Source organism: Georgenia satyanarayanai (assembly GCF_900116375.1).
GTDB classification, from domain to species: domain Bacteria; phylum Actinomycetota; class Actinomycetes; order Actinomycetales; family Actinomycetaceae; genus Oceanitalea; species Oceanitalea nanhaiensis.
The window spans coordinates 338,487-396,157 of record NZ_UETB01000001.1; the positions used below are offsets into that span (position 1 = coordinate 338,487).

The following is a 57,671-nucleotide window of genomic DNA, read 5'->3' on the forward strand; positions in this document are numbered from 1 at the left end:
AACGTCGGAGCCGCAATTGCCATCTTTCGACGAGCTCGTGCATGCAGAGATCATCCCAGCGGGTACCTACCTCACACCGGCTGACGGCGAGAAGGACTCCATCGCCGAAGTTACGCAGGACGGCATGATCCTGCTCGACGATGTCGAGTACCGCACACCGGACCTGGCGGCTCACGCCGACGGAGCGGACGACGCAAACGGTTGGGACTACTGGAGCGTGGAGCTCGAGGAACCTATGCTCTTGTCGGAGTTAAGAGCACGCGGAGGCGAGCCGGCCTGACATGTGGCGGGTGGGGCCTCTCAAATGCGGGTCCCACCCTTCGGTCGCAATGCACGCATATGCCTTTTGAGCCATGCAAACCTCGCGTCGCGCCGACCAGCGGCCAGCCGACGATCGCGTGGCGCCAGTTGACTCCCAGGTCCCGCCCGCCTGGTTGGCCGAACAACGCGCCTTCGCCACCTAAGACGACGCCGGCGGCTTTCCCGACCTCGACGGCGGCGAGGACGGCCGGCTCACCCACGCCGTGAGCGACGTGGCCGGCCTGCCGTGGACGAGCACCGACCGCACCTGGGTGCTCACCGCCTCCCGGCGCCAGGGCGCGAGCGCGGCGACGGAGTCACCTACTGTTGCACGGGCGGCAGTGAGCAGGGCGGTGAGGTGGGGGGCCGGTGGTCGCCGGGGGCTGGGGCTGCAGGGGGAGAGTCCGATCACCAGCCCATCCTGCGCTTTGGCTACTCCTCGCGCGCACGTCGCCGATGGCTCACATCGCCGCTCAGTGTGTGCCGGCACTTAGGACCCAGGATCATCAGAGGGGCAGAGGCCTCATACGGGCTCTTCGGACTTCCGGTGGGGATCAGATCTTGAGTCCTCCGGCGACGAGGAGCATGCGGAGTCGGTAGTTGTCGCCGGTTGCGGTAGCCGCGAGCGAGGCGGCGATGGAGCTCGATGATGCCGTTGATCGCCTCAGTGCCGCCGTTGTTGGACCGCTCGGTGGTGAAGTAGGCCAAGAACGCGTCCTTCCAGCGGCGTAGCGTCCGCCCGAGGCGCGCGATCTCGGGGACCGGGCAGGTGTGGAAGATCGCCAGGATGCGCTCGGCCATCGCGCGCCCGGCGCTCAGGTCAGCGCTGTCAACGCCGGGTGAACTCTGACCCCCTGTTGCCGATCGAAAGTTGACCCCCCGGGGTCGTTGTTGATGGTCAGTTGTTGGTGCTCGCTGGCGGCGGCGTGGTGGCTCGGTGCCCGCGGGTGCGGTAGGAGTCCCCGTCCAGGGCGATGACGTGGGCGTGATGGACGAGGCGGTCGATGGTCGCGGCGGCGACGACGTCGTCTCCGAGGGTTTCGCCCCACCGGGAGAAGCTCAGGTTGGAGGTGACGATGACCGAGCCGGTCTCATATCTGGAGGCGATGAGCTGGAAGAACAGCGAGGCCGCGGTGGCGTCGAATGGCAGGTATCCGACCTCGTCGATCACCAGGAGCCGGTAGCGGTTCAGTTTGCGCAGCTCGCGGTCCAGGCGGCCCTCGGCGTGCGCGGTGGCCAGGCGGGTGATCCATCCCGTGGCGGTGTCGAACGCGACGGGGTAGGAGGCCTCGGCGGCCTTGATGCCCAGCGCGATGGCGAGGTGGCTCTTGCCGGTCCCGGGCGGCCCGAGCAGGACGAGGTTCTCGCGTTTGGCGATGAACGTGGTCGTGGCCAGGTGAGCGATGAGGTCACGGGTGGCGGCCGGGACGTGGTCGAAGGTGAAGTCCTCGATCGTCTTGACGGCGGGGAAGTGCGCCGCGGAGATCCGCATCCGGGTCCCGTTGGCGGTCCGGGAGGCGACCTGGCGGCCCAGGACGGCGGCGAGGTACTCCTCGTGGGACCAGCCCTCGGCGCGGGCCTGGTCTCCCAGCGCGGTGAAGGTCTCGGTGATTACCGGGGTCTTGAGCTCACGGGCCAGGAACGCGACCTCGCTGCCGATGTCTCTTCGGGTGGTGGTGCTCATCGCACGATCTCCAGGTGCCGGCCCGTGCCCTCAGCCGCTGCGGTGGGCGGGGTGAGGGAGAAGAGGTCGTCGTAGTCCGACAGGGCCCGGACCCCGACCACCGCCCCGGCCTTGGCCGCCGGCCCGCTCACGGCGGCCGAGCGGCCTCGGTAGGTCTGGCGCAGGACTCCCGCGGCGGTCACGTGGGCCGGATCGGTGATCGTGCGGCGGGTGTCCCAGCAGCGCTCATGGGCGGCTACGACTTGCCCGGCGCAGGTCACTGCCACCTCGGTGAGGCCTGCGGTGACGTCGACGAAGCGGCCGATGACGGTCGGGTCGACGGAGTAGTCGTTGCCCAGCACGCGGACGTAGTAGTCCCGGCCCAGCCGCACCCGGTCCCTCATGCCAACCGAGGGGGCGACCGGGGGCAGGTCCATCATCGCCGCCGCGTCGTTGCCGACCTGCAGTCCGGGCTGGGTCCCGGTGCGCCGCAGCGTCCGCTGGTTCGCCCGCGGGAGCCACTCCTCGAGCTGGGTGTTGAAGTCGGCCGGGGAGGTGAAGGTCCGCCCGGGCAGGAACGAGGTCTGCAGGTAGCCGTTCGCGCGCTCGACCACGCCCTTGGCCTCCGGGTCACGGGGCCGGGTCTGGTAGATCCGGGTCCCCAGCGTCCCAGCGAACGCTCGCGCCCCGACGGTGAGCCGGTGGTGCTGGCCGATGCCGGCCTCGTTGTCCCACACCAGCGTCTTGGGCACCGCGCCCAGCGTCCCGGACAGCAGGTGCCACATCCCCGCGAGCAGGTCCCCGGTGGTCCGCGAGGGCAGCAGCACGGCCATGATGAATCCCGACCACGCCGCGACCATCGTCAGCACCGGCGGAGCGGCCATCACCCCCGGGCTCACGGGCACGATCTTGGCCGGGAACCACAGGTCGCACTGCACGATCTCCCCCGCCCGGTACTCAGTGCGGTCGGCCGGGTCAGCCGGCGCGAACAACGGCCGCAACTGCGCGACCCTCGCGCGCAGCACCGACGCCGAGTGCTCCCACCCGATCCGCTCCGCGATCACCGACGCCGGCATCGTCGGCGTCTGCGCCAGCAACGCCCGGATCTGCCCCTCGAAGGCATCCACGCGCGACCCGGCCGGCTTGCGCTCGTACTTCGGCGGGGTGTCGGCCGCCAGCGCCGCCCGCACGGTGTTCCGCGCGACACCGACCTGCCGGGCGATCGCCTTGATCGCCATGCCCTCCGACCGATGCAGCCGTCGGATCTCAGCCCAATCCTCCACGTTGATCACTCCCTCACTCTGTCCGAGGGGGTCAACATTCACTCGGCACCAGGGGGTCAGTCTTCACGCGGCATCGACAAGCGCTGCGGTAGGCCGCCCGCAGGTCCTGGGCGCAGCGCCAGGCGATGTAGACGGCCTGATGTGCCTCGTCGGCCTCGATCGCTCTTGCCAGCCGGGTGAGTTGCCGGTCGGTGAGGTTCTCCGCGCCGGCACGCAGGATCTTCTGGATGCCATACAGCGGGTCTCCCTTGCGCCCGCGGTGGCCCAGGGTCTCTTGCTGGACACGTCGACGAACCTCATCAACGGCCTGGGTGCCGAGCTTGACCACGTGGAACGCGTCCAGCACCGCGGTGGCATCGGCGAGCTCGTCGGCGATGGCGGTCTTGTAGCCGGCGAAGGGGTCCAGTGCGGCGACCTGGACCCCGGCACGGAAGTCGGTGCTGCGGCCGGTGAGCCAGTCGGCGTAGGCCTTCTTCGACCGGCCGGGCACGAGGTCGAGCAGGCGGGCGCGGACCTTGCCGTCGGTGTCGCGGGTCAGGTCGACCATGCCGGTGAGTTCCTTGGGGCCGCGGCGCCGCTGGTCTACGTGGTGCCAGATGTGCTCATCGACCCCGAGGCTGACCACCCCGTCGAAGCGGGACTCGTCGGCGGCCAGGTCCACCAGGCGGGGCTTGATCGCGCGCCACAGCGTCTTCCAATCCACGCCCAGCTGCCGGGCCAGGCCCTGGACGGTGGCATGCTCGCGGCGCAGCTGCCCGACCGCCCAGTCGACCACCCGCACCGTGAGCGCGCCCCGCGGTGCGACGAGGGCGGGGACCTGCTCGACGAACGTGCCCCTCGTGCAGTCCGGGTCGGGGCAGCGCCAGGTGCGCTGCCGCCAGATCACCCGCACGGGCACGAGGCCCGGCACGTCATGCAGCTCGCGCCGTCGGCGACCGCGGCTGGGCGCCACGACGCCGCAGGTCGGGCATCCCATCAGCTGCCAGGGCGTGGAGACGGTGACCGTCACCGCCGTCTCGGTACGCTCCACGGCCTCCACATGGAGCTCGGGGATGCCCAGGAGTGTGTCGCAGCGGACGCAGGGATTGGTGGTGGGCGCATCGCTGCACCCCGTAGCGTTGGTCAACGTCGAGGTCCTCGGAGTGAACAGTTGCTTGGTCGCTACTGATCATCGGGGACCTCGACCCCTACCCGCCCTCAGCTACCTCCGCGAGTCCCCTCCCCACCGGAAGTCCGAAGAGCCCTCATACGGGATGTGAAGGCGGCCGATCCCTTGACGGCGGTGTGCCAGGTCGCGAAGCTACGCCGCATGGCAGCCAAGACGGATCTCATGGACTGGGTGGTAGAAGCGCTCGAGCAGCTCGGCGGTACCGCAGGCGTGTTGGAGGTGTCCCGACAGGTCTGGCACAACCATGAGGATCAGCTGCGTGAGTCCGGCGACCTCTTCTACACCTGGCAGTACGACCTGCGGTGGGCTGCCACGAATCTGAGGAAAGCGGGGCGGTTGCAGCCGAGCTCTGGTCGCGGGGTTCGCGCGAACTGGACGCTCATCTGAAGCACGCCTAGCGCTGCGCCCCTGTTCTTCAGTCGAGCGTGACGCCCGCGTAGGCGAGGCGGTGCTGAACCGTCGTCAGCCGTGCACGATCTCTCGGTGGTACCGGGGCCGTCCCTGCCTAAGGCCCCGCTGTACCGCTGCAGACTGCGACGGGAACGTCTCAACCGGAGCTCAGCGAGCAGCCCGGCGGCCGCGCGGAGCGGAGCGGGAGTGTCGCCACCGCCCACGGTGACGCCTGGCGGACAGCAGCCACCCCGAAGGTCGTACGGATGAATGGAAGCTGAGAACCGCCACCGACGGTGGCGGTAGCGGGGCGACGACCACGGATGCGGGGCACTGGTACTTGGTTACCGCGTGCACCACTCCTTGCCTGTCTCCCGACAGGGCTCTGTTGAAAGGTAACGTTCGGGCCGTGGGCCGGTGGGAGCGCGGGGTGGTCGTGAGGGCAACACCACCTTGGTCATGATGGACTCAGGATCACGGTGTCTGGAGGATGTAGGCGTGGCGCGTATCAGGGCTTTCTCTCCATCGGAGCAGGACATCCGTCCCCATCCGACTGAGGTCGACTGTGAGTACCGTGTCGTCGAAGGAGATGGGCGTCGCCTCCTACATCTCACGACCTTCGGCTCTGACGAGAGAGCTAGCCGGCCGAAATCCAGCCAGAGTCTTCAACTCGATGTCGAGAGGGCACGCGAACTGCTCGAGATCATCGAGACCGCGTTCCCTGAGCTCCGGCGTCCGTGACTATCTCTCAGGGGACACCGCTCACCACCGCTTCGTTGTTCAGCGGGATCGCGGGTATCGAGTTGGGCCTCACGGCCGCAGGCGTTTCCCATACCACGTGGTTCTGTGAGCGATGGGAACCCGCGCGGGCGGTGCTCCGGGACAGGTTCCCCGAAGTTGAGGTCAAGGACGATGTGACCAGCCTCGATGATTTCGGTGGTGCGTCGCTCGTCACGGCAGGCTTCCCATGCACGGACCTCAGTCAGGCCGGGCGTACCAGCGGACTGGACGGGGTCAATTCGGGCCTCGTCATCGGCGTGCTGGAGAAGGTCGCCGGGCACCGTCCCGACTGGGTGCTCCTGGAGAACGTTCCGAACATGTTGCACCTTGGCCGCGGTGCGGCGATGGGTCGCATCATCGACAACTTCGAAGCCGCGGGATATACGTGGGCGTATAGGGTCGTCGACAGCAGGTTCACGGGGCTCGCCCAGCGTCGGCGTCGAGTGTTTCTGCTCGCCTCACGGGTGCAGGACCCGGCTCGTATACTCCTGGGCGAGGACAGCGGTTCAGCCCCCTCGCCTGACGTCGCCCGTGCATTCGGCTTCTCGTGGACGGAGGGCAACAGGGGCGTCGGTTGGGCGGTTGGGGCGACGCCTACGCTCAAGGGTGGTACGACCGTGAGAGTCGCGAGTCCGCCCGCTGTATGGCTCCCGCAGAAGGAAGTCGGATGGCAGATCGTGCGCCCTTCGATCGAAGCAGCCGAGGTGCTGCAAGGCTTCTCCCCGGGGTGGACAGCTCTGGCTCCCGAGCGCGACCGGTGGAAACTGATGGGAAACGCAGTGAGTGTCCCGGTTGCCCGTTGGCTGGGCGAGCGGCTCGCCCAGCGTGAGGGTCTCACGGAGCCGATGGAGGGTGGCGTCCTCCTGGTCGACGGGGACCGATGGCCCACGGCTGCGTACGGAACCCCTGACGGTAGACGATGGCGCGTCGAAGTTTCGGACTTTCCACGACTACCCCGTACTGAAGACTTGCAGGAGCTCGGCTCTCTCCTGGCCCGCCACGGCTCCGAGCCGCTATCTCTTCGTGCCACCAAGGGCTTTCGTGATCGCCTGCTCAGGAGCAACCTGCGCTACGAGGGGGCTTTCATGGCCGCCTTGGACGCGCACGTTGATCACATGTCTTCCGGTCGCACCACCTCGTAGATGTGCCGTGCGACCGTGTCGGGCGCCTCGTGTTCCCAGAATCGCAGCACCTTCCATCCAAGTTTCTCCAGTTGTGCGTTGGCCGAGGCATCGCGCGCCCGATTTGCCGCCAGTTTGTCCCGCCACCAGTCGGCGTTGGACCGGGGAAGCGTCCCGTGCTGCGGGCAGCCGTGCCAGAAGCACCCGTCGATGTACACGGCCACGCGTTTCCGGGTGAACGCGATGTCGATGGTCCGGCGCCGTTGACCAGGCACCGGCCACGCAACGCGGTACCTGAGACCCATGGCATGGAGACGTTGTCTGATCGCTGTCTCGGGACCGTTGTCGCGGCGCCGCAGTGCAGCCATCCGGCGGGAGACTGCCGGACTCGACGCTCCGGGGTGTGCTCCTGGTCCAGAAGACTGCATGTCCTCAGCATGCCGCGAGCTGTGATCGGTCGCGACGCGCCGATGTGTCGACGTGGATGCCAGTCGGAACCCGGGCGTTATGGTGGCCCAAACGTGAGGAAGGGCATAAGTGCAGACGCAGCTCCCTGAAGCCGGCCAGATGGTGCATGTCCGAGGCGCTCAGTGGGTGGTGACGGACGTTGCCGCGCAGGCCCTTCCGCGTTCGTCCGCGGACGACGACGTCACCGAGATCCAGCATGCCGTCACTCTCCAGGCGATGGGTGAGGACGCCGCGGGGGATGAGTTGCGGGTCGTCTGGGAGATCGAGCCCGGACGCGCAGCCGTCACGGAACGCGGTCTCCCGCGACAGATCGACCCGGACCGCTTCGACCACCCGGGCACGCTCGCGGCGTTCGTCGATGCGCTGCGCTGGGGGGCGGTCACCTCCGCCGACCCGGGGACCTATCAGGCCCCCTTCCGGTCTGGTGCCGCCGTCGAGCCGTACCAGCTGGAGCCGCTCCGGCGGGCGCTCTCGGCCCCGCGGACGAACCTGCTCCTCGCCGACGACGTGGGCCTCGGCAAGACGATCGAGGCCGGCCTCGTGATCCAGGAGCTACTCCTGCGGCACCGGGCTCGCTCTGTTGTCGTCGTGTGCCCAGCGGGCTTGGTGCTGAAGTGGCGCGACGAGATGCTCGAGAAGTTCGGGTTGTCCTTCGAGGTCGTGAGCTCGGAGACAATGAAGGACGTGCGCCGCCGGTACGGGGTGCACGCCAACCCGTTCGTGCTCTTCCCCCGCGTGATCGTATCGATGTCGTGGCTCCCCGGTCCTCGTGCCCAGCGCATGCTGCAGTCGGCGTTCGGCGCCGCCCGGCGGACCGGGCGTGATGGTCGGGTCTTCGACGTGCTCGTGGTGGACGAGGCGCACCACGTGGCCCCTTCGGCGCCGCAGCAGGCGGCCGGCCGTCGCGGTTACGCGGTCGACTCGCAGCGGACGGCCGCCGTGCGCGACCTCGCGCGGCGGTGCGAGCACCGGCTCTTCCTGTCCGCCACCCCGCACAACGGGTACGAGGAGTCGTTCACCGCGCTGCTGGAGATGATCGACGAGCACCGATTCGCCCGTGGTGCCCAGATCGATCGGACGGCGCTCGCCGAGGTTGCGGTACGGCGGTTGAAGTCCGACGTGCCGGGCGATCGTTTCCGGCAGCGGCAGGTGCGGCCGCTGCCCGTCGAGGCCGCGGACGACGAAGCGGAGATGTACGACCGGTTGACCGCGCTGCTCAATAGGCGACGACGCGCGGCTGCGGGCGCACCAGCGCGTGCCGCTGACATCTCGGCGCTGCTGCTCAAGAAGCGGTTCCTGTCATCGCCCTGGGCCTTCGCGCGGACGGCCGCCGCCTACCTCGAAGCGCGTCGTGACGGTCGCGAGCCCGACCTGCCGGAGTTCGACGACCTGTGGGGTGATGCCGCGCCCGACGAGGAGGAGGGCCGTACCGCCCAGCCCGAGCTCGGTGCGCTCACCGACAGTCGCCGCGTGCTCGAGGATCTCCCGCCCCAGGACGTGGCGGACCTCGAAGCCCTCATCGCCTGGGGCCGTAGCTACGAGGCGCGGCCGGACTCCCGACTGACTGAGCTGGTGAGGCTCCTCGAGGGGGAGATCCGCCCGACGGGGACGTGGTCCAACGAGCGTGTCGTCGTATTCACGGAGTACGTGGACACCCTCGAGTGGATCGAGCGCGTCCTGCGCACCGCTGGCTACGACTCCGACCGACTCGCCGTCATCCACGGGCAGACGCCGGCCGACGAGCGCGAGGACATCCGTCTGCGCTTCAATGCCGACCCGTCGGAGCACCCGGTGCGGGTCCTGCTGGCGACCGACGCCGCCGGCGAGGGAATCGATCTGCAGCGCTACTGCCACCGGCTCGTGAACTTCGACGTGCCGTTCAACCCCAATCGGCTCGAGCAGCGCATCGGCCGCATCGACCGTTACGGGCAGACGGAGACGCCCGTGGCGTGGCACTTCGCACCGGTCAGCGGGCGGTCCGCGCTGGACCGTGACGTCGACCTCCTGCGGCGGCTGCTGGACAAGATGCAGCGGGTGCGCACCGACCTCGGCTCGGCGAACGACGTCCTGGCGCCGGACCTCGAGGAGGAGCTCATGGGGCGTCGTCGGCGGGCAGCCCGGCCGGCTCGCGACGAGTCGGCTCGCGCGGTGACCGACATGCTGGCGGGTGATCGCCGGATGTCCGCCGAGCTCACCCGCATCACCGAGGGTCTCGACGACGTCCGCCAGCGGCTGCACCTGCACCCCGCGAACGTCCACCGGGTGGTCGACACGGCTCTGAGCCTCGCAGGGCAGCCGACCCTGGAGCGCGTCGGGGACGTCGACACCGACGCCCCCGTCTTCGCCACGCCGACGGCGATGGCACGTACCTGGGCGCTCGCGGTGCAGGACCTGGACGACCCGCTCACCTCCGAGCGTCGGCACCTGACTTTCGACGAGGAGGCGGGTCGCGGACGCCAGGACCTCGTGCACGCTCACCTCGGCCACCCGCTCGTCCGGTTGGCGACCCGGGCGCTCCGTCAGGAGCTGTGGTCACCGCACCCGTCCGTCCAACGCGTGACCGCGGTCGTCGTACCCGGGCTCCGGGACTCGTTCGCAGCGGCCGTCGCGCGTCTGGTGCTGGTCGGTGGCAGCGGTGTCCGCCTGCACGAGGAGGTCTTCCTCGCAGGGACCCGGCTGCGACGACGCCAGGACCTCGGTGAGGAGCTCTCGGAGGACCTCCTCGCCACGACGCTCGACGGGCACGACCTGCGCTCGCCGCGGCCCGAGGTGTTGCGCGCGCTCGCGGCTCGGTGGAACGAGAGCGCGGAGGACGCGCTCCGTGCACGCGTGGAGCGTGCGGTCGAGGTCCGGGCCGCCCGGCGGCTCGGCGAGCTGGAGGAGGCGCTCCGGGATCGTCGTGAGGCCGACCTCGAACGGGTCGAGGGCACCTTCGCGCGCTTCCGGGAGACACTCCAGAGGTCCGTCGCCGCGATGGAGCGGGCAGCCCGGGAGGTCGAGGAGTCGCTCTTCGAGCTGGAGGGGTCCGCGCGGCAACGGCGTCGCGACATCGAGGAGGTGCGACGCCGGCTGGACGTTCTCGATGACGAGCTGGACCGGGAACGACACGCTGTCGATTCCCGGTACGAGGAGTCGCAGCACCACGCACTGACCGGGGCGCTCGTGTTCGCACTGACGCCCGCCGACGCCGAGGGGAGCTTCGCATGAGCCCGCGACCCGGATACCGGCCGAGGCGGCCGGACGACGTCTTCGCGTGGCTCGACCTCGTCGTCGTCGACGGGCCGTTCCTCGCGCGCCCGGCGGTCAAGGCGCAGTACCGCGACGGTCTGCCCCGCCCAGACGCGACTGTCGACCAGGTGGGTGAGTCGTTCACGGAGGGCTTCCGCCTGTGGGAGCGGGCCTGGACCACGTGGGTGCGGTCGGCACGAGACGACTCCGCGACCGCCGCGTACCTCACCGAGCGTGACGCCTGGGTGACGACGATGACCCGCCAGGTGTTGGAGTGGGACGGGTACATCGTCGAGGCGTCGCCGGACCTGCAGGCAGTGTCGCTGGACGGTGAGCGCTCCGTGCGCCCGACGGCGGTCCTCCGGACCGCTGAGGAGGACGAAGCGCTGCTGCTGGTAGTCGACCCGACCGATGACCTCGCGGCACCGGGGGCTGACGGATGGACGGCCACCGCGATCGACCGAGGCGCCGCGCTCCTCCGTGCGAGCCGGTCCAGCGGTTTGAGCGGCATCCCTGTGGCCCTCGTGACCGACGGCCGTTGGTGGGCCCTCGTGTGGATCAGTGACCAGGGGGCGGTGGGTTCTGGCACATTTGACGGTGCACTCTTCCGGGAGGAGCCCGACCTCAGAGCGGCCTTCTGGGCGCTGGCGCGACTCACCTCCGTGGCGGGCGGGGCACCCGAACGCCGCCTGCCCGCGCTGCTGCGTGACTCGGTCGCCAGCACCGAGGAAATCACCGACCAGCTCGGCCAGCAGGTCCGCGCGGCCGTCGAGCTGTTGGTGCAGTCGTTCTCGGAGTCGCACCTCCACGCGCTCGCAGCAGGGGAGACGTCGCCGCTCCCGGAGGATGGACACGTCGCCTACGACGCGGCCGTGACGGTCATGATGCGCGTCGTCTTCCTGCTGTTCGCGGAGGCGAATGAGCTCCTCCCCGACAGCGTGCTGTATCGCGACGCCTACGCGATCTCGGACGTCGGGGAACGCCTCGACGCCCGCCGACGCGCTGCCGTCGCCGCGGACGGTGAGGAACTGCTTGAGGGGGCGTTCGACACGTGGCACCGCTTGCTCGCGACGAGCAGCGCGCTGTACGAGGGCGCGACGTTCGAGGACCTGCGCATGCCGGCGTACGGCGGATCGCTGTTCGACCCTGAGCGCTTCGCGTGGCTGCTCGCCACCGACCCCACGACCGGGCGTCTCCGGGTGGTGGTCGACGACCGCGTGATGCTGCACGTGCTGCGTGCCGTCCAGCAGGTACGCATCGGGAACGAGGCGCGAGCGGTCTCCTTCCGGGACCTCGACGTCGAGCAGATCGGCTACGTCTACGAGGGTCTGCTCGGGTACTCCGCCCGGTTCACCGAGCCCGACGAGACGATCATCGGATTGTCGGGCCCGCAGGACGGCGCCGAGCCGGAGATCCCGCTCGAGGTGCTGCACCAGCTGTCCGACGACGCGGGCGAGGACCCCGCCGCTTTCGCAGCGGCGCTGGTCGCCTGGCTCAAAGAGGACCAGCCCGGTGCGCGCGCGGGCACGGTCCGTCAGATCGCCAAGGCGTACGAGACCAGCGGCACCGTCGAGGCGCAGGACGAGGGCCGGCGGGTGCTGCGCCCCGTCGTACGGGACACGGGCTTGCTCGACGAGCTCGTCGGGTACATCCACCTGATCCGCCGCGACCTGCGCGGGCTGCCCTACGTCGTGCTCGGTGGTGGGCTCGTTGTCGTCGAGACCCGGTCCCGCGCCAACTCCGGGACGCACTACACGCCGCGGGCGCTCGCGGAGGAGGTCGTCCTCCACGCCCTCGAGCCGCTCGTGTACCAGCCGGGGCCGCTGCAGACGGCGGACACGAGCGAGTGGAAGCTCATCCCGTCATCGCAGATCCTCGACCTCAAGGTCGCGGACATCGCCGTGGGCTCCGGGGCCTTCCTCGTCGCTGCCGCCCGCTACCTCGGCGGGAAGCTGCTCGAAGCGTGGGACGCCGAGGGCATCACCCGCGAGGACGTCAGCGCCGAGCAGCGACGCCGACGGGAGATCGAAGCCCGGCGGGAGATCGTCGCGCACTGCCTCTACGGTGCGGACATCAACCCCATGGCTGTCGAGATGTGCAAGCTCTCCCTGTGGCTGGTGTCGCTCGACCGGGACAAGCCCTTCTCCTTCGTCGACGACAAGATCTTCCGCGGCAACTCACTGCTCGGTCTGACGGAGCTCCGGCAGCTGCGCGGGCTCCACATCGACCCGTCGCCTGCCCGCCTGCGAAACCCGGGCTTCACGGTGGACGTCGACCTCGCCATCCAGCGCGCGACCGAGATCCGCGGGCAGCTCGCCACGGCCGTGTCCGACGGCGACGCGATGCGGACGACGCACGCCAAGCGGCAGCTCATGAGGCAGCTCGACCAGCAGCTGGAGGAGCTCCGGACCGTCGCCGACGGGATCGTGGCCGCGGGGCTGGCGGTCGGCGGCAAGCCTGGGAAGCTAACTGATGCCACTTACGAGAACCTGTCGCTCGCCCTCATGCGGGCCTCGCTCGGTGACGATGCAGCGTTGACGGGAATCATCGAGCGTGGCCTGACTCCGATGGTTCCGACCGACTACAACAAGTGGCGGCCGTTGCACTGGATCCTTGAGGTCCCCGACGTGATGTTCGGGCACGGTGGGTTTGATGCCGTGGTAGGCAACCCGCCGTTCCTCGGAGGCAAGAAGCTCACCGGAGCGATGGGTGACAATGTGCGCGACTGGTTCGTCCATCAGATCGCCGGTGGGACGAGGGGGAGCGCCGACCTCGTCGCCTACTTCTTCCTGCGAGGGTTTGGCCTCCTCCATCCCGAGAGGGGGCAGCTCGGCCTGATCGCGACCAACACCATTGCGCAAGGTGACACCCGTGAGGTCGGCCTGGACCGGCTCGCAGAGGGCGGTCTCACGTTGCGGCGCGCCATCCAGAGTGCGCCGTGGCCGGCGCGCAGCGCCAATCTGGAGTACGCCGGGGTGTGGGGTAGCCGAGCACCCCTCGACGCCGCCGCTGAGCGTGTCTCCGACGGGAATCCGGTCCGCGCGGTGTCGACCCTTCTCGAGCCGCAGGGGCGGGCAGAAGGGGCGCCCGTGCGTTTGGCGGAGAATGCTGGTATCGCGTTCGTTGGGAGTTATGTCCTTGGGAAGGGCTTCGTCCTCACAGGCGAGGAGGCGACCGCCATGTTCGCGGCCGACCCGCGCAACCGTGACGTCGTCTTTCCGTACCTCAACGGGGAAGATCTCAATTCGCGCCCCGATATGGCAGCGTCGCGTTGGGTGATCAACTTCTTCGACTGGTCAGAAGAGCGCGCGGCGACGTATAAGGCTCCGTACGCTTGGATTCGCGATCGGGTGATGCCCGAGCGTACCCGCCGGAATCCCGATGGGTCCTTCGTTCTCCGAAAGCCGTTGCCTGAGCGATGGTGGATATACGCAGATAAGCGGCCCCGCTTGTACCGAGAAATTGCCACACTTTCGGAGATTCTCGTTATTGCGAGGGTCGGTAAGGTCGTTATGCCTGCAAGGGTTCCTACTGGGCAGGTTTGTAGCGACGCGACTGTCGTTTTTGCCACTGACGACTTTGGTATCCAAGCCGTTCTCTCGTCGTCATTCCACCAGATCTGGGCGATCGCCTACGGGTCGACTCTCGGAACTGTCGCGCGTTACACCCCTTCGGACGTCTTTGAGAGCTTTCCGAGGCCCGTTTCCACGTCAGCCCTCGAGGAATCTGGTCGAGTTCTTGATGGTGAGGTTCGAAGCCTAATGAAGAGGAGGGGGCTTGGTTTCACAAAGCTGTACAATCGCGTGAATGATCCGGAAGTCGTTGGTGACCCGGATGTTCGGCATCTTCGAGATATTCATGTGGCGCTCGACGAGGCTGTGCTCGATGCATACGGATGGCATGACGTGCAGCTCCGTCACGGTTTCCATTCGTACCGGCAGGCGCAGAGATTCACAATCGACCCAGCCGCCCGCGTCGAAATACTCGACAGATTGCTCGAGGAGAACCAGCAACGTGCGGGCGGCTCCGGCCAATCTGAGATCGCCGGAGCCTTATCCGGTAGCATGAGAGCGAGGGCGCGCGCGTGACATCGTCGAGACACGTTCGGGACGGAGTGCACCGGCTCCTGGCGGCGGATCTGGTTGGGCCGTGGGGCGGTCCCGCTGAGACGGTCATCGGCAACCCTCGCGGAAGGTACCTCGCGGGTGCCCTGGCGCCTGTGAAGGTCGAGGGGACCGGTCATCCCACAGCACCGGACCAGATCCTGGTGACGGACGAGATCGCTGACCTTCGATCAGGAGACGACGCGATTCCCGTTCCCGACGGACGCGGCACCGACGGCGTCCCCGAGGTCGACGACGGGGAGATCTCCGACAGCGGCACCCCGGAGGAGTCGGAGGACCGAGGGCCCGCGTCCCAGCTCATCGCGCCGTCGTCGATGGGTCTGCGCTTCCGCGTGAGTGCGGGGGAACCGGGTCTCGTGCTCATCGCGCGGTGGGGCACGTACGTACCGCGTCGTGAGGCTGACGACAATGGTCGGGTGCGGACACTGTACGACCGCACGCCGCACGAGCACCGCGTCGTCCTGACCTCGGACCGCATCACCGCCGGTGCGGTGATCGACGAGCCCGTGCTGGTCGAGAACGGCGCGGTACAGGTGTCGGTGAGTGTGGACGTCCTTGCGGGAGACGGGGAGACGCTCGTCGCCGAGGTGGCCCTGCAGAATCGCCGCATCACGGATGGCGCCCTGCCCCCCAAGCTGTGGCTCTTCCAGGCCGAGCTCGAGGTCGTGGCCGCCGACGGGTCGGCAGCGTTCCTGCCCATCCACGATCCGCTAAACGCGCTCGCACCCGGTCTCGACAGCGAGGAGCAGCGCCTTGAGCTGCTCTACCGGGATCGCCTCGAGTTCGCGGTCGGCCGTACGTGCTCGGCCACGTGGACATGCGCTGATCCCGAGACGACGGACGGCGAGTGGGTCCGCGACCTCGTGGAGGGCGCGCGCCGCGCGCACCGGGTCCGCACCACCTGGTTGCCGACCGCCGAGGTGCCGCAGACGGTGGCGCCCGCCGTCCCTGGCGCCGTTGTGTCGATGGATCGCCTCGGCAGCGCCCCGCTCGAGGCCGTCGTTGCCGGCCTCCGTCCGATGGTGGACGGCTACTGCTCATGGCTGGTCAATCGGCGCGACGAGGTCGCCGACCTCCCGGCCCACTTGCAGGAGATCGCGGACGAGGCGGTCGAGGACGCCGAGGGTGTGGCCGACCGCTTGCAGGCCGGTCTCGCACTCTTGGCCGACCCCGACGTGTTCCGCGCCTTCCAGTTCATGAACCGGGTCATGGCGGACCAGCGCGTCCACAGCCAGGTCGCGCAGCTCCGGTCCGAGAGCGCTGACGTGACCATCGCCGAGGCGACGGATCAGGTCATGGCGAAGGACGAGCTTGCGCGAGCATCGTGGCGGCCGTTTCAGCTTGGGTTCATCCTCATGCAGCTCCGCAGCCTCGCCGACCCGGCGTCCCCGCTGCGCAGCGGGGACGCCGCGCAGGCCGAGCTGCTCTTCTTCCCCACTGGTGGCGGTAAGACCGAGGCGTATCTCGGGCTCGCCGCGTTCGCCTTCGCGATGCGGCGACTCCAGGGCGAGGTCCCCTCCCCGGACGGCCCCCTCGACGGTCGTGACGGCGTCGCGGTCCTCATGCGCTACACGTTGCGACTGCTCACGACGCAACAGTTCCAGCGCGCCACGGCGCTCGTCTGCGCGGCGGAGCTCGAGCGGCGCCGCGACCCCGAAACCTGGGGCACCGAGCCCTTCCGCATCGGCCTGTGGGTGGGGACCAGCGTTAGCCCCAAGTCCGTCACCGAGGCGCGTGCGCAGGTGGAGGACGCGCGGGGCGCCGACGGGAAGGCGTACGGCGTCACGGTCTTGCAGCTGCAGCGCTGCCCCTGGTGCGGTTCGCGGATCAGCCCCAAGCAGCACATCCGGTACGACGACGTGCGCCGACGCGTCCTCGTCCACTGCGGGGCCAAGCTCGGCACCGAGTGCCCGTTCGCCGAGGGCGGGCTCGTCGAGGACGGCCTCCCCGTGCTCACCACGGATGAGGAGATCTACCGGCACCCGCCCACGTACCTCCTCGCGACCGTCGACAAGTTCGCGCGGATCGCTCGTGAGGGGCAGACGGCGCACCTCTTCGGCCATGTCGCGCAGCGGTGCCCTCGTCACGGCTACGTCCACCCGGATACCCCGGACGAGGTGTGCAACCGCACGAGCCACAACCGCAAGGGCTCTGCCCCCAAGGTCACCGTCACAGCGGTCGGCCGCCTACGCCCGCCGGACCTCATCATCCAGGACGAGCTGCACCTCATCACGGGCGCGCTCGGCACCGCTGTCGGGCTGTTCGAGGTCGCCGTCGACACGCTCTGCAGCTGGCAGTACGGACCTGACGCCGCGACCGCGGCCGCCATCCGGCCCCTGGTCGTCGCGTCGACGGCGACCAGCCGCAACGCGCTCGGGCAGGTGCGCCGGCTCTACGGGCGTGGCGTCGAGATTTTCCCGCCCCAGGTGCTCGACGTGCGCGACACGTACTTCTCGGCCGAGGTCGCGATCAGCGAGAAGAGTCCCGGCCGGCGCTACGTCGGGGTGTGCGCGCACGGCGCACGCCTGACGCTCGCCGAGATCCGCGTGTCGGAGATCCTCCTCCTCGCGGGCCAGCGTCTCCTCGACGAGCACGGCGAGGCGGCCGACCCGTACATGACCCTCGTCGGCTACTTCTCGGCGACCCGCGAGCTCGCCGGCATGCGGCGGTATCTCGACGACGACGTCACGACACGGATCACCAACCCGGACCGCACGAGCGGCTACGCCCCGCGCGGACGGTTCGGGCTCGAGGTCGGCGAGCTCACGTCCCGCATCTCTTCGACGGAGATCACCGCGACGCTCGACCGGCTCGCCGTGACGTTCGACCCGCACTTCGACAGCACGAGCGCGCACGCGCGCATGGTCCAGGCCGCACGCGACGGGATGAAGGAGCCGGGCCGACCCGGAGACCGCCCGTACGACGTGGTGCTCGCGACGTCGATGCTGCAGGTGGGCGTCGACGTCGGACGCCTCGGGCTCATGCTCATCGTCGGGCAGCCGAAGAACACGGCGGAGTACATCCAGGCGTCGTCACGCGTCGGGCGGGTGGCCTCACGCCCCGGGTTGGTCGTCACGCTCGCGAACCGGGCGCGCCCGCGCGACATGGCGCACTACGAGCAGTTCGAGCACGACCACCGGACGTTCTACGCCCATGTCGAGGCGTTGTCCGTCACGCCGTTCTCGGACTCCTCGCTCGAACGCGGCCTCACCGGCGTCCTCGTCTCCGTCGCGCGGGTGCTTGACGTGACCGCGTCGCCCTCCCTGTCACCGCAGACCGGGGCCAGCGCCGTCGCCTCCCGGTACGCCACGGTGGAGCACCTCATCGACGTCATCGCGCAGCGGGCGGCGGCAGCCGGAGCCGACGAGCTCGTCGACGCGATCCGGGAGAAGCTCCAGCGGCGCCTCGAGATCTGGTACGCGAGAGCCACTGCCAACCCCACCACGGTCTACGACAAGCGAGGTAGTGCACCGGGCCTGCTGAAGAGCCCCGAGGACGAGACGATCCTCGGCGAGGACGCCTACCTCCGCGTCGCCAACTCGATGCGGGAGGTGCAGCCGGAGATCAACCTCGTGGTGCGCTCCGTGCAGGACAAGGTGACCGACGTCGAACCCGTCGACGCGCCAGCCTGGGAGTTCCCCCTGGAGGTGGGACAGTGACAGAGGAGACGCCCGAGACCCCGGCAGAGACTGCCTACGTCGTTGAGAACGCGGTGCTCGACCCGTACGCGCACACCGAGGACGTCGCACCCAAGAACTACGGACGCATCGGCTCCATGCGTCCCACGGCATTGCTGTACACCGGAGGGATCGGCGCGACGGTCGACCTGCCGCACGTCGCCGTCATGCCGCAGGGACTCGACGCGTGGGAGCTCGCCTACCAGCGGCTCGGCAAGGTCTTCCAGGTCTCCGAACCGCGCCTGGTCGAGGCGGTCAAGGCGCAGATCGGACGCCAGGTCACCGAGCTGCGTCGGCCCCCGCGCGAAGAGACCGGGCCGGACGGGTACTCCACCATCGGCGTGCCGGCCGCGGTGTTCCCCCGGTGGTTACGGTGCACCGGCTGTGACATTGTCGCGCCGTTCGACGGACAGGGTGGCACCTTCACCTTCGTCAACACGATCAAGCGCCGGCCGGACAAGGCACGCTTCGAGCACGAGGGCTGCCGCGGACGCAAGGGCACCGCCAAGCCGCGGCGCAGCCCGGCCGTGCCCGCCCGATACCTGGTCGCGTGCCTCGACGGGCACCTCGACGAGTTCCCCTACTGGGCGTACGTGCACCGCGCCCAGGGCGCGGGGTGGACGTGCTCGAAGATGGCGGGCATGCCGAACCCCCGGACACAGCTGCGGATGCTCGAGTGGCGCAGCAACCTCGGCCCCGAGGTCCACATCCACTGCGTCACGTGCGACGAGCGGCGCTCCATGCGCGAGCTCACCGGGACCGCCGGCGCCGACCGTATGCCTCGGTGCCGAGGGCGACACCCCCATCTCGGAACCTTCGAGAAGTGCCAGGCCGAGACGCGGTTCATGCTGCTCGGCGCCGCGAATCAGTGGTTCCCCGCCACCGTGAGCCTCCTCGTGGTGCCGGAGAGCGTCGAGCTCACCGTCACCGACGTCGCCGCACGCCTCCAGGGAGTCCCCGCTGAGCAGCGTGCGATGGTCACCTCGGAGGCCGTGGTCCCGATGTTCAAAGCGTTCGTGCAGCAGAGCGCGGGCCTGGATTTCGCGGACGTGCCGGACGACGTCGTCATGGCGGCGATCACGATGCTCGCGCAGTGGAATCTGCCCGACACGGGGCGGACCACGCCCTACACGGCGGTCGAGCTGAGGCTCCCCGAATGGCGCACGCTCGTCCGGCCCAAGGACTTCGCGAAGCACGCCCGGCAGAGCGACTTCCGCATCCGGGACGTCGCGCCCCCCGCGGCGCTCGATCCGGTGATTGGGACCGTTGCGGCGGTCGACCGGCTGAAGAAGGTGAACGCCTTCGTCGGGTTCACACGTGTCGACTCGTTCGATCGCATCGACGACATTGCTCGGCTCGCCCCAATCTCGCGGCGACGCCCGCGCTGGGTGCCGGCGACCGAGGACCACGGCGAGGGGGTGTTCATCCGGCTCCGCGAGGATGTCGTGGGCCCCTGGGAGCAGCGCGTCATCCCGACGTCGCTCTGGAAGGCGCACGAGCGTGCGCACGAGCTCAACGTCAAGCGTCGCACAAGCGCGTCCGCTCCCGTGAACGCGGCCGAGCGGTTCGAGCCGCCGCGGTTCTGGGCCGTCCATACGCTCGCTCACCTGCTCATTCGCCAGATGGCGATGGACTCCGGGTACGGGTCCGCGTCGCTGACCGAGCGCATCTATGCATGGCGATCGGACGAGGATCGCGAGGCTGCTGCTGGCTTCCTGATCTCCACGACGTCGCCGGACAGCGAGGGCACCCTTGGTGGCCTCGTCGAGCTCTCTGACCCGGAGAGACTGGGAAACCTCGTCATGCGAGCGTTGCACAAGGCGTCCCGCTGCTCGTCCGACCCCGTCTGCTCGCACCGCACACCCGGCCCTGACGAGGACTTCCTCCACGGAGCCGCATGTCACTTCTGCGTCTTCAACTCGGAGACGTCCTGCGAGAACGCTAACCGCTTCCTCGACCGGCGCCTCCTGCGAACGCTGTTTCCTGGCCAGGGGGTCGATGGGTTTCTCGACGTCGTGTCGCTCGGATGACCGACGACCTCGCCGAGCTCGTCGGACTGCTGACACCTACTGAATTGAGACGTGTCGCGGCCAGCCTGGAGGCAACCGGGCGGCCGCGTCGCGCGGCGCGCGAGATAGCACCCGAGCGCGCGGCGTCGGTTGAGCCCGTGCTCGGCGCCGTCGCAGCTTCCTTCGGTAACGCGCGCGCGCTCGCCGCCGCGCTCCGAGCGGTCGCTACGGCGGCAGAAGACCGGCCCGAGCCTCCAGTAGTGGTCTGGAGCGGTCCGCTCCTTGAGGGTGACTCCGTTCGGACGACCGAGGCCATCGTCCGGCTCATAGACGATGCTGAGGAGAGTGTTCTGGCTTCCACCTACTCAGGGTCCCCAGGTGCGCCGTTCGTTCAGGCGCTCCGCCGAGCGGCCCAGCGGAAGGTAGCGATAACGCTTGTGGTGGATGTCGTTATGCAGGGGGCTACAGCGGAGCTGCTGCGCCGGGCGGTGCCGCGGGCCACCGTGTACGGGTACCACCACCATGTTGGGGAGCAGGCAGGCCTGCAGCATTCCAAAGTCTTGGTGATCGATGGGCGATTTACTTTCGTGACCAGTGCAAACTTGTCTATCGCTGCCGTCGAACGGCACCTGGAAGCAGGGGTGCTCCTTACTGACGTCGCGGTTGCAGCCGGTGTCTCGCGTCGTATAGCCGACCTCGCGGCTGCCGGACATCTGAAGGCACTTCACCCCTCCGTCTGATGCTCAGTCCGCGGAGCCCTACGCAACGACGGTTGAGACACCCATGGAGGCGTCGGCGCGCTAGCCAGTAGTGACGCTGCCTGTCGTGACCCAGACGCGCAGCGTTGCTCCGAAGAGGCCACGTCGGCCCTGGCGTGGCCTCGCACCGCGCGACAGTGCGTTGGTTGTTCGTGGACGCATTCGCGATCGACTTTGAGACAATCGGAGCAGACCCCGAGCGCCCGAGGAGTGCACCGCATGTCGAACCCGCTCGACCTTGGCCAGAACCAGACCCCCGCCGTCGAGAACCCGCTGCAGCTTGAGCCGCCTGCGCCGGCGGCTGAGGTGGAGGTGCGCGAGCCGGAGAAGGTCGGCGGCGTCATTCTCGTGGACGCGGAGACGCAGCAGAAGCACGCGGACACCGCCCGCGAGTTCCTCGACGACCTGCTCGCCGCGCCGCTGCACAGCCCTGAGTTCCAGACGAAGGTCGCGCAGCTCACCAAGCTTGGCGAGGACACGATGCGTCAGGCGGGGGACTCGTCCAACCGCATGCTTCAGCGGCCGGCTGCCGCAGCGTCGGCGTCCGGTGCGGATCCGGCGTCGAGAACGGGAGCGAGCCTGGCTGAGCTGCGGCAGATCGTCTCCGACCTCGACCCCAAGCGCCACGACCTCACCGGCGGCAGAAGGCTCCTCAAGTTCCTGCCCAAGGGCAACGCGATCGAGCGGTACTTCCGCAAGTACGAGTCCGCACAGGATCAGCTCGACGCCATCACCAAGGCGCTCAAGGGCGGCCAGGACGAGCTGCGCATGGACAACGCCGCCATCCAGACCGAGCGCGACGCCCTGTGGGCCGCGCTCGGGCAGCTCGCCAACTACGCCGTCCTCGCCCGCCACCTCGGCGACGGGCTCGAGCAGCGCATCGCCTCCCTCCGCACCGAGGGCAAGACGGACGACGCCACCACCCTCGAGACCGACGCGCTCTTCTACGTCCGCCAGCGCCACCAGGACCTCATGACTCAGATGGCGGTCTCCGTCCAGGGCTACCTCGCCCTCGACGTCGTCAAGAAGAACAACACCGAACTCATCAAGGGAGTGGACCGCGCGCTCGACACCACGATCGCCGCGCTGCGGGTGGCCGTGATCGTGTCGCAGGCACTCGCGCAGCAGCAGATCACGCTGGCGCAGATCGAGGCCCTCAACTCGACGACGTCGGAAATGATCCTCTCGACCTCCGAGCTGCTGCGGTCCCAGGGCGCCGCCGTCCACCAGCAGGCAGCGCAGGCCACCGTCGACCCGGCCGAACTCCAGCAGGCCTTCGACAACGTCTTCCAGGCGATGGACGAGATCGACCGGTACAAGGTCGAGGCCACCCGGTCGATCAAGCAGACGGTGGAGGTGCTCGAGGGGCAGGTCGGCCGTGCCCGGCTGCAGCTCGAGCGCAGCCACTCCTCCGACGCCTCGACCACCGACCCGGATGTGAGGAGCTGACCATGTCGCGGTTGACCCTCGGCAACGTCATCAAGGTCGGCGCCGTCGTCGTCTTCTTCCCCCTGCTCGCCTACCTCGTGCTGCTCATCGGCGGCGTGAAGAAGAAGCTGCGCGTGGTGCTCGAGGGCCTGCTCTACGCGGCAGGGTTCACGGCGGGCATCTTCGCGCTCGACGTCATCGGCGTCGGTGGCCTGCTCGCCCTTGCCTCGATGGGTGCCTCGGGCGTCCGTGCGTGGCACTTGCGCGACCTGTGGCTGCCGGCGCGGCGCCGGTGGTGGCACCGGTTCACGGGGGCGGAGTCGCACGAGCTCGTCACGACGTCGCCGCCGCCGGAGGCCGCGCTCGAGGGTACGGATGGCCGTGCTGCTGCGCTGAGCTGGGTCGGCGCCCTCGGTCAGCAGAGCCGGATGCGGCTTCCCTCGAACGCCTACGTCACCTTCCAGCGGACGCTCCGCACGCTGGGCGCCGTCGTCGAGGCGGAGCGCCGTGAGCCGTCCCGAGACGCGCGCTTCGAGTACGAGCTGGACGCCATGGTGCGGGAGTACCTGCCCGGCGTCCTACGCGGCTACCTCGCAATCCCGCCGAACATGGTGGAGACCCGCCAGCCCAACGGCCGCACCCCGAACGAGGAGCTCGCCGAGCAGCTCCAGCTCCTCGCCGGACAGGCGGAGGCCCTGCACGCGAGCCGGCAGAGCCGGGTCCCGGCGCAGTTGACCACCACGGGCAACTTCCTGCGGGAGAAGTACGGGAACCTCCACAAGGAGGCGTTCGACTTCGGGGTCAAGTAGGTCCGGCCAGCATGGCCACCGGAGCGCACGGGACGGTAAGGATTGCCGACGGCGTGGAACTCGAGGTGGTCAGCTACGGCGCGGGGGAGCCTGTGGCCGTCATCCAGACCGCCCTCACCGGCGATGAGCTGCTCCCGTTCACCGAGCTGCTCGCGCAGGGGACTGGTCTTCGAGCAATCCATGTCGCCCGCCGTGGCTACGGAACTGTCAGCGGCCCCGGCAAGCCGACGACGACGATTGCCGACATGGCTGCGGACTGCCGCGACGTCATCGAGGCGCTCGGAGTCGTCCCGTCGCACGTCGTCGGCGCGAGCTTCAGCTGCGCCGTCGCCCTAGCGTCGGCGGTCCTGGCGCCGTCCCACGTGCGGTCCCTGACACTGGTCGAGCCGCCGCCGCTGGACGGCCCCGGGGCCGAGCAGTTCCGCGCGGCCACAGCCGGGCTCATCGCCACGGCCACGGCGCGCGGCACAGCAGCGGCGCTCGACGAGTTCATGCCACAGCTCTACGGGCAGCCGTGGCGCGAGGCGCCGGAGCTCGCGGGATCGGACGTCGCCGCCCTCGAACGGGATGCTGAGACCTTCTTTGCCATCGACCTGCCTGCACTGCTGGCCTGGAGGGCTGACCCAACGGTGCTTGCAGGAGTCCACTGTCCGGTGATGGTCGTCGGCGGTGCTGAGAGCGGTGCGTGGTTCCGTGAGGCACAGGAACTGCTCGTGCAGTGGCTTCCGCGCGCTGAGCAGGTGACCGTCGCCGGTGCCGGCCACCTGTTGGCCGGGACCCACCCGCGCGAACTGGCCGGCCTGACGGCCGAGTTCGTCGGTCGCCACCGGTAGGTGTCGCTCCGGGGCGTCGAGTAGTCCCACCCCCAGACGCCGTCCCCCTCCGGATTTACGACAACGCGCCGCACAGGGCATCGAGGTCTCCAGAGAGGCCGACCTGCGGAGTGGCAGCGAAGTCCTGCCCGGTGACCACGAAGTCGAGTCGGCCGGCTGAAAGGAACGTCGTGCCGTCCGGAAGCGGGACGCGGAGGACGAGCCCGGTGACGACGTTGCTACGTGGCGCGCCGCCTTCGGGCCCAAAGGTGATGTGGATGTTGTACGGGAACGGGTCCGCCTCGAGGGTCTGGCCGTTCGCGCTGTAGGAGAGCTCTTCGGTGCCGTGGAGGTTCACGCGCCTCAGGAGCCCGGTGTCCGGATTGCGGTGGAGCGTCGCTCGATACTCGGCGCGGCCCTCGATGACGACCGGGAAGGGACAGAGCTCGGTATCGACGAACGAGAACTCATCGACGACGGATTCGCGGACCGGTGGAGCGGCCGATGCCGGCGGTGCCGACAGGGCGATTGCCGCCAAGATCGAAACACAGAAAACTACGGCACGTCGCATGACTGTTCCCCCTGAGTTCCCGCTGGCCTACTCATCGAGAGTCGACTGGCCGTTTGCCGGTGGCCAGGTCGCGCACCCACCTTCGGGTGCCGTTGCGTAGAACCGCCTCTGCGCGACGGAGGTGATCTGACTTCATCGTTGCGCTCGGCGACGGAGCCGGTCAATAGGGACTCGATCGCCGACGCCAGTCATCGTCACGGGATCGCGTCGAACCACTTCGGGGCGGAGACACACCGCCCCATGCCTCGCCGGTGCGGTCTGGAGCGGGAACGGGGGTCCCTTCATGCTCCGCGATGGTGATGTCGCGGAGCTGAGTCCCGGTGCCACCGCTGGCACAGTCCCGGTCGGCGTCCTCCGGCAGCCAGAGGGTCTTATGGATGCTGAGACCGTCGTCGATGGCGACGACGGCGCGTGCACCGTGTCCCCGCAGCGGGTGGTGCGGGCGATGGGGTACTCGACCGGCTCACGGGCGACCTACCTGCCGGGCCGCGAGAACCGAGCCACCTGCGACAGTTTCGACACGCCGTCCTGACCGTGCCGCGACGCCCGACGTGGCCGACCCGCCGGGGTGTGGTCTCGCGCGTTCCACCGAACCCGCCACACGTCGGCGACCGCTGTGCCACGCTGCTGGCACGGGAGTGATGTCCAACGAGGGGGATCCGAGATGACTGTCGACGTCCAGCAACCGCGACCGAACGACATCGTCGGCGACGAGGTGCAAATCGCCGGGGTGGCCGGCGGCGCCTTCGAGGCCGGATACGTCTACCGCATCAGCGAGGGACACGACGAGGTCACCGGTCCCTTCATGGCCGGTGACGGCGTCGGTGGGCACGGGCAGTTCCAGGTCAAGGTCGACGTCTCGGGTGCCGCGTTCACCCGGGAGCGGCTGCAGGTCGAGGTCTTCCACGTGTCGCCCAAGGACGGGTCCGAGCAGGACAAGGTGATCGTCCCGGTGATCCTCGGCTCGCAGATCGTGCCCGGCTACACCACCTACCTGGAGTACGAGGTGCAGGCGGGGGACACGCTGTGGGCGATCGCCCAGCAGCACTACGGCGACGGCAGCCTCTACCACCGCCTGGTCGCCGCCAACCCGGACATCACCGACCCTGACGTCATCCACACCGGTGATGTCGTGCGGGTACCGCAGGGCTCTTAAGCACTGCCGTGCGGCATCTGCTGGTGCGGCAGACGGACGGCGCGTGGAGGAAAGGGCAAGCTCATCGGCCGAGCGGGGCGACAAGCGCTTTCGCTCCCGCGGCGAGCCGGCCGCCTACGCGTCCTCCATCACCGAGATGACGTTGCCGGCCGGGTCGGTGAACCACGCGATGAGCGGTCCGCCGCCGCGGAAGATGCCCTGCTCATCGGTCTCCATCTGGGTGCCCGCGTAGCGCTCGAAGGTCACGCCGCGGCGGGCGAGCTCGGTCACGGCGGCCTCGAGGTCGGTGACCGGGAAGTTGAGGATGGTGAAGGTCGCGGGCGTGTGGTTGGGCTTCTCGTAGGCGAGCACGCGCGCGCCTCCGGGAAGGTCGATGAAGACGACGCCGGGCTGGACGGGCTCGCTGACCGTGAGGCCGAGGGTGTCGCGGTAGAAGCGGGTGGCGGCGTCGACGTCGTCGACGGAGAAACCGGCGAAGGCGGTGGAGCTCTCGAACAGTGTGGTGGTCATGTCCGGGTAGACCCGCCGCGTCCGCCGGACTCATCGCGCACGCACCACTGGAGTTGAGCACATAAAGGTCCGAGTGCCTCACGGCCGCCCAGGCGTCCCTGTCGGGACTCGGCCGCCGAAGGGTCAGAGGGGCGTGGAGAAGGTGCCGTCCGTGGCGAGCTCCAGCAGCAGGCGGCGGGCAGAGTCGATACTCGCGGCGTCCTCGTCACCGAGCAGGACGGCGGTGGCGACCCCCTCGGCGGCTCGACGCACGATCTGGATGCGCTCGGCGCTCAGCCCGTCGAGGGCGAACTGCTCGCTCCACCACGCGCTGTGCTCCTGCGCGACCGCGGCCGCCGCAGGAATCGCGTGGAGACCGGTCCAGGTCGCCGCTGACGTGAGGTCGCGCGCCGCGTCAGCATCCGAGCTCCCCGCGCACAGCGCGCGGATGTAGGCACGAAGCATCTTCCCGGGGTAGTTCTCCGACAGGTCGAGGTGACGGAGAACCGCCTCCCGGAAGCGTTCGTGCACGTCCTGCACCACGGCCGTCACCAGCTGGTCCCGGCTGCCGAAGTGATGGATCAGACCGCTCTTCGACACACCGGCGGCCGTGGCGACCTGACCCAGGGTGACGGCGGCGCCCTTTTCCAGGATCACCTGGGTGGCCGCGTCGAGCACTGCGCGCCGGGTGCGCTCGGTGTTGCGCGTCGGGCGCTCCTCGGTCATCGGCCCATCCGTTCTGCTTCGATTCCCATACTGACCAGCCGGTCGATCGTAGGACACAGGCGTGCCGCTGGTACCGCCGCGCACGGCGGTACCAGCGGGACTCAGTGCACGAGCTCGTGCTCGTGCTCCGCAGCGAGATCCGTGTTCGCGGCCGCACCGCGGAGCGTGACCAGGGTCCAGATCGCGGTGAGGACCATGAGCGCCGCACCGGCGATGCCGGTGACGGTGATCGCGTCGGTGAACGCGTTCTCGGCGGTCTCGAGGACGGACGCCCCGGTACTGCCGCCGACCTCGGCCGACACCAGGAGGGCTTCCGCCATCGTCGAGGACGCCCGTTCGGCAAGGTCCGCGGGCAGGTCGAGCGCTGCCGTGCCGGCCGTGACGACCCGGGTGTACCAGGCGACGAGCACCCCGCCCAGGACGGCGGTGCCGAGCGTCGTGCCGAGCTCGTACGCCGTCTCCGAGGTCGCGGCGGCCTGTCCTGCACGGTCGGGCTTGACCGAGCTCATGATGATGTCGTTGCTCAACGCCAGGCCCACGCCCGCGCCCAGGGCGACCAGCGCGAGCGCGGTCGCGATGAGAACGGGGCTCGACGTCGGCGTGAGGAAGATCGTCAGGCTGAACCCGACCGCGGCGATGACGAGGCCGGAGGCCATGACATAGGCGGGCAGGAATCGCTTGACGAGCACGGCCGCGGCGAACGCGGCGGTCGCAGCGAAGACCGCCTGAGGGATCAGCCAGACCGACGCCTCAAGCGGGTTGAGGCCCAGGACGAGCTGAAGGTGCTGGACGAGCGCGACCAGCGCACCGACCATCGCGAAGACCGAGAGCAGGTCCGCGATCACGGCGCCCCGGAAGTAGCGCACCTTGAACAGCCTGACCTCGAGGAGCGGCGTCGGAAGGGTGAGCTGCCGACGGATGAACAGGCCGATGGCGACCAGACCGACGACGAGGGCCGTGATCCCCAGAGCGGTGTCCTTGTCGCCGGTGAGGGTCTTGATGGCGTAGACCGTGCCGATCATGCCGACGAAGGAGAGCGCGACGCTGGCGAGATCGATCCGGTGCAGGTCGGGGTTGCGGCTCTCGGGCAGCAGGATCGGGCCCAGGACGAGCAGGACCAGCATGACGGGGATGTTCATGAGGAACGCGGCCTGCCAGCTGAAGGTCTCGATGACCCAGCCGCCGACGATCGGGCCGACCGCCGCACCGACTGACGCCATCGCCGCCCAGGCGGCCATCGCGTAACGGCGCTGCTGCCGGTCGAGGAACATGTTGCGCACCAGGGACAGCGTCGACGGCATCATGATCGCGCCGCCCACCCCCAGGAGTGCACGAGCGCCGATCAGCATCCACGGTGCTGTCGCCAGCGCTCCGAGCGCCGATGCCATCGCGAAGATGACCGCGCCGATGAGCAGGTTCCGTCGCCGTCCGAAGCGGTCGCCCAGAGTGCTCATCGCGACGAGCAGGCTGGCAAGGACGAGCGAGTAGATGTCGATCATCCACAGCTGCTGAATGCCCGTGGGGCTCAGCTCGGCGGAGATCGCGGGCAGGCCGAGGATCAGCACGGTGCCGTCGATGGTGATGAGAAGAAGGGGTAGGACGAGTACGGCAAGACCCATCCAGGTCTTGGCTGTGGCCTTCGGGGGTGAGTGACTCATGAACGTTCCTCGCCGGGTGGGAGTGGGTGGCTGTGACGACGGTACAGCACGAGCGGTCGGTAAAACATTCCCGACGGTCGGCTGGGCGGTACAAGCGCTAGGTAAGGTGGCAGTGACCGAGGGGCCAGCAGTGACCTGTCCGATGCCCGGGGTGCCCATCCGGGTCAGCGCCGTGCCGCCAGGCTCGCAGTGGTGCCGGCGGCTCCGCGTCCGTGGAAGTCCCTGTGGGTTGGTGCGGTCGCGTCGGTGACGTTGACGTAGGGCGGCACGGGGGGCGGGACCTCCCCGCTGTCACCGAGACGCCCACGACGACGTCGTCGGGGCCGCCCAGGACGTCCGGCTGGCGGCCGGGGAGTGCTTCGTCGCGCGACGAGCGGTGGGTGCACCTGCGCCGCTGCACCGCCTGCGGACACATCGTCGCTGCGACAGCTCCCCGGGCCGGCACGCGACCGGCCCCGACAAGAGCGCGGGGCGCCGGTACATGCGCAGCGTCGAACCGGGGGGAGTGCTGGTGCTGGGACCTTCAGGGCGAGGTCGCGGCGGTGGGGCCCGAGCCGGCTCCGCCTCAGCACCACCCGACGGGCCAGCCCGCGCCAGGCCCTGCCGGTGTGGTGCCGGCCGACTGGCTCGAGCGCATCGACCGCTGAGGGTCCGTCGGGCGGTGGGGGCGGTCCTACGCGGGGAGCAGGGCCCCGTACCGCTCGGCGGGGTCCAGCCCCAGCCCGGCCTTCACCTCGGCGGTGAGCCGGTCCGCGACCACCTCGCTCGCGCCGGACTCGACGCCGTCCAGCGCACGCGAGACGACGACGTCGGCGGCTGACTTCTCCACCGCGAGGTCCTTCGTCATGTCGGTGTCGACGGCGGCCATCTGCAGTCCGACGACGCGCGTCCCCTGTCCCGCGAGCTCGAGGCGCAGCCCGTCGGTGAGGTTCCAGGCGGCTGCCTTGGTCATGCCGTAGGTGGTGGCGCCGGGGACCACGAACCATCCCGCGGCGGAGAGGACGTTGAGCATCGTCCCCCCACCGTTGGCGGCAAGGACGGGTGCGAAGGCGCGAGCCATCGTCAGTGGGCCGAAGAGGTTGACCTCCATCTCGTGGCGGATGGCGGCGAGGTCCCCGGTGAGGAGGGGCTGACCGGAGCTGGCGCCGGCGTTGTTGATGAGGAGGTCGACGTCGGCGGCCGTGCGGGCGGCCGCGTGCACCTGAGCCTCGTCGGTGACGTCCAGGGTGAGCACCTCGACCCCGTCGATCGTCACCGACCCCGGCCGGCGTGCTGCGGCGTAGATCCTCCGCGCGCCACGCTCCTTGAGCTGACGGACGAACTCTGCCCCGATCCCTCGGTTGGCGCCTGTGACCAGTGCTGTCGAACCCGCGATCTCCATGATGGACCTATCTGTAGTGAGCGCTATAGAACGTGAGGCGCGAACGTAGCACTGTTGCGTAGCGGACGTTATAGAATGGTCGCCATGGGCCGACCTCGAACGTTCGACAAGGAGCAGGCGCTGCTCATCGCGATGGAGCGCTTCTGGAGCGACGGCTACGAGAGCACCACGGTCGCGGCCCTGACCGAGGCGATGGGCATCAGTGCGCCGAGCCTCTACGCCGCCTTCGGTGACAAGGACCGGCTCTTCGAGGACGCCGCCTCGTGCTACGGCGAGCGCATCACCGAGCAGGTCGACCGCGCACTGGAGCGGCCCACCGCGCGAGAGGGCGTCACGGAGCTGCTCCGGGTCACGGCCGAGGGCATGGTTGCTCCCGGATCCCCACGAGGCTGCTTCATGCTCAGTGAGCGTCGGCTCGGGAGGCAGCGTGAGGAGATCCGTCAGCGGATCGCGCAGCGCCTCGCACGCGGACGTGCTGACGGCGACCTCCCGGAGGACGTCGACCCGCAGCGGTTTGCTGACTACCTCATGGCGGTGATGGCCGGGATGTCCTCCCGCGCCAAGGACGGCGGCAGCGCCCGCGACCTGCTCGGGATCGCGGAGAGCGCGATGGCCGCCCTGCCCGCCTCCGCGCCCGCCTCTACGTAGGCGCCGCCTCCGAGGAGGTTGGCGAGCCCGCGGTCCCGGGTCAGCTGCTGCAGCGGCTCGGTACCGCCACGAGGGGCGAGGACCGCAGCATCGCCACCTCGCCGAGGTCTCCCGCCAGCGGGTCAGGGAACAGCTCGCCGCCCTGCGGCCCGCGCGGCGCGGGCATCATCTCGACCGCCAGCACGCTGAGACCCGCGGCCGGGTCGAGCGCCAGCACGTCGAGCCACTGCCGCACCTCCTCGAGCTCCCACTGCGCTTTCGCGAAGAGCCGCGGTGGCGGTGGCCACTCCGGGTCCGTGAGGTGGCCCCGGCGGCGGTCCAGCAGGAGGTTGCGGACGCCGGCCCCCGCGACGTCGGTCACCTGCGCGTACAGGAGGAACCACAGGTCCGTGTGGTGCGTGCGCACCTGGATGGGCGCGTCGGGTCCCTCCACGCGGGCATACGGCGCATGGGCCACGATCGACGCCGGAAGGCGCTCCGCGCTGCAGTCGAGCGTCGGCGGAGGGTGGCGCAGCCCGTCCATCCGGAGCGCCGGCCCGAAGCGTGCCCGCGCGGTGGACCAGAGGCTGGGCCCGTGACCGACCCGGAGCTCGTAGCGGTAGAAGCCGAAGAGCTGCGGGGACCCGGGTTCCACGCCGGGCGGCAGCGGCAGGACGTACACCGTGGGCGATCGCGTCGGGACGAGGGGCTGCATGGCGTCCTCACCGGCCCGGTCGTCCGCCTGGTCGGGGACGACGAGACGCACCGGCTCCTCGGGAAGCACGAGAGCCGGGTCGTCTCCGTCGCGAGCGGCGGGCAGGTCCCCGGTGAGCACGGGGTCCGGGGACCAGTGGAGAACCCGGCCGTAGAGCACGTCCGCCGGGTTCACCGGGGGAGCGGCGAGCTCCAGCCACAGCACACGCTGCCGAGGCGAGCTCGCGGAGTAGTCGGCCGAGTGCTCGTACGGTGTGGCGGCCACGCCCGCCGAGACGATCGCGGGCTCGTCCTGCGGGGGCGCGGCGACCGGCAGGCGGATCTCACCCGTCCAGGGCTGGGGCGCCGCGGCCTCGGCTGGGTGGGCCAGCTCCGGCTCGACGGCGTAACGCAGGTGACGCTCGGACGGCGGGCCGGCCCCCGTCACGGGATCGACGACGTCGAGGAAGAGCACGGACGTCGACCGGCGGTCCGGCTCGCCCTCGGACGCCGCGCGGCTGACCGCGCGAGGGTCGGTGACGCGGCCCGCGAGGACCGTCGTGCCGTCCTCCTCCGTGCGCCACACGGCGAGGCCCGTGGGGGACAGGCCGTCCCAGCTCCAGTCCCGGTCGAGCGTCAGCCGGACGGCGACCAGCCAACGGTCGACGAGCTCGGCCTCGCTGCCGAGCGTCAGGCTTCCACGGTCGGGGGACAGGAGGTGCGAGAGTCGCGAGGAGCAGGAGAGCAGGGTGCGGGTCCCCGCGCGCCCCGACAGCGTCATGCCCTGCTGAGCCAGCCGCAGGGCGGCCGCGAGGCGCACCGCAGCACTCGGCTCGCCACCGCGGGGTGGCGCGACGAGCACCGCGGCGAGCGGGGGGACACCGGGCGCGGGCAGGAGCAGTGCAGACTCGTCGACCGCGGGCTGGCGGAGCGTCCAGGAGGTGGGGCTGCCGATGCGGGCGGCCTGGTTGCCGTAGTACTCCAGGTGCGCGTCCCGCCGGGTGAGGTCCGGCCGGGGGAGCTGCCCGACGAGCGCGGGATCCTCCGCCTCGCTGCGGTCCATCGCCGGGTCGGGCCGCGCGACCGGAGTCGCCTCGAGGAACACGTCCCGGCTCGTGGGCAGGACGATGTCGCCGTCGTCGCTCGGCGGTGGCAGCTGGTCCACCGAGGTCACGTCGACGAAGCGACAGATCACCTGGAGCGGTGCCTCCGGGTCCTCGGGGAAGCGCCGGACCACAGGGCCGCCGAAGAGCGGCTGACGCGGCGAGACGGTGCCGGGGAGGTTGGCGGGGTCGCCGTCGGTCATGGCCACCGTGAAGTCGAGGCGGACCATGGTGACGTCGGTGTCGACGACGTGGGGCTCGCGGCCCGGCCCGTCCGCCGTCGCCGCGGCGAGCAGGGCGGCCCGTCGCGCGTCGAGGTCCCCCGGGAGGAACAGGGCGTCGGGAGCGCCGATCGTGGGACGCGAGACGTTGAGGACGACGCGGCGCTGGCCGGCCACCTCGAGCTGCCTCGCCGGGACGAGGTCGCGTGGAGGGACGAAGCGGCGGAAACGGAGCTGTGCCACCCCGTGCCGCGCCGCCCCGAGCGCGTGGGCCTCGACCGGGGGCCCGCCGCCGGTGAGGTCCACGCCACGGACGCGGAACTCGTACAGCCCGCCGTAGCGCAGCGGGACGGCCGAGACCGGGTCCGGGACGAGCGCAGGCACGGGTCCGCCGCCTCCGGCCAACGCCCTGCGCAGCTCGTCCCCGCCGAGCAGGGAGCCGCCCGACCAGCGTGCCGCCTCCGGCGTCATCCAGGCCTGCTCCTCCGTCGCGCCGCCCGCGAGCGGCTGGTGGCGCTGCACGGTGGGCGGCGTCTCGACCGACAGGTCGCCGTCGAACCGGCCCAGCGGGACGTCCTCGAGGGTGAGCTCGCCGGCGGCGCGCACCAGGGACACCCAGGGAGCGTCGTCGTCGGCACCTGCCTCGCGCACGTCCACGCGCCAGCCCATGACGCCGAGCGGGGCGTCGCGGCTCGGCTGGCCGGCCGCGCCGTTGCGAGGGTCCTCCGCGAACTGGCGGTTCATCCACTCCAGCAGCTGCTCGTCGTCCCAGCCGAGCCGCACGCCCCCGTCGCTGACGGGGCGCAGCGGAACGGCACCGTGCGAGACCCGGTGGGGGTCGTGGCGGTCGGGTTGTGTCGCGTGGACGACCTTGGCGAAGCCGTCGGAGTAGGCCTCGGCCTCCGCGAAGAGCAGGTCGTAGGACCCGGCGGGAGGCGTCTGCCGCACCGGGAAGAGCACCGCTGCCAGCAGCTGCCGCGCCGCGCCGTCCGGGAGCCTGGGCACCCGTGCCGCGTAGAGACGGAGCAGGTCGGGCGTCGTCGTCGCGGCGGTGGCCAACGGTGAGCCCGCGGCGGCCTCCACCCAGAGGAAGGCGCCGTCGTCCAGGCTCGTCCCCTCCGGCAGGTCGACGGTGACCTCGTGGACGAGGCCGACGGCGTGGGCGAGGAGCGGCTGACGCAGCGCCCGGCCGAGGATCTCGTTCCAGCGCAGGCCCGGGCGGGGTGGGGGCGGCGTCGGGCGCTTGGCGGGGTCGAGCGCATCGCGCATGGCGCAGGCGTAGCGGTGGGAGTCGACGAGGTAGGAGCTGCCGAGCCGGGACGCGCCCGCGGCCTGGAGGTACCCCTCGGTGGCGACCTTGTACACGCGCAGGCGCCCGGTGCCCGGGTCCGCCGGGGGGACGGACGGGTCGACCGGCAGCCGCCGGCCGAGCGCCTCCAGCACCGGTCGCGCCGTGGCCACCGGGCCGAGTGACGGCGTGGCGAGCAGCTCTCCCGCGCCCGGGGTGGGGAGGTCCTCGAGGGTGGGCAGCAGCCGCACCTCGACGGGCAGGGCGAGGTCGCAGAAGGCGGCGACGTCCGGGACGAGGGGAGCGAGCGGGTCCCGCGTGGGGGCGCACAGGATGCGGAGCACGAGCCGGCGACCCTCCACGCGCTGCGGGAAGGTCATCAGCGAGAGTCGGACGTCGTCGGCGGTCATGGTGCCTCCTCGTCACAGGGCCTCGGCGGCGAGCAGGTACGGGTTGCCGAGCGCGAAGGCGGCGAACGTCGGCATCCCCAGCTGGATGTCCGTCTCCGCGTGGACCTTCGCCTCACCGGAGAAGACCCACCCGAGGGTCGCCTCGAGAACCACCTCGGCCTCGAGGTGGAAGTTGACCTCCTCGGTGTGCTGATCCTGCTCGTCCTTTCCCCGCCGCGGGCTGCACATGCACTCGAAGCCGATCGCGACGCCCGCCAGGCCGTCGAGGATGTCGGCCTGTCCCTCGAACTGGTACTTGAGGCCGTAGTGGACCTCGTTCTTGATCTCGAGCACGTGGAGCGTGGCGACGGAGAGCTCGGCCGCGAAGGCCTTGAAGTCCGCACCGAGGTAACCCACGAAGCCACCCTGGAGCTCGAACTCGTGGCTCTCCTTCCGCGGCTGGAAGTACTGGCCGACGCCCGGGTCGGCGCCGGTGACGTACTCGTACGTGAGCTTGAGCGCCCCACCGCCCCAGATCGGGCCGATGATCGGGACGAGGAGCTTGCCGCCGATCTCGAACTTGAGGCCGTGGACGAGGTTGGTCTCGCGATGGACGCTCTGCTCGAGGTGGTCGATCCGCAGGAAGATGCCGATCTTGGCCTTGATCTTGCCGCCACCGAAGTCGGCCCAGCCCTTCGCGGGCTCCAGGTCCCACCGGTCGTCGTCGTGGGGCGGGGTGACCTTGGGCTTCGTGCCGACCGGGAGGTCGAACTCCTTGCCGAAGTAGACCGGCGAGAAGGCTCGCTCGGGTCGCTCGCCGACGCTGCCCGGCGCCTCGCTCGCGTCGGTGGTCGGCGGCAGGGAGAGGCTGCGCATGATGTCCATGAAGGACTGGGCGGTCCCGAGCGCGCCGCTGAACTCGACGACGACGTCCTCGACGTCGTCCACGCGGTCCGACCCGGCCCGCAGGACGCCGGCGGTGGTGCAGAAGCGGCCGAAGATCTCGTAGTCGGTGGTGATGCAGAGCTGCCCGAGCTCGAGGGACCAGTGCCGGGTGGGCTCGCGCGTGTCGATCGCGAGCCGGAGGCGGGCGCGCCGCTCGTCGAGGCCGCGGTACTCGAGCCGCATGGCGGCGTTCGGCCCCTTCGCGTCCAGCGGGATCTCGCGCCAGGCGCCACCGCCGGGGACCTCGACGTCCACGCCGCCGCCGCCGGCCGACAGGAGCCGGAGGTGTCCCGGTTCGGGGACCTCCAGTGCGGTGCCGGCCAGGGCGACGCACACGTCCTGCGGCGGCATCGCGCCGGCGTGGTTGGCGAGCGCGAACTGGTCGGCGAATAGGGGCGCCCTGCCCGGTGTGATCCTCGTGTCTCCCGCGGCGACCTTCGGGTCCGGGACGAGCAGCCGGTGCGCGTCGCTGGCGTGCAGGATCGCGTAGTCCGTCTGCGGCTGGGCGGCCAGCAGGTCCGCGGCCTCCCGGAGGTAGCGGTCATCGCCCCGGCCGGTGAGCGGCACGGTCTCGCCCGGGTGGAGCCGTCGGTGCGCGACCGCTGCCGGGTCGCGGCGGACGACCGCCCAGTCACCCCGCACCGGCAGCACGGGCATGCCCCGCAGGACACCGGCCAGCAGCGGCCCGGGCCCGGCCCACTCGATGCCGAGCGCGGTGCCCCGGAACAGCTGCCCCGACCGCGCGACGTCCACGGCGGCGTCGAGCCGGCCGAAGCACCCGCCGCGTCCCGTGCCCGGCGAGGGCTGCAGGAGCAGGTCGAGGACGGCGGCGTCGGTGACACCCTGCGGGCGCGGGTCGAGCTCCACCCAGCCGTGCACGTCGTGGACCGGGGTGAGCTCGCCGAGGCCGTCGACCTCGGCCATCGCGTCGAACCGCACGGCTCGGAACCGGGTGCCGCCGGGGCCGACGGCGGTCTCCGGGAGCTCCCGGATGCCGCGGACCGACCGGAGCGCCCGGAAGACGCCGAGCTCGGGCTGGGTCTGCAGGGTGGGGTAGTCGACCAGCCCGTCACCCGCCGGCTGCCACCCGCTGTCGGACCGCCACACGGCACCGGCACGGGAGCGGCGCAGCGTCACCTGCCGGACCAGCGGGATCCGGAACGGGTGGCACATGCTGGTGATCTGCACGACCTCCAGGGTCGTCCGTCCGACCAGGGCCTGGAACCGGACCTCGCTGACGTTGCTGCCGACGGCCAGCGGGTGCCCGGGGCGTTTGGTGGGGTCCAGCCAGGCGCTCATCACGCTGTTCCCGTGACCCGCGACGTCGACGCCCTGGACGGGGACCCGCGGCGAGGTCGCGCCGGCGAGTGCGGAGAAGGTCGTGTTGAACGTGTCGTCGAACGGGGCTCCCAGCGCACTGAAGACTTGACCCGAGTCGTGCCCCAGCCGGAGCTGGTGTGCCGTGCCGGGGATGGACGGCGTGGCGGCGTCCGGCCCGCGATCCTCGCCGTCGCTCGTGGCACGCAGCCGGAGCTGCCACTGCGGCTGCAGCCCGCTCTCCTCGGCCATCCCCTCCGGCGGGACGAGCTCGACACTTCCACCCCCTTCGGCAGCGGCGTCGAGGCGGGCGACCGCCCGCATCCCGAACGGCAGGCTGAGGAGAGCGTTCAACGGGGTCTCGTCGAAGCCGGCGACGAGGGCCTGCGCCACGGTGGGTGGGTCGACGGGCACGGGCTGCTCCGTAGCCTGCATGAGGCGCTGCGGACCGCCGTCGCCGAGGGGCGCCAGCTGGTCGGGGAACGGGTCGGCGGCGGCGGGCTGCACGAGGTTGCCGAGCGGTTCGTTGAGGAATCCGGGCAGCAGGAGGAGGTCGGTGTACCGCAGCGCCTGGGTGAGGCGTGTGCCGTCGAGACGGAGCGGTTCGGACGCATCGGCCTCCTCCGTCCGTGCTCCCGGGTGGAGGCTCACGCCGAGGAAGTCGGCGCCGCCCGAGACGTCGAGGAGGTGGCAGCGTGCCGGGTCGTGGCCGCGCACGCGGCCCGGGCGGTAGTACCTGTCCAGGGCGCGCCGCGCCTCCGGCTCGGGGGGATCGGCGCGGACCGTGCCGGTGCCGCCGAGAAGACGGCGGCCACGGACGGGCAGGCCGAAGGCCACCTCCGGGGGCGCGTCCTCGTGGCGCCAGTCGGCCGCCGCGACCAGCTCGGCGCCGCGGACGTCGGCAGGCTCGCGGTCACCTCCGGTCCACGGAAGGACGTCGCTCGCGTAGGGGTGAGGCAGGACCGGCACGACGGAGTCCATCGCCAGCCCGCAGGTGATCCAGCCGGCCGCCAGCGTGGCGGGCCCCTCGCCGCGGGCCGACTCGAGCACCAGGCTCGTCACGCCCGTGGTGCGCACCAGCGCGTTGTCGAGCATGAAGCTGCGTCGCTGCGCGGCGAGGTCCGGTGCGAGCGTCGACGCGTGCAGGACCACCGCCCGCGAGCTGCCGTCCCAGAGGTCGAGGACCGTGGCCGCGCCCTTGACGACGAGCGGCCCGGCCGCCGTACGCGGGGCCCCGAGCACGGCGCGGAACGGCGCGCCGACCCTGGTGATGGTGTCGACCGCCGGTGCGTCCGGCTGCGCCAGGCTGGTCACCTCGAGGGAGCTCAGCCCCGTGGCGCGCAGGCGGACCTCGGCGGCCGCGTCGGTCCGGTCCGCGGGAGCGTGCCAGGCGGCCTCGAGCCACTCCTCGCCGGGGAGCCGCTCGGGTGGTGTGCCCGCGAACCACAGCTCACCGGTGCGGACCAGGAGCTGTGACTCGCTCAGGGGCACCCGGACGGGCGAGCCCGAGTCCTGCACCACCTCGGTACGGAGGTCGAGGCCCGCTCCCAGGCGCAGGTGCACCGCCGGTGTCCCGCTGACCGCGCCCAGGGTGTCGGGGCCGACCGCTCCGCTCGCGCGTGCCACCGGGAAGGCCAGGGCGGCCTCGATGACGCTGGCGCTCCCGTCGAGCTGCCAGGTCGGGCCGCGCAGCGGCCCGGCGTCGAGAGGCGACGGGCCGGGGTCGAGGGGGAGCACCATCGCTCCGAGCGCAGCGTCGTAACGCAGCGGCGCACCCGGGACGGGGGGCAGGGTGGCGGCCGCCTGGCCGACGGACAGGACGAGGTCGCCGGCCAGTGAGAGGGACGCGCCCTGCTGGGTGAGGTCGAGGACGATCTCCTGCGGGGCGCTCAGCCCGCAGGCGCGCGCCGCCTCCCCGGCACCGGGTTCCGCAGCACTCGCGCTCGCCTGGCTGAGCGTGGCCTGCACCCGGAGCTGGGTGTCGCTGTCGACGCGCACGACTGCCGGGGCAGGGCCTTCACCGAAGGGCCGGCTGCCGCCCAGCCGGCCACCCGTCACGTCGATGCCGAACCAGGCGTCGGACGGCGCGGCCGGGTCGAACATCGCCGCGCGCAGCCACACCGCTGCAGGGGCCAGCTCGAAGCCGCGCCGGCCGCCGTCTCCAAGCGGTGTGAAGGCGACCAGCGGCTCGTCCGGCCGGCCGACGGCCACGGACGCGCGGGTGATGAGCGTGGTCACCGTGGACTCGTAGACGTCGAACCACACCGGCCGCACCGTGGTCTCCGGGAAGGGGCCCAGAGTGTGGCTCGGTCGCCGGCCGCGCGCCCACGCAGGCAGGGCGTGGGGAGTCAGCCCGGCCGGGCCCTCATGGGTACGCCGAAGGACCAGCGTCCTCGGAAGGTCCAGCTGGTCAGCCTCGGCGAGCAGCGCCCTGAACGTCTGGAGCCGGAAGGTGTCGAGCATCGACCCGGCGTCCGGCCACGGGCGCAACGGCGACGTCGGGAGCTGCATCTGCGACTGGGTCTGGCCGTGACGCAGCGCGGCGACCACGGCCCTGTCGACGTCCTCGAGCCGGTCGCTGCCCGCGCCGGAGAAGACGGAACCGGCAAGCGTCACCAGCGGTTCGAGGAGCGGACTGTCAGCCATGTGCAGGCCCCACTGTCGCGTCGTAAGACTCGAAGCGTCCGCCCTGTATGGGGAGCAAACTACCGCTCTGGGACGACGGCGTCTACGAGCTGTCCCCGCGACGTTCAGCGAGGGGAGCGGGAGCGGGGGCGCCGTCGTCAGGAGCCGACGGCGTAGCGGAGGTAGACCGTGCCGTCCGCGAAGCGGCGGTCCTCGAGCAGCGACAGCTGGAGCCGCTGGGAGGGGAGGGCACGCAGGCCACCGCCGATGGTGAGGGGGCTGAGGACGAGGTGCAGCTCGTCGACCAGCCCGGCGGCGAAGGCGTGCGCGGCAAGCGTGGGACCGAAGACGCTGAGGTCTCCCGCCGACTCCGCCTTGAGGCGGCGCACGGCTTGGGCGTCGAAGCGAGGCTCGAGCCGGGTGTGCGAGGTGGCGACCTCCGTCAGCGTCGTCGAGTAGACGACCTTGTCGACGCGCTGCCACCACTGGGCGAAGTCGCCCGCGTGCCCGTCCGCGCCGGCGAGGGCCGGATCGGTCTCCCACACCGACATCACCTCGTAGGTGCGCCGACCGTAGAGCTCGGTGCCGATGCGCTCCTGGAACGCGTTGAGGAACTCGAAGACGTCGGGTGACGGTTCGGCCCAGTCGTGGTCGCCGTCGGGATCGGAGATGAAGCCGTCGAGCGAGCAGATCGGCACGTAGAGGAGCTGTCCCATGCCGGTGTGGACCGTGGTCGACGGCGGAACTCATCTGCCGCCGTCGGCGTACCGAGCGGCGATGGTGCGGACGGCCTCGTCGACCACCTGCTCGACGCGTTCGGTGCTCACCTCCCAGCCCGGTACCAGGAGCGTCGGCCAGAAGACGTAGTTGGAGATCATGCCCAGGAACTGGGTGGCTGCGAGGTCCGCGTCCTCGACCTGGACCGTTCCCGCCTCGTGCTCGGCCAGCAGGTAGCTGCGCACGGACTCGAAGTAGGGCATCTTCCCCTGCGAGAACTGCGCATCGGCCAGCTCGGGGAATCGCGGCAGCTCTGCGATGACGATGCGGAACAGATCGGTCATCTGCGGGCGGCTCAACAGCTCCGCGTAGCGGCGGCCGAGGGTGGTGAGCCCGTCGACGACGTCGCCTGCCGGCGGCGGATCCTCCCCGTCGGCGGTCGCCCAGGACTCGGTGACCATGGCGTCGAACAGGGCGGCCTTGGTCGGGAACTGCTTGAACAACGTGGCCCGCGAGACTCCCGAGCGCTCCGCGATCCGCGCCAGCGAGGTCCGGTCGTAGCCCATCTCGAGGAAGAGTGCGGTCGCGGCCGCCAGGATCAGGGCGCGCTTCTCCCGGGCGATGCGCTGGTGGTAGGTCGTGACGGCCCGGCTCATGGCGCGAGCATACGAGGTGAGTGGCTTGACTCACCATGCCGCCCGTCCTACGGTCGCATCAGTGGTGAGTCGCCTGGCTCACCACCTGATGGTTGTCGGGTCGCGACTGCACCCCGGTCAGGCAACCGCGAACCGAGGGAGCACCTGATGAACCGCTTCGACGACCAGACCGTGCTCGTGACCGGTGGGGCCGGTGGGCAGGGATCGAGCCATGTCCGCGCCTTTCACGCCGAGGGGGCGAACGTGGTGATCGGCGGCATCGACGCCGGACGGGGCGCCGCTCTCGCGGACGAGCTCGGGAGCCGCGCTCACTTCACCCGCCTCGACGTCACGGACGAGGGCTCGTGGTCCGCCGCTGTGGGTGCGGCCGAGAGCGTCTACGGCACCCTGGACGTGCTGGTCAACAACGCAGGCGTGCAGAATCCGCCGGTGCCGATCGAGAGCACGGACCAGGCCACCTGGTCGCGCATCCTCGACGTCAACCTCACCGGCACCTTCCTCGGGATCAAGGTCGCCGCACCCGCTCTCCGACGTGCCGCGGGCGGAGCCATCGTCAACATCGGCTCGACGATGGGCCTGGGCGGCACGGCGCACTACGCGCCGTACGTCGCCAGCAAGTGGGCCGTGCGAGGTCTCACGCAGACGGCAGGACTCGAGCTCGGCCGGGACCGCATCCGCGTGAACGCCATCCACCCGGGCGTGATCGCGACCCCCTTCATCCACGAGCCGGCGGCCGGCGCCACCGCGGCGATCGCCGACTTCTACTCACCCGAGCCGTTCGCCATCCCTCGCCTCGGAGAGCCGGCCGACGTCACCCGGCTCCTCCTGTTCCTCGCCTCGTCGGAGGCGTCGTTCATCACGGGGTCGGAGTACGTCATCGACGGCGGACTCCTCCTCGGTCCCGCCCTGCAGGCCGCGGTCGCATGAGCAGGCAAGACACGGCTGGGGAAGGGGATCTCCGCCGACCTGCCCGCCCGCGCGACCCCTGTCAATGACCCGGACGAACGTCGGGCTGTGCTGGCGGAGATCGTCGCGGACCTCAACCAGCCCCACGACCCGGGCACCATCCGGCCGACTCGGCTCGAGGACTGGGCGGACAGCCGGCTGATGCGGATCGACTTTCCTGGTCGGCCGTGATCGCGCAGCCCTCCCGGGGTGCACGACGGCCCGGTCACACCGCGACGACCGGGCCGTCGCCCGTCAGTCCGTCGCCCGGCGCATCCGCACCGCTCCCGCGCCCGCTCCGAGCAGCAGCAGGACGGCGACGGCGAGGAGTCCGACTTCCACGCCCGTGCTGGGAAGGTGGCCGCCTCCCGGCCGGACCGGGGGACCGGACGGCGCCGAGGTGGGCTCCCCGGTGGGGCCGGCGGTCGGCTCCTCGGTGGGCTGCTCGACGACCCCATCGATCGTGACGTCCACGCCCACGGTCACCGGCTGGGCACCGGGGTTGTCGGTGACGTGGGTGGCCTCGTTGGTGAGGACGTCGCCGTTGCTCAGGCTCCCGTCGTCGTCGACCGTCACCTCGTACCGGACCGTGACGGGGGCAAGCGATGCGCCGGCGTAGTCGAAGCAGACGACGTTGCCGTCCGCGACGATGCCCTCGCCGGAGTCGTGGTTGACGAGCGTCTGACCCGAGGTGCCGTCAGCGTTCTCCGCGCCGACCGTCAGCGGACCGTCCACCGGCCCGGTGACGTTGTCGTAGGCCACGTAGAACTCGTAGTTGCCCTCCGTGTCGTCCTGCCCGCGGAACGCGATGAGCTGGACGTCGTAGGTGCTCTCCGGGTCCTCGACCAGCTGGACGTCGTCGTACTCGACGACGATCGCGCTGCCGGCCTCGGTGTCGCCCGCCTCGGCGACGGTGACGCCCCTGTTCGTCGCCTCGTCGTAGACGATCTCCATGTCCTGCCACAGCATGGCCAGCAGGTTGTTCGGTGCCTGCGGGTCGGGCAGCGTCTGGGGCAGCCACGGCTCACCGTCGCCGTGCGTCGCCGCGTCGAAGACAACCAAGCCGTCGTCGGTCAGCCACATCTCGTCGTAGTCCACCCCGTAGAAGCTGAACGGGGCCCCCGCGCCGACGCTGAACGCCACCGAGTCCCCGACGATCTCGGGGTTGGTGACGAAGCCGTACTCCTCGAGGTCGACGTAGCTGCCGTCCTCCGACAGCGGGTTCACGCACAGCGGGTCGGCGTCGTTGCGCGTGATGACGTACTGGCCCTCGACGCCGGCCGGCGTCGGCGCGATGCCCTCCCACGTGAGGACGCCGTCGGTGACGATGGCGCCCTCCGTGGCGGAGCCCTCGACGTACGTCATGCCCTCCGGGATGGCGTCGGTGATGGTGTAGGCGAGGTCCTCGGCGGTGACGTTGGGCTGCACGGTGAGCTCGTAGGTCACGGTGTCACCCGGCGCGGCCGTCTCGACGTCGGCAGTCTTGGTGACATCGTCGGCGTACCGGTTGAGGTCCACGGGGATGATGCCGATGTCGCCCGGGGACTGGGCCGAGGAGCCGAGGCTGAGCGCGCCGTACCAGCGCTGACCGGCCTCGATGGCCGGCTCGTCGTAGAACACGCGCAGGTCGAACGGCTCGCCGACGGGTTGCGCCTGCGGGCCCTCGACCCACAGGTTCCCGGCGTCGCCGGTGACGACGGCGGTCCCCAGGGTGAGGGTGTCGACCGCGTCCTCGTCCGAGGACTGCCAGTTCTGGACCACCACCCACCAGGTACCGGGCTCGGGCGCGGCGAGGTCACACCTCTCGTCGGATCCGAACGACGCGCTCACGCACTGCGCGGTCTCCTCGCCCGGGGTGTCGCCGGGCCCGACGAAGAGGTCGATGTCCTGGGCGGTCGCGTCGGTGACCTCCACGACGAGGCGGCTCGCGCCCTCCGGGACCTCGACGTGGACCACCTCCACGCCCTCCGGGCCGTCGAAGGGGTCGTAGCTGGTCGGGTCCTGGGGGAGGGCGAGGTCTTGCGTCTCGGCCGGCGTGAGGCCGGCGACGTCGACGCTCAGGTCGGTGATCTCGATCGCCCGCAGGTCCTCCACGAGCTGCGAGCCCGCGTCGCGGCGGGTGTCGATGACGACCTCGGCCGGCAGCACACCGGTCGAGGGCAGCACGGCGACCGGCAGGCCCGCCGTCGAGACGTCCCCGTCCGACGGCGTGAGCGTCACCCGGCCGAACTGCCAGGTGCCGGTGCTCGCGCCGCGCACGTCGGCGGTCACGGTGATCTCCTGCGTCTCGCCCTCGGCGAGGGTGAAGGTCGCGGGCTCGACCGACAGCTCGACGTCCGGCGAGGACTCGACGCTCGCCGTCCACTCGACGGTGCCGTCCGCGGCTCCGGTGAGAGTGCGGGTCCACGTGCAGTCCTGGAGGCACTGGCTGGAGGCCATGCTCGCGATGTTCAGGGTGGCGGGGTCGCCGCCGAGCCGGGGGTCCGCGGCCTCGTAGTCCGCCAGCGTCTCGTCGAGGACGAGCCCCGCGTTCGCCGCGGCGTCCAGGTCGATCCGGCCCGATCCCATGTCGAACGGGTCGGCCGGGGTGGAGCCGTCCTCCTTCGTCACGGCCGTCGTCGCCGTCGTCATGAGGGCGGACTGGATCTCCGCCGGCGTCCACTCCGGCTCGAGCACCTTGAGGAGTGCTCCGGCACCGGCCACGTGCGGGCTGGCCATCAAGGTCCCGGAGGAGAAGCCCCACTGCGGGGCGACCTCAGCCTCAGCGGTGGACGCGCCGAAGGCGGCGAGGATGTCGACGCCGGGTGCGGTGACGCTCGGGGAGATGAGGTCCATCGCGCGGTTCGGGCCGCGGCTGGAGAAGTCGGCCGTGACGTCCCCCTTCGCCGGGTCCTCGGACAGGGTGGCGCCGGCGATGGTGCCGGTGTGGCCGGTGCCCTCGGCCAGCCACTCCCGCAGCGAGACGGCGTCGTCGTCGGTGATGTGGACGGCGGGGAGCTCGTGCGCGTCACCGACGAGCGCGTCCCCACTCTCCTCGTCGTTCGCGAGGATCATTCCCCCGGCGCCCGCGTTGGAGACGACCTCGCCCATCTCCAGCCGGTCGGTGAAGCCGCGTTCACAGATGACGATCTCGCCGTCGAAGGTGCGGTTCCGGAAGATCCCCGGCTCACACCACGGGTTGCCGTAGTCTCCCGCGTCGACGATCGGCGCCGGCCCGTAGCCGGCGGTGAACCCGAGCCCGGCGAGGTCGGCAAGCTCGGTGCCGTCCGCCCGGGTGAGGTCGGTGACGGCGTTCAGGTAGGAGCGGTCGTGCGTGGTCGCACCAGCGGTGGTGATCCACGGGATGTCCGCTGGCGTGCCGATCGTCTCCGACCACGGGCCGTCGTTGCCGGCAGCCGTCGCGACGAAGACGCCGGCGGCGCGGGCGGCGAGGAAGCCGAGGGAGTCCGGGTCCGACCACGCGGCCGAGGGATCCCACCCACCGATCGAGTAGTTGATGACGTCGACACCGTCGGCGATGGCCTGGTCGATGGCAGCCGTCGTGGCAGCCATCGAGCAGCCCTCGACGTCGCAGACGTCGTAGGAGATGAGGTTGGCGTGGGGGGCGACACCCGAGATCCTGCGGGTGGTGCTGATGCCTGACGGACCGTTCACGACGGCGTCGACCTGGCTGCCGGCGACGGTGCTGGCGGTGTGGCTGCCGTGCCCGTCGGTGTCGAACGGGCCGTCGCCGGAGAAGTCCCACGCACCGATGAGCTTGTCGTTGCAGGCGAACCGCTCGTCGTACTGGTCGGCGTTGGCCGGGTCGCACATGCCGAGGTAATTCCCGGTGCCCAGCGGGTTCGTGTGGTCATGGCCGTCACCGCCGCCGGCGACGGGCACGGTGTCCGCGAAGGAGGGGTTGGACGGGTTGATGCCCGTGTCGAGGATGCCCGCGACGATCCCTTCGCCCCGTGTGCCGTCGACCCCGGTGGCGGTCCCGTCCCACAGGGCGGGCGCATCGATCCACGCCGGGCCGTTGTCCGTCTGCAGCTCGCGTCGGACGTCGACGACGACGGAGGTCACCTCGGGCAGCCCGGCGACGGTCGCGGCCTCGTCGGCCGTCAGGCGGACCGCGAGACCGTTGAGCGCGTAGGCGTAGGTGAAGTCGACGGTCGGCGCGTGGCCGATCTCCCCGGCGATCCGGTCGCGGAGATCGTCCTGCTCGTCCTCGAGGTGGGCGGCGTACCGGCGCACCGGCGCGGCGGCCGGGTCGAGCCGACCACCCGCCGCAGGCCGCGTGGCCCTCAGCCGCTCGATCCCGCCGGAGTAGGTGGCGACCGCCGGGTCGGCGAGCTGGACGATGTACCGCTCGGCGGTCGACGCCGAGCCGAGGCGCAGCACCGTCCCCTTGTCGCCTCCTCGCGGAAGGGACATGGAGCCGGAGACCTCCACCGCCTCGAGCCCACCCCTGGGCTTCCCGGTGCCGACGGCGTCGGAGGGACTGGCGCTGGCCGCTGGGAGGAGGCCCAGCGCGAGCGCGGACACGACGAGGGACGCAAGAAGCCGGGGTCGCGCAGCGGACACGGGCTCACCCACCTTTGGGAGAAGAAGGACCCCGGTTAGCCCGAGTGAGCCATGTCTAGTGGTTCGGCGGGGTCCGGTCAACGGGTGTCGCGGAAATTCCTGGGGTCGTCACCCGATCGCTCCCTGACGCGCCCTCGACGAACGACAGGACGTCGCTGCTGCTCACCCGAGCCCGACGGCGGAACGTGCCTGCCGCCGTCGGGCTCGGTCCACCGTGGTCAGTTGAGCGCGCGGGTCGACTCGGGGATCACGCCGTCGGCGTAGAGGCTCTTGGCGACGTCCTGCAGCGCGGTGAGCGCGACGCGCTGGGTGGTGGGTCCGTAGGAGATGCGGGCGACGCCGAGGGCCTCGTACTCGGCGGCGGTGAGCGCGCCCGGGAGACCGATGACGCTGACCTTGCGCTCGCCGATGCCCTCGACGAGCTGGCGGGTGACGTCGGCGTCGAGGGGGCCGGGCACGAAGACGATGTCGGCGCCCGCGTCGAGGTAGGCGCGGCCGCGCTCGATGGCGTCGGCGACGGACTCCTCGAGGGGGCGGTCACCTCCGCGCACGAAGGCGTCGGTGCGGGCGTTGAGCGAGAACGGCACTCCCTCGGCCTCTCCGGCGGCGACGACGGCCTCGACGCGCGCCGCCGACTCGGCGAGCGGGCGCAGGCGGTCCTCCATGTTGGCACCGACGATGCCGACGCCGATGGCGCGACGGGTGGTCTCGCCGGTGTCCTCGTAGCCGTCGTCGAGGTCGGCGGTGACCGGGACGTCGCCGGCCGCGTCGACGATGCGGCCGACCATGTCGAGGGTGAGGTCGAAGGGGATGGTGCCGTCCGGGTAGCCGAAGGTGGCGGCGATCGAGTGGCCCGCCGTGGCGATCGCCCTGGTCTCGGGCAGGGCGAGGACCGCCTTCGCCGAGACGACGTCCCAGACGTTCACCACCCGCAGGATCTCGGGCGCCGCGTGCAGGGCGGACAGGGTGCGGGCGCGGTCGGCGGGGGACGTGGTGGGCTCGCTCGAGCTCTGGGAGGTCATTCGGCCACGCTAGCGGGTGGGGGAAGAGCGGGAAGGGCGCTCCCGGCGGACGGTCGTGTGCTTCGATCTGGCCATGAGGATCGCTGTGGCCGGTGGGACCGGTGTCGTGGGCACGCACGTCGTCGAGGCGGTGTCCGGCGCGGGGCACGAGCCCGTGGTGATCGCCCGCTCGCGTGGCGTGGACCTGACCACCGGCGCGGGACTGGACGACGCGCTCGACGGGGTGTCCGCCGTCGTCGACGTCAGCAACGTGACCACGCTGTCCCGGCGCACCGCCGAGCGATTCTTCGTCCGCGTGAGCGAGAACCTCCTCGCCGCCGCTCACCGGGCCGGGGTGCGGCACCACGTGCTCCTGTCGATCGTGGGGGTCGACCGGTCACCGCTCGGGTACTACCGCGCGAAGCTGCGGCAGGAGGAGGTGGTTCTCGCCGGGCCCCTACCGGCGACGGTGCTGCGCGCGACCCAGTTCCACGAGTTCGTCGACCAGTCGTTGGCGCGGGTGCCCGGGCCGGTGGCCGTGGTCCCGCGGATGCGGATGCAGCCGGTGGCCGCGTCAGAGGTGGCGGCGCACCTCGTGGAGATCGCTCTCGGGGAGCCGCAGCGGCGGGCCGCCGACCTCGCGGGGCCGCAGGTGCACGAGTTCGCCGACCTCGCCCGGGAGGTGACGGCGGCTCGGGGGCTGCGTCGTCCGGTCCTGCCGGTCCGGGTGCCGGGCGGTGCGGGGCGGGCGATGTCGGACGGGTCGCTGCTGCCGGCGGAGGACGGGCCGCGTGGGCGGATCACCTTCCGGGAGTGGCTGGACGCCGACGTCCGTTAGGGCGCGTGCTCGGGTGCTCGGAGACAGATGCCTGCTCGGGGGCGCACCTACGCCTGGACCGCGGGCGTCGATCGCTGGACCACCGGCGCGAGGATCACGAGCGCGGCTGCGGCGAGCACGTGCCAGACGGCGTGTCCCTGCCAGAGGCTGCCCGGCACACAGAGCGGCCCGCCGGCCCGTGACAGCGTCCCGACGATGCCGCCGACGGCGAGCAGTGACACTGCCCAGCCGATCGGCCGGCGTGCTGACGTTTGGGCACGGGCGCGGGCCAGGGCCAGCACGACGGTGAGCGCCGCCACCACCACCTGGGCCAGGTCACCCGCGCGAGGAGCCGCGAGGATGAGCGGGACGAGGGCCAGGGTCGGCAGCGCCCACCACCACCACAGCCGCGGGCGTCCGGTGAGTGCGGCGGCGGAGTCCGCCGCGACGAAGGCGAGCGTCGCGAGGAGCGGGAGGTCGTGGACCAGGTCGGAGTACGCCGCGTCCGGCCCGTGCTGGTAGAACGACCCGATGCCGATACCCGCCACGAGAGCGGGATAGCCGAGTGGCCGGCGCGGGCGACGGTGCCGCACCGCGATGACCATCCCGGCGAGGACGAACGCGAGGCTGCTCACCGCGGCGACCGGCTCCTGGAGCAGGCCGTCGGCGAGCGGCTCGCACGTCACCGGCTCGACGCCGCCCAGGACTGGCGCACGGTGCCCGGGCTGCGCCGTCGCGAGCGGCGCAGCTGGACGAGGATCCCGACGGCGGCGAGCACCAGGTGTCCGACGTACCAGGCCGGGTGGTGCGCCGGGGAGAGCTCGGCGCCGACGAGCGACTCGACGTCGAGCATGTCCAGCAGCACCATGAGGCCGGCAACGGTGATGCTCGCGCCGGCGAACGCGCTGAGGACGATGAGCACGAGCTCGGGCAGGTTGGTGACGATCGCGAGCAGCGCGAGCACCACCCCGACGACGAGCCCCGCCGTGGTGAGCACCCACGGCTGCTCGGCGCCGACGGCGGCAGCGACCGTCTGCCCCAGGACGAAGCCCATCGCCCCGAACCCGAGGATCACGGCGACGGCGTAGAACAGGTAGGCCAGCGCCGCCAGCACCAGCGCGCCGACGATCGCGCCGGCCCACCCGGCGACGGTGCCCAGGTACTCCTGGCCCGTCAGCTGCGTCACCGCGACGGCGCCGAGCCCGAAGCCGATGAAGGCGCCCCAGAGCGCGAGCAGGATCCGCAGTGCGCCGCTGCCGCGGAAGCACAGCAGCAGACCCAGCAGCACGGCGAGCACTCCGGTGATGACCTCGGTCATGGGTGCCTCTCCTCGCGCAGGACCATGGTGTCCATCCTGCGGGACGGCGGTGGCGGGCGCAGGCCGGCGCCGCCTACATGGCCACCGACCAACGTGAGGTGGCCCGGGCGGATCAGCGCTTGGGTGCTCGCCTTGCGGACCGCGCCCGTTCTGGTGTCGTGGTGGATGTGCGGACCAGAGGAGGAACGATGTTCGCCATCTGCGCCACGTGCGCCGTCGAGTACACGACGCCGCCACCCGAGGTGTGCCCCGTCTGCGCCGACGAACGCGAGTGGTCGGTGCCCGACGACGGACAGCAGTGGACGAGCCTGCCCGCCCTGCGAGCCGACGGGCAGCGCCTCACCTGGTCGGAGGCCGAGCCGAACCGGGTGGAGATCGGCACCGAGCCGTCCCTGGGGATCGGCCAGACCGCACAGCTGGTGACGACTCCCGCCGGCTCCCTGCTCTGGGACCCGACCGGCTACCTCGACGACGTGACGGTCGAGCGCATCCTCGCCCGCGGCCCGGTGCTGGCGGTCGCGGCCAGCCACCCGCACATGTTCGGCGTCCAGGTGGCCTGGGGCGAGTCGCTCGACGCGCCGGTCCTCGTCTGCGCGGCCGACGAGCAGTGGGTCGGACGCCGCTCGGACCGGATCGAGCTGTACGGGGAGTGGCGGCAGCTCGGCCCCGGCCTCAGCCTCCACCGCGTGGGCGGCCACTTCCCCGGCAGCGCGATCGCCCACTGGGCCGACGGCGCCGGCGGCCGCGGCGTTGTCCTCAGCGGTGACACGGTGTACCCCAACCCGGACCGCAGGTCGGTGGGGTTCCTCCGCAGCTACCCCAACCGGCTGCCGCTGTCCGGGGCGGCGGTGCGCCACATCGCCGACCGGTTGGCGTCCTTCGAGTTCGACCGGATCGTCGGCAACTTCGCCAACCCGATCGAGACCGGTGCCCGCGACGCGGTCGAGTGGTCCGCGCAGCGGCACATCGCCTGGGTGCGGGGGGACCACGACGGGGAGACCGGGACAGTGCCGCGGGAAGCGACCGGTCCGGCCGAGTCGTAGCCGGCGCGCGGGTGCCGCTCAGCGTGAGGCGTCGACGACGGGCTCGGTACTGAGCGCGGTGTCCTGCCCGCGCAGGTGTGCTGCGAGGTACCTCCCGGTCATGCTCGCCTCGTCGGCCGCAAGGGCGTCCGGTGTCCCGACCGCGACGATGCGGCCGCCGGCCTCGCCGCCGCCCGGGCCCATGTCGATGACGTAGTCGGCGTTGGCGACGAGGTCGAGGTCGTGCTCGATGACGATGACCGTGGCGCCGCGGTCGGCGAGGCGCTGGAGCACCTGGAGCAGCGTGCGCACGTCGAGCGGGTGCAGGCCGACGCTCGGTTCGTCGAGGACGAAGACGGCGTCGGACTGGTCGCGGTGGAGCTGGGTGGCGAGCTTGAGCCGCTGCGCCTCGCCACCGGACAGCGCCGGGGTGTCCTCGCCGAGCGTGAGGTAGCCGAGGCCCAGGTCGGCGAGGGCCTGCAGCCGCCGGCGCACCTTGGCGATGTCGCCGACGGCGTCGATGGCCTCGTCGACCGTGAAGCCGAGGAGGTCCGGGAGCGAGAGGCCGTCGCGGAGGATCTCCTCCGCCTCGGGGGCGTAGCGCGAGCCGCCGCAGTCGGGGCAGGGGACGTCGACGTCGGGCAGGAACTGGACGTCGAGGGTCACCTGGCCGGTGCCTTCGCAGCGCGGGCAGGCGAGGGAGCCGGTGTTGTAGGAGAAGTCCGAGGCGGTGAGGCCGCGGCGCGTCGCCTCCTCGGTGGCGGCGTAGGCCTTGCGCAGGTCGTCGTAGACGCCCGAGTACGTGGCGACCGTCGAGCGGACGTTGATACCGATCGGCGTCGCGTCGACCGTATGGACGCGCGTGATCCCTCAGCCTCCACGGACCGCACGTGGCGCGGGAGCCGGGGTGCACCGTCGTCGTTGTCCGCGACGGCGAGCAGGGCCGGGACCAGGGACTCGAGGACCAGGGTGGTCTTGCCGGAACCGGAGACGCCGGTGACGGCGACGAGCCGGCCACGCGGGACGTCCACCTCGAGGGGGTGGACGGTGTGGAGGGCGTCGGTGGCGAGGCGGATGCGGCCGGCGTCGAACATCTCCGCCTCCTCGGCGCGCTCGCGCACGACGACGGGCTCCCTACCGGTGAGGAAGCCGCTGAGCAGGGAGTCGGGGCTGCGCGCGAGGTCGGCGGCGGTGCCCCGGGCGATGACGCGGCCGCCGCCGGTGCCGGAGCCGGGGCCGATCTCCACGAGCCAGGACGCCTCGCGCAGGATCTGGACGTCGTGGTCGACGAAGACGACGGAGTTGCCGTCGGCGAGGAGGTCGCGCATGACGCCGAGCAGGCCGTCGACGTTCGAGGGGTGCAGGCCGATCGAGGGCTCGTCGAGGACATAGAGGACGCCGGTGGTGCGGTTGCGCACGGCGCGGGCGAGCTGGACGCGCTGGCGCTCGCCGGTGGAGAGGGTGGAGCCGGCGCGGTCGAGGGTGAGGTAGCCCAGGCCCAGCTCGACCAGGCGGCGGGCCATGCGCTGGAGGGTCTCGACGAGGCCCTCGGACATCGCGTGCATGGTCCGCGGGAGGGTGGCGGTGACGGTCGGCGCCCAGGCGACGACGTCGTCGAGAGTCATCGCGGTGACGTCGGCCAGGCCGAGGTCCCCGATGCGGGGGAGGCGGGCGCGCTCGCTGAGTCGGGTGCCGTCGCAGGTGCGGCAGGTGCCCTCGGTGAGGAAGCGGGCCACGCGCTTGAGGCGCTTCTCGTCGGTGGCGCGCTTGAGCTCCTCGGTGACCGTGAGGCGGGCGTTGCGGAGGGTGAAGTTGAGGTCGTGCACGTTCTTCTTCGTGGCGAAGGTGATGTGCTTCTTCTCCTCCGGGCCGTTGAGGACGATCTCCCGCTCCCAGGCCTCCAGGTCGCGGAAGGGGACGTCGGTGCGGACGCCGAACTCGCGGACGATGGCCGGCTGGACCTTGAAGTTGAACATCTGCCAGGGCAGGACGGCGCCGTCGTCGATGGTCTTGGACTCGTCGGGGACGAGGGCGGCGTCGTCGACGTCGCGGACCACGCCGGTGCCCGTGCACGTGGGGCAGGCGCCCTCGGAGTTGAAGGCGAGCTGCTCGGCGCCCGGGGCCTGGACCTGCGCGCCACACTCTGGGCATTCGAAGGGAACCTCCGCGGCGACGTCGATCGTCGGCGGGACGCGGTGGCCGTTGGGGCACACGTGCGAGGCGAGGCGGGAGAACATCAGGCGGATGACGTTGAGCAGCTCGGTGGAGGTGCCGAAGGTGGAGCGCACGCCCGGCACGCCGGGGCGCTGGCGCAGGGCGAGGGCGGCGGGGACGTGCTCGACGGAGTCGACGGCGGCGCGCGGGGCGTGGGCCATCCGGCGGCGCGTGTAGGTGGACAGGGCCTCGACGTAGCGGCGCGAGCCCTCCGCGTAGAGGACGCCGAGGGCGAGGGAGGACTTGCCCGAGCCCGACACCCCGGCGATGGCGACGAGCTCACGCAGCGGGATGTCGACGTCGACATCCTTGAGGTTGTGCACGCGGGCGCCGCGGACGGAGATGTGGTCGGGCTGCGAGCTCATCGGGGCTGCTCCTGGACGCGCGGTCAGGCGGGGCGGGACGTCTCGACGCCGTCGAGCGCGGTGGCGGCGCCCATCTTCGCCGCGGGGATGACACTGAGGGAGCCGTCGCTCTCGAGGACGACGGCGCCCACGTCGGCGAGGTCGCCGCTGCCCGAGGCGCGTACCGCCTGGCGGAGCTCGCCCAAGGTCACGCGCTCCTCGTGCATGGCCTTCTCCAACGGCCGGCCGTCGCGCAGGAGCAGGGTGGGCTTTGCGGTGATGACGGAGCGGGTGCTCGGCGCGCGGGTGGAGGTCCACGTGATGACCAGCTGGAGCACGGCGAGCAGGGCGAAGGCGGTGAAGCCCTCGGCCCAGCTCACGTCGGAGCTGAGCAGGATCGTGGCGAGGGTCGAACCGAGCGCGACGGAGACGATGAGGTCGAAGGCGTTGAGCTTGGACAGCGTCCGTTTGCCGGTGAGACGCAGGACGAGGATCAGCGTCAGGTACGCCGCGGCGCCGACGGCGAGGATACGGACGATGTCGGACCAGGTGTCGAACCACATGGGCCCAAGCCCAGCACGGTTGGGAGCGGGCGGCGAGCGCGGGGGCGCGCCCCGGGAGCACCTACGGCGTCGGGGCGGGCCGCTGCTTCGCCAGGGCGTCGGCCCCGGACTCCGGCCCGAGCAGGACGAGGGCGACCGCGTCGGCGTAGGCCTTGAGCTCGCTCTCCCGGTCAGCCTTGGAGACCACGGAGCCGCCCGGCTCGGCCGTGGTTCCGTCGTACTGGTCCAGGGCACGGTTGACCGGTGGCTCCACCGTGAACACGCTGATGTCCTTCGCCGGCCCGTACAGGCCGAGCGAGATCCCCTTCTTGTCGGCGCGGTCCTTCCACGGCTTCGGCTTGCCCCCGGGGCCCATGTCCTCCCGCCAGGTGGCGTTCTCCTTGCCCGCGCCCTCGTACAGCGTGTTGCCGGTGACCGACGGCGAGGTGCGCTTCTTCGTGACGAGCGCGGCCGCCTTCGCTGCCTCGGCCTTCCTCGCCTTCTCCGCGGCCTTCTTCTCCTCGTCGGTCGTGGATGCCTTCGCCGGCTTCTTCCTGGGCGTGCGCACGGGGAACTCCCGCGTCGTGAGTGAGGCTCCCGTCGCCCGACTCTGGATCGCGTAGGCCGTCGCGAGGGCGAGGTCGACGTCGTTCCGGGTGCGGGCACCGTCCGCCTTCTCTGACGCCTCGGTCAGGGTCTTGGTCATCTGCTTCATCAGGGCCCGCTGTCCGGCGGCGGGCATGAGCACCGCCAAGGACGCGCCGATCGCCGCGATCGTCTCGATCGCCTTCCTCTTCGCCGGGCTGGTGAAGTGCGGATCGGCGAACACGCCCGACGCGGAGGTGTCCTTGGTGCCGTGGATGCTGATGATCCGCGACGGGCGGAAGCGGTCGATGAGCTCCATGAGCATGACGTTCTCGGCGAGGACGGGGGACACCTTGACCGGCCCGTTCCCGCCGCCCGCGGTCGCCGTCGGTGCCGGGGCGGCCTTGAGCTCCTTCCCGGCGGGGTCCAGTGCCTTGCCGCCCGCGTAGGAGCCCACGGTGGCGTCCAGACTCGGGAAGTTCCGGTTGGTCTGGGTGCCCCGTTGACGCTTGCCCTCCACACCCCACGCCGGGTCGGCGTGCTGCGGGAACAGTGAGGGGACCACCACCACGGAGTAGTGCGGCTGCTGCTTCTGCAGCGTCGCGAGCAGAGCCTGCGCCACCTCGATGCCCTGGCGCTCGCTGCCGTGCACGCCCGCGATGACCAGGGCCCGCTCGTCGCTCCTGCCCTTGACGAAGTGCACGACGATCGGCTGCGACGGGATGTCCTTGGCGAGCTGCGGTGCCTCGGCCGTGGTGACGCCGCCGGACATGCCGAGCCGGCCGTTGAGGATCGTCAGCGCCATCCAGTGGTCGTCGGAGTCAGGCAGCGCCGTGCGGAGCACGCCCGTCAGCGCGGCGAGCTCGGCCTTGTCGAGCGCCCCGTCCGTGAACCTCTTCTCCCCGACGAGCGCGAGGATCGCGGAGGGGGGTTTCCCGGCGCTCGCCCTGGCGAGCTCGTCGGACAGGGGGGTGCGCTGGATGACCGGCTGGAGCAGGCGTTGGACGCGCTGGTTGCCCAAGGTGCGTTGCAGCCGCAGGGCCCCGGCCGCTGAGAGCAGCGCTGACCGGCCGGCGCCGGCGAGGAGCCGGTGCCGCTCATCGGCACGCGGGAGCTCCGGTGGCCTCGCCGGCCCTCCCGTACGCGCGCGAGCGTCGTCGCGGCGACCCGCGGCGCCCCGTCTGGATCCTGGTCCCATGGCCGGCCCCATGCGCGTGCCTCTCCTTCGACGAGCAGCGTGACACGCCCGCGTCGTCGGTAGCCGGTCATCCGGCCGCCCGGCCGGGCAGGTGATGTTGCCCGATCGTGCGCACAGCCGCGCCGTGTGCTCACGGGCGCAAGGCGCGGACACTGGTACTCGTGCGACCCCAGGGTCTGCGCCAGGTCGGTGCCGGTGCCGCGTCGACGAAAGTAGGGCGGCGGCGCGGTAGCGGCACCGCGGCCGAGGCTGCGCCGTCGGTGTCCCGCGGCGCGTTCCGGACGGACCGGCTCGACCTGCCGACGGTTCTCGAGATGCAGCGGACCGCCGGGAACCTCGCCGTCACCGGCCTGCTCACCCGCGCCCGACGCCGCCGCCCGCCACCGCGGCGGGTCCAGCGCGCGCCGCTCGACCCCAAGCAGGACCCGAAGGGCTACACCCAGCCGCAGGGCGTGAAGAACGTCGCGAGCAGCGGGACGACCCGGCGCGTGGTCACCGTCCCCGGGTTCGGCGTCACCGGCGGGTTCAAGGCCGAGTACACACACCGGAGGAAGGACCCGAAGACCGGCGAGATGCTCGAGGTGAGGACGCCGAGTGCCGAGAGGCGGATGACCGAGCAGTCCCCGGACAACACGGCCGTCGTCGTCATGCCGGACGTGCTCGACAAGAACCGCCCGGTCCAGGTGGTCCTGCACTTCCACGGCTTCGGCTTCCGCGGCGGCACCGACCCGCACGCCGGGTACGCCGTCGCCTCCGGGAGGTCCAAGAACGCCGCCCACGGGGCGCTGGGCACCGTGCGGGACGTCGACCAGGAGCACTGGTCCCAGCAGATCGGTGCGGTGAACGCCGCCCGTGGCGCCACCGGCCCGCAGACCGTCGCCGTCCTCGCGCAGGGCCGAGGGCGGTCGGAGTTCGGCAAGGTGCCGACCTTCCCGTACGTGCGGGCCGTGCTCGACGCCGTCCCGGAGCTGGCGGGGGTGAGCGACTACTCGATCGTCCTGTCCGGTCACAGCGGGGGAGGGGCGACGCAGGTCGCGGGGAAGGTGGCCGACCTCCGCGACGCCGCGACGCCGCCCGCGGACGGCACGCGCCCGGCCCGGCCCGCCGACGTCGTCGTCATGTTCGACGCCGAGGGGGTGGTCTCGGTGATGTCGTGGGCGGTGGGGAAGGTCAGGGAGCTCGCCGCCGCCCTCGAGGCGGACCCGGCCGGTGGGCAGGCCCTCATCGACGCCTCACCCAGGTTCCGCGGCTACTTCGCCGAGTGGGGCGGGTACCGCACGCCCTACATCACCGCGAACCGGATGCTCAAACGTGCCCTCGCCACGGTGCCCGCCGCGTGGACCCTCGCCGGTTCGTCCGGCCCCGGGACCAAGGTCGAGGACCTCTTCCGCATCGTCGCCGTGCCGGGCGTGCGGCACGAGACGGTCATCTCCAAGGAGGGCCCCGCCACCGAGGGGGCGCTCGCCGACGCACTGACGGCGTCGACGTCACCGACGAGCGACCGCGCCCAGGCGCTCCCGTGGGACGCGCGGACCGTCCCGGAGCTCAAGGCCGCGAAGGCGAGGGCGAAGGCGCCCGCCGTCCAGCCGCTCGCCGTCCAGCGCGACGACCCCGCCGTGCCGGCAGCCGCGCCCGCCAAGCCCAGGGCGACGACGTGGAAGACGAGCGACGCGGCGTCGGACTACGCGCTGACGACGGCGGACACCACCCTGCTCGGCTCCCAGACGGCCGCCGAGCGTGCCGCGGACCGCGCGGCGTTCGGCACGGCCCAGCTCAGCCGGATCCGGGCGCTGACGAAGGCCGCGAAGAAGCGGGCGCTCATCCCGGAGGAGACCACCGAGCTCACCGACCTCCAGGCCCTCAGGACGAAGGTCGAGAACGCCAACCGGGCGCTGCGGCGCACGGACGTCGAGGAGATCCTCGACGACGCCGGCTTCACCGTGGCCGGGTGGTACGGGGACATCCAGAAGGGCAGCTTCCTCGGGGTCCCGGCCAAGGTGCACACGTCGCTCGCCGACCGGCTCACCCAGGCGGAGACCGCGCTCGTCGGGGACGCCGCCGTCAACCCGAGCGGCGACGACGCGAAGACCCTCGGGGCCACCCTCGGCATGTACGGGACCGCCAGCGACCTACGCGCCCCGAAGAACGCCGTCGGCGGCTCGAGCCTGAGCCTGCACACCTTCGGCCTGGCGGTCGACCTCAACTACAAGGGCAACCCCTTCCTCGGGAACCAGGGGAAGACGGCGCCCGACGTCGTCGCGCGCGCCACGTCGCTGGTCACCGGAACCGCCGTGGACGTCCTCACCCAGCTCGGCGACGCGCAGGCCTCCTTCACCGCGCTCAAGGACGCCAACGACGCCCTCACGACCTACTTCTCCTACCGGGAGCCGGCGAACCGGCCGCTGCTCGACGCCAAGCTCACCGGCCGGACCGCCGCCGCGGGGGAGCCGACCGACGCCGCCGGGTGGATCAAGGTCATCGAGCAGGACCACGCCGCCCTCAAGGACAAGGGCGACTTCAAGAAGCACAAGCCGCCGGA

General features: G+C 71.1%; 36 protein-coding genes and 3 pseudogenes (2 of these 39 cut by a window edge). 18 read left to right on the forward strand and 21 right to left on the reverse strand.

Annotated features, from left to right (window positions below; translation table 11 throughout):
* Positions 1-280 carry the end of a GmrSD restriction endonuclease domain-containing protein gene (locus DSZ44_RS01505; RefSeq protein ID WP_110850815.1) on the forward strand. The gene continues 1,826 nt to the left of window position 1, outside the view, so 280 of the gene's 2,106 nt are visible here — the last part of the coding sequence; its start codon lies beyond the left edge, outside the window; its stop codon occupies positions 278-280.
* Between the two features lie 574 nt (positions 281-854).
* On the opposite strand, the pseudogene DSZ44_RS01510 reads toward DSZ44_RS01505, so the two are convergent.
* The 4 genes and pseudogenes from DSZ44_RS01510 to DSZ44_RS01525 form a co-directional block, all read right to left on the reverse strand.
* Positions 855-1,104: pseudogene (locus DSZ44_RS01510) on the reverse strand (transposase); the annotation flags it as partial.
* A 94-nt stretch (positions 1,105-1,198) separates the two neighbouring features.
* On the reverse strand, positions 1,199-1,984 hold the full coding sequence (gene istB / locus DSZ44_RS01515) for an IS21-like element helper ATPase IstB (protein WP_110850816.1): 786 nt from the start codon (positions 1,982-1,984) through the stop codon (positions 1,199-1,201).
* Positions 1,981-3,255 (reverse strand): IS21 family transposase, encoded by a 1,275-nt coding sequence (istA, locus tag DSZ44_RS01520; protein ID WP_110850817.1) that lies wholly within the window; start codon positions 3,253-3,255, stop codon positions 1,981-1,983. The genes istB and istA overlap by 4 nt, the downstream gene beginning before the upstream one ends.
* A gap of 73 nt (positions 3,256-3,328) precedes the next feature.
* Positions 3,329-4,372 (reverse strand): annotated as a pseudogene (locus DSZ44_RS01525) (ISL3 family transposase); the annotation flags it as partial.
* A 183-nt stretch (positions 4,373-4,555) separates the two neighbouring features.
* On the opposite strand from DSZ44_RS01525, the gene DSZ44_RS01530 reads away from it, so the two are divergent.
* Both DSZ44_RS01530 and DSZ44_RS01540 read left to right on the forward strand, forming a co-directional pair.
* Positions 4,556-4,801, forward strand: a complete 246-nt coding sequence (locus DSZ44_RS01530) for a hypothetical protein (protein ID WP_110851296.1) — start codon at positions 4,556-4,558, stop codon at positions 4,799-4,801.
* A gap of 740 nt (positions 4,802-5,541) precedes the next feature.
* On the forward strand, positions 5,542-6,726 hold the full coding sequence (locus tag DSZ44_RS01540; protein ID WP_258369136.1) for a DNA cytosine methyltransferase: 1,185 nt from the start codon (positions 5,542-5,544) through the stop codon (positions 6,724-6,726).
* Here the strand turns inward: DSZ44_RS01540 and DSZ44_RS01545 are convergent.
* The gene (locus DSZ44_RS01545; RefSeq protein WP_220035055.1) at positions 6,696-7,073 is read right to left on the reverse strand and encodes a very short patch repair endonuclease; all 378 of its coding nucleotides are present in this window, start codon (positions 7,071-7,073) and stop codon (positions 6,696-6,698) included. The genes DSZ44_RS01540 and DSZ44_RS01545 overlap by 31 nt on opposite strands.
* Positions 7,074-7,299: 226 nt before the next feature.
* Between DSZ44_RS01545 and drmD the strand changes: the two genes are divergently transcribed.
* The 8 genes from drmD to DSZ44_RS01585 all read left to right on the forward strand — a co-directional run bounded on the left by drmD (position 7,300) and on the right by DSZ44_RS01585 (position 24,039).
* Positions 7,300-10,380 (forward strand): DISARM system SNF2-like helicase DrmD, encoded by a 3,081-nt coding sequence (drmD, locus tag DSZ44_RS01550; RefSeq protein WP_502530275.1) that lies wholly within the window; start codon positions 7,300-7,302, stop codon positions 10,378-10,380.
* Positions 10,377-14,489, forward strand: a complete 4,113-nt coding sequence (locus tag DSZ44_RS01555; RefSeq protein WP_110850819.1) for an Eco57I restriction-modification methylase domain-containing protein — start codon at positions 10,377-10,379, stop codon at positions 14,487-14,489. The genes drmD and DSZ44_RS01555 overlap by 4 nt, the downstream gene beginning before the upstream one ends.
* A gap of 26 nt (positions 14,490-14,515) precedes the next feature.
* Positions 14,516-18,184, forward strand: a complete 3,669-nt coding sequence (gene drmA / locus DSZ44_RS01560; RefSeq protein ID WP_258369138.1) for a DISARM system helicase DrmA — start codon at positions 14,516-14,518, stop codon at positions 18,182-18,184.
* Positions 18,181-20,232, forward strand: coding sequence for an MrfA Zn-binding domain-containing protein (gene drmB, locus DSZ44_RS01565; RefSeq protein WP_220035056.1), 2,052 nt, complete (start codon positions 18,181-18,183; stop codon positions 20,230-20,232). The genes drmA and drmB overlap by 4 nt, the downstream gene beginning before the upstream one ends.
* Positions 20,229-20,951 (forward strand): DISARM system phospholipase D-like protein DrmC, encoded by a 723-nt coding sequence (gene drmC / locus DSZ44_RS01570; RefSeq protein WP_110850821.1) that lies wholly within the window; start codon positions 20,229-20,231, stop codon positions 20,949-20,951. The genes drmB and drmC overlap by 4 nt, the downstream gene beginning before the upstream one ends.
* Before the next feature lie 237 nt (positions 20,952-21,188).
* Complete coding sequence (locus DSZ44_RS01575; protein WP_110850822.1) at positions 21,189-22,418, forward strand: toxic anion resistance protein; 1,230 nt, start codon at positions 21,189-21,191, stop codon at positions 22,416-22,418.
* Between the two features lie 2 nt (positions 22,419-22,420).
* Positions 22,421-23,206 (forward strand): hypothetical protein, encoded by a 786-nt coding sequence (locus DSZ44_RS01580; protein WP_110850823.1) that lies wholly within the window; start codon positions 22,421-22,423, stop codon positions 23,204-23,206.
* Between the two features lie 53 nt (positions 23,207-23,259).
* A complete protein-coding gene (locus tag DSZ44_RS01585; RefSeq protein WP_181424497.1) occupies positions 23,260-24,039 on the forward strand; it encodes an alpha/beta fold hydrolase in 780 nt (259 codons plus the stop codon).
* Between the two features lie 55 nt (positions 24,040-24,094).
* Here DSZ44_RS01585 and DSZ44_RS01590 read toward each other — a convergent pair whose 3' ends face one another.
* Positions 24,095-24,556, reverse strand: a complete 462-nt coding sequence (locus DSZ44_RS01590; RefSeq protein WP_146237451.1) for a hypothetical protein — start codon at positions 24,554-24,556, stop codon at positions 24,095-24,097.
* Between the two features lie 406 nt (positions 24,557-24,962).
* On the opposite strand from DSZ44_RS01590, the gene DSZ44_RS18160 reads away from it, so the two are divergent.
* Positions 24,963-25,121 carry a hypothetical protein gene (locus DSZ44_RS18160; RefSeq protein ID WP_181424498.1) on the forward strand — a complete coding sequence of 53 codons (159 nt, stop codon included), beginning with the start codon at positions 24,963-24,965 and terminating at the stop codon, positions 25,119-25,121.
* 132 nt (positions 25,122-25,253) lie between these two features.
* Positions 25,254-25,745: a Gmad2 immunoglobulin-like domain-containing protein gene (locus DSZ44_RS01600; protein ID WP_110850827.1), complete on the forward strand. Its 492-nt coding sequence runs from the start codon at positions 25,254-25,256 to the stop codon at positions 25,743-25,745.
* Positions 25,746-25,859: 114 nt separating this feature from the next.
* Here the strand turns inward: DSZ44_RS01600 and DSZ44_RS01605 are convergent, their stop codons facing one another.
* The 4 genes from DSZ44_RS01605 to DSZ44_RS01620 all read right to left on the reverse strand — a co-directional run bounded on the left by DSZ44_RS01605 (position 25,860) and on the right by DSZ44_RS01620 (position 29,999).
* A complete protein-coding gene (locus DSZ44_RS01605) occupies positions 25,860-26,255 on the reverse strand; it encodes a VOC family protein (RefSeq protein ID WP_373681216.1) in 396 nt (131 codons plus the stop codon).
* A gap of 123 nt (positions 26,256-26,378) precedes the next feature.
* A complete protein-coding gene (locus tag DSZ44_RS01610) occupies positions 26,379-26,960 on the reverse strand; it encodes a TetR/AcrR family transcriptional regulator (RefSeq protein ID WP_110850828.1) in 582 nt (193 codons plus the stop codon).
* Between the two features lie 101 nt (positions 26,961-27,061).
* The gene (locus DSZ44_RS01615) at positions 27,062-28,618 is read right to left on the reverse strand and encodes an MFS transporter (protein ID WP_181424499.1); all 1,557 of its coding nucleotides are present in this window, start codon (positions 28,616-28,618) and stop codon (positions 27,062-27,064) included.
* A 673-nt stretch (positions 28,619-29,291) separates the two neighbouring features.
* On the reverse strand, positions 29,292-29,999 hold the full coding sequence (locus DSZ44_RS01620; RefSeq protein WP_110850830.1) for an SDR family oxidoreductase: 708 nt from the start codon (positions 29,997-29,999) through the stop codon (positions 29,292-29,294).
* 84 nt (positions 30,000-30,083) lie between these two features.
* Here DSZ44_RS01620 and DSZ44_RS01625 point away from each other — a divergent pair, with 84 nt between their 5' ends.
* Positions 30,084-30,647, forward strand: a complete 564-nt coding sequence (locus tag DSZ44_RS01625) for a TetR/AcrR family transcriptional regulator (RefSeq protein ID WP_181424500.1) — start codon at positions 30,084-30,086, stop codon at positions 30,645-30,647.
* Positions 30,648-30,687: 40 nt separating this feature from the next.
* Here DSZ44_RS01625 and DSZ44_RS01630 read toward each other — a convergent pair whose 3' ends face one another.
* From DSZ44_RS01630 to DSZ44_RS01645, 4 genes are all read right to left on the reverse strand, one after another.
* Entirely contained in the window at positions 30,688-34,341 is a 3,654-nt protein-coding gene (locus DSZ44_RS01630) for a hypothetical protein (protein ID WP_110850832.1), read from the reverse strand.
* A gap of 12 nt (positions 34,342-34,353) precedes the next feature.
* Positions 34,354-39,228, reverse strand: a complete 4,875-nt coding sequence (locus DSZ44_RS01635; protein ID WP_110850833.1) for a hypothetical protein — start codon at positions 39,226-39,228, stop codon at positions 34,354-34,356.
* 137 nt (positions 39,229-39,365) lie between these two features.
* A complete protein-coding gene (locus DSZ44_RS01640; RefSeq protein ID WP_110850834.1) occupies positions 39,366-39,923 on the reverse strand; it encodes a dihydrofolate reductase family protein in 558 nt (185 codons plus the stop codon).
* Positions 39,924-39,953: 30 nt separating this feature from the next.
* Positions 39,954-40,580, reverse strand: coding sequence for a TetR/AcrR family transcriptional regulator (locus DSZ44_RS01645; protein ID WP_110850835.1), 627 nt, complete (start codon positions 40,578-40,580; stop codon positions 39,954-39,956).
* A 147-nt stretch (positions 40,581-40,727) separates the two neighbouring features.
* On the opposite strand from DSZ44_RS01645, the gene DSZ44_RS01650 reads away from it, so the two are divergent.
* Positions 40,728-41,507 (forward strand): SDR family NAD(P)-dependent oxidoreductase, encoded by a 780-nt coding sequence (locus tag DSZ44_RS01650; protein ID WP_110850836.1) that lies wholly within the window; start codon positions 40,728-40,730, stop codon positions 41,505-41,507.
* 273 nt (positions 41,508-41,780) lie between these two features.
* Here the strand turns inward: DSZ44_RS01650 and DSZ44_RS01660 are convergent, their stop codons facing one another.
* Positions 41,781-46,091, reverse strand: a complete 4,311-nt coding sequence (locus DSZ44_RS01660; protein WP_146237453.1) for a S8 family serine peptidase — start codon at positions 46,089-46,091, stop codon at positions 41,781-41,783.
* Between the two features lie 218 nt (positions 46,092-46,309).
* Positions 46,310-47,113 carry an isocitrate lyase/PEP mutase family protein gene (locus DSZ44_RS01665; protein ID WP_110850838.1) on the reverse strand — a complete coding sequence of 268 codons (804 nt, stop codon included), beginning with the start codon at positions 47,111-47,113 and terminating at the stop codon, positions 46,310-46,312.
* Between the two features lie 73 nt (positions 47,114-47,186).
* On the opposite strand from DSZ44_RS01665, the gene DSZ44_RS01670 reads away from it, so the two are divergent.
* Positions 47,187-47,930, forward strand: a complete 744-nt coding sequence (locus DSZ44_RS01670; RefSeq protein WP_110850839.1) for an SDR family oxidoreductase — start codon at positions 47,187-47,189, stop codon at positions 47,928-47,930.
* A gap of 47 nt (positions 47,931-47,977) precedes the next feature.
* Here DSZ44_RS01670 and DSZ44_RS01675 read toward each other — a convergent pair whose 3' ends face one another.
* Together DSZ44_RS01675 and DSZ44_RS01680 are read right to left on the reverse strand one after the other, a co-directional pair.
* On the reverse strand, positions 47,978-48,595 hold the full coding sequence (locus tag DSZ44_RS01675) for a hypothetical protein (RefSeq protein WP_110850840.1): 618 nt from the start codon (positions 48,593-48,595) through the stop codon (positions 47,978-47,980).
* Positions 48,592-49,227: a DUF4203 domain-containing protein gene (locus tag DSZ44_RS01680; RefSeq protein WP_110850841.1), complete on the reverse strand. Its 636-nt coding sequence runs from the start codon at positions 49,225-49,227 to the stop codon at positions 48,592-48,594. The genes DSZ44_RS01675 and DSZ44_RS01680 overlap by 4 nt, the downstream gene beginning before the upstream one ends.
* Positions 49,228-49,415: 188 nt before the next feature.
* On the opposite strand from DSZ44_RS01680, the gene DSZ44_RS01685 reads away from it, so the two are divergent.
* Positions 49,416-50,270 carry an MBL fold metallo-hydrolase gene (locus DSZ44_RS01685; RefSeq protein WP_110850842.1) on the forward strand — a complete coding sequence of 285 codons (855 nt, stop codon included), beginning with the start codon at positions 49,416-49,418 and terminating at the stop codon, positions 50,268-50,270.
* Between the two features lie 18 nt (positions 50,271-50,288).
* Here DSZ44_RS01685 and DSZ44_RS01690 read toward each other — a convergent pair.
* From DSZ44_RS01690 to DSZ44_RS01700, 3 genes and pseudogenes are all read right to left on the reverse strand, one after another.
* Positions 50,289-52,828: pseudogene (locus tag DSZ44_RS01690) on the reverse strand (AAA family ATPase).
* A 23-nt stretch (positions 52,829-52,851) separates the two neighbouring features.
* Complete coding sequence (locus tag DSZ44_RS01695) at positions 52,852-53,370, reverse strand: DUF421 domain-containing protein (RefSeq protein ID WP_110850843.1); 519 nt, start codon at positions 53,368-53,370, stop codon at positions 52,852-52,854.
* 61 nt (positions 53,371-53,431) lie between these two features.
* Positions 53,432-54,955: a M14 family metallopeptidase gene (locus DSZ44_RS01700; RefSeq protein ID WP_110850844.1), complete on the reverse strand. Its 1,524-nt coding sequence runs from the start codon at positions 54,953-54,955 to the stop codon at positions 53,432-53,434.
* 338 nt (positions 54,956-55,293) lie between these two features.
* Here DSZ44_RS01700 and DSZ44_RS01705 point away from each other — a divergent pair, with 338 nt between their 5' ends.
* Positions 55,294-57,671, forward strand: partial view of a M15 family metallopeptidase gene (locus tag DSZ44_RS01705; RefSeq protein WP_146237454.1) — the 5' portion only. Its footprint extends 169 nt past the window's final position; 2,378 of the gene's 2,547 nt are visible here — the first part of the coding sequence; the start codon lies at positions 55,294-55,296; the stop codon falls past the right edge of the window.

What these genes read in the sequence shown, in the direction of transcription:
- istB (WP_110850816.1), bottom strand. Translation starts at nt 1,984, where the DNA reads ATGAGCACCACCACCCGAAGAGACATCGGCAGCGAGGTCGCGTTCCTG.
- DSZ44_RS01530 (WP_110851296.1), top strand. Translation starts at nt 4,556, where the DNA reads ATGGCAGCCAAGACGGATCTCATGGACTGGGTGGTAGAAGCGCTCGAG.
- DSZ44_RS01545 (WP_220035055.1), bottom strand. Translation starts at nt 7,073, where the DNA reads ATGGCTGCACTGCGGCGCCGCGACAACGGTCCCGAGACAGCGATCAGA.
- DSZ44_RS01555 (WP_110850819.1), top strand. Translation starts at nt 10,377, where the DNA reads ATGAGCCCGCGACCCGGATACCGGCCGAGGCGGCCGGACGACGTCTTC.
- drmC (WP_110850821.1), top strand. Translation starts at nt 20,229, where the DNA reads ATGACCGACGACCTCGCCGAGCTCGTCGGACTGCTGACACCTACTGAA.
- DSZ44_RS01575 (WP_110850822.1), top strand. Translation starts at nt 21,189, where the DNA reads ATGTCGAACCCGCTCGACCTTGGCCAGAACCAGACCCCCGCCGTCGAG.
- DSZ44_RS01580 (WP_110850823.1), top strand. Translation starts at nt 22,421, where the DNA reads ATGTCGCGGTTGACCCTCGGCAACGTCATCAAGGTCGGCGCCGTCGTC.
- DSZ44_RS18160 (WP_181424498.1), top strand. Translation starts at nt 24,963, where the DNA reads ATGGATGCTGAGACCGTCGTCGATGGCGACGACGGCGCGTGCACCGTG.
- DSZ44_RS01600 (WP_110850827.1), top strand. Translation starts at nt 25,254, where the DNA reads ATGACTGTCGACGTCCAGCAACCGCGACCGAACGACATCGTCGGCGAC.
- DSZ44_RS01605 (WP_373681216.1), bottom strand. Translation starts at nt 26,255, where the DNA reads ATGACCACCACACTGTTCGAGAGCTCCACCGCCTTCGCCGGTTTCTCC.
- DSZ44_RS01610 (WP_110850828.1), bottom strand. Translation starts at nt 26,960, where the DNA reads ATGACCGAGGAGCGCCCGACGCGCAACACCGAGCGCACCCGGCGCGCA.
- DSZ44_RS01615 (WP_181424499.1), bottom strand. Translation starts at nt 28,618, where the DNA reads ATGAGTCACTCACCCCCGAAGGCCACAGCCAAGACCTGGATGGGTCTT.
- DSZ44_RS01620 (WP_110850830.1), bottom strand. Translation starts at nt 29,999, where the DNA reads ATGGAGATCGCGGGTTCGACAGCACTGGTCACAGGCGCCAACCGAGGG.
- DSZ44_RS01625 (WP_181424500.1), top strand. Translation starts at nt 30,084, where the DNA reads ATGGGCCGACCTCGAACGTTCGACAAGGAGCAGGCGCTGCTCATCGCG.
- DSZ44_RS01630 (WP_110850832.1), bottom strand. Translation starts at nt 34,341, where the DNA reads ATGACCGCCGACGACGTCCGACTCTCGCTGATGACCTTCCCGCAGCGC.
- DSZ44_RS01635 (WP_110850833.1), bottom strand. Translation starts at nt 39,228, where the DNA reads ATGGCTGACAGTCCGCTCCTCGAACCGCTGGTGACGCTTGCCGGTTCC.
- DSZ44_RS01640 (WP_110850834.1), bottom strand. Translation starts at nt 39,923, where the DNA reads ATGGGACAGCTCCTCTACGTGCCGATCTGCTCGCTCGACGGCTTCATC.
- DSZ44_RS01645 (WP_110850835.1), bottom strand. Translation starts at nt 40,580, where the DNA reads ATGAGCCGGGCCGTCACGACCTACCACCAGCGCATCGCCCGGGAGAAG.
- DSZ44_RS01650 (WP_110850836.1), top strand. Translation starts at nt 40,728, where the DNA reads ATGAACCGCTTCGACGACCAGACCGTGCTCGTGACCGGTGGGGCCGGT.
- DSZ44_RS01665 (WP_110850838.1), bottom strand. Translation starts at nt 47,113, where the DNA reads ATGACCTCCCAGAGCTCGAGCGAGCCCACCACGTCCCCCGCCGACCGC.
- DSZ44_RS01670 (WP_110850839.1), top strand. Translation starts at nt 47,187, where the DNA reads ATGAGGATCGCTGTGGCCGGTGGGACCGGTGTCGTGGGCACGCACGTC.
- DSZ44_RS01680 (WP_110850841.1), bottom strand. Translation starts at nt 49,227, where the DNA reads ATGACCGAGGTCATCACCGGAGTGCTCGCCGTGCTGCTGGGTCTGCTG.
- DSZ44_RS01685 (WP_110850842.1), top strand. Translation starts at nt 49,416, where the DNA reads ATGTTCGCCATCTGCGCCACGTGCGCCGTCGAGTACACGACGCCGCCA.
- DSZ44_RS01695 (WP_110850843.1), bottom strand. Translation starts at nt 53,370, where the DNA reads ATGTGGTTCGACACCTGGTCCGACATCGTCCGTATCCTCGCCGTCGGC.